57 protein-coding genes and 1 tRNA gene (1 of these 58 running past the window's edge) are annotated in these 54158 nt (G+C 65.4%); 20 read left to right on the forward strand and 38 right to left on the reverse strand.

Features of this window, described 5'->3' with window-relative positions; translation table 11 throughout:
- A partial coding sequence (locus AB4099_RS31635; protein ID WP_441481007.1) for an autotransporter outer membrane beta-barrel domain-containing protein occupies nucleotides 1–444 on the forward strand: 444 nt, incomplete at its 5' end.
- 109 nt (nucleotides 445–553) lie between these two features.
- Here the strand turns inward: AB4099_RS31635 and AB4099_RS31640 are convergent.
- Both AB4099_RS31640 and AB4099_RS31645 read right to left on the reverse strand, forming a co-directional pair.
- Nucleotides 554–1375 carry an LssY C-terminal domain-containing protein gene (locus tag AB4099_RS31640; RefSeq protein ID WP_441481008.1) on the reverse strand — a complete coding sequence of 274 codons (822 nt, stop codon included), beginning with the start codon at nucleotides 1373–1375 and terminating at the stop codon, nucleotides 554–556.
- Nucleotides 1376–1583: 208 nt separating this feature from the next.
- Nucleotides 1584–2132 carry a GNAT family N-acetyltransferase gene (locus AB4099_RS31645; RefSeq protein WP_113519241.1) on the reverse strand — a complete coding sequence of 183 codons (549 nt, stop codon included), beginning with the start codon at nucleotides 2130–2132 and terminating at the stop codon, nucleotides 1584–1586.
- Nucleotides 2133–2261: 129 nt separating this feature from the next.
- Between AB4099_RS31645 and AB4099_RS31650 the strand changes: the two genes are divergently transcribed.
- Complete coding sequence (locus AB4099_RS31650; RefSeq protein WP_113519242.1) at nucleotides 2262–2735, forward strand: GNAT family N-acetyltransferase; 474 nt, start codon at nucleotides 2262–2264, stop codon at nucleotides 2733–2735.
- A 206-nt stretch (nucleotides 2736–2941) separates the two neighbouring features.
- Here the strand turns inward: AB4099_RS31650 and AB4099_RS31655 are convergent, their stop codons facing one another.
- On the reverse strand, nucleotides 2942–3283 hold the full coding sequence (locus tag AB4099_RS31655; protein ID WP_069880213.1) for a phasin family protein: 342 nt from the start codon (nucleotides 3281–3283) through the stop codon (nucleotides 2942–2944).
- A gap of 331 nt (nucleotides 3284–3614) precedes the next feature.
- Here AB4099_RS31655 and AB4099_RS31660 point away from each other — a divergent pair, with 331 nt between their 5' ends.
- Entirely contained in the window at nucleotides 3615–5306 is a 1692-nt protein-coding gene (locus tag AB4099_RS31660) for an SPOR domain-containing protein (RefSeq protein WP_113519243.1), read from the forward strand.
- Nucleotides 5307–5351: 45 nt separating this feature from the next.
- On the opposite strand, the gene AB4099_RS31665 is transcribed toward AB4099_RS31660, so the two are convergent.
- Nucleotides 5352–6065, reverse strand: a complete 714-nt coding sequence (locus tag AB4099_RS31665) for a J domain-containing protein (protein ID WP_113519244.1) — start codon at nucleotides 6063–6065, stop codon at nucleotides 5352–5354.
- Nucleotides 6062–6814, reverse strand: a complete 753-nt coding sequence (locus tag AB4099_RS31670) for a VWA domain-containing protein (protein ID WP_441481009.1) — start codon at nucleotides 6812–6814, stop codon at nucleotides 6062–6064. The genes AB4099_RS31665 and AB4099_RS31670 overlap by 4 nt, the downstream gene beginning before the upstream one ends.
- A gap of 102 nt (nucleotides 6815–6916) precedes the next feature.
- Here AB4099_RS31670 and panC point away from each other — a divergent pair, with 102 nt between their 5' ends.
- Nucleotides 6917–7765, forward strand: a complete 849-nt coding sequence (panC, locus tag AB4099_RS31675; protein ID WP_113519246.1) for a pantoate--beta-alanine ligase — start codon at nucleotides 6917–6919, stop codon at nucleotides 7763–7765.
- Nucleotides 7766–7831: 66 nt separating this feature from the next.
- Here panC and AB4099_RS31680 read toward each other — a convergent pair whose 3' ends face one another.
- Nucleotides 7832–8269 (reverse strand): DUF1489 family protein, encoded by a 438-nt coding sequence (locus AB4099_RS31680; protein ID WP_113519247.1) that lies wholly within the window; start codon nucleotides 8267–8269, stop codon nucleotides 7832–7834.
- 167 nt (nucleotides 8270–8436) lie between these two features.
- Between AB4099_RS31680 and AB4099_RS31685 the strand changes: the two genes are divergently transcribed.
- On the forward strand, nucleotides 8437–9219 hold the full coding sequence (locus tag AB4099_RS31685; RefSeq protein WP_441481010.1) for an SDR family NAD(P)-dependent oxidoreductase: 783 nt from the start codon (nucleotides 8437–8439) through the stop codon (nucleotides 9217–9219).
- A gap of 6 nt (nucleotides 9220–9225) precedes the next feature.
- Nucleotides 9226–10062 carry an aminoglycoside phosphotransferase family protein gene (locus tag AB4099_RS31690; RefSeq protein WP_441481011.1) on the forward strand — a complete coding sequence of 279 codons (837 nt, stop codon included), beginning with the start codon at nucleotides 9226–9228 and terminating at the stop codon, nucleotides 10060–10062.
- A 95-nt stretch (nucleotides 10063–10157) separates the two neighbouring features.
- On the opposite strand, the gene AB4099_RS31695 is transcribed toward AB4099_RS31690, so the two are convergent.
- The 5 genes from AB4099_RS31695 to AB4099_RS31715 form a co-directional block, all read right to left on the reverse strand.
- Nucleotides 10158–12152 (reverse strand): acetyl/propionyl/methylcrotonyl-CoA carboxylase subunit alpha, encoded by a 1995-nt coding sequence (locus AB4099_RS31695; protein WP_441481012.1) that lies wholly within the window; start codon nucleotides 12150–12152, stop codon nucleotides 10158–10160.
- A gap of 199 nt (nucleotides 12153–12351) precedes the next feature.
- Entirely contained in the window at nucleotides 12352–13602 is a 1251-nt protein-coding gene (locus tag AB4099_RS31700; protein ID WP_441481013.1) for a YeeE/YedE family protein, read from the reverse strand.
- A 40-nt stretch (nucleotides 13603–13642) separates the two neighbouring features.
- Entirely contained in the window at nucleotides 13643–14518 is an 876-nt protein-coding gene (locus tag AB4099_RS31705) for a sulfurtransferase (RefSeq protein ID WP_441481032.1), read from the reverse strand.
- A gap of 221 nt (nucleotides 14519–14739) precedes the next feature.
- Nucleotides 14740–15414, reverse strand: coding sequence for a cation efflux transmembrane domain-containing protein (locus tag AB4099_RS31710; protein WP_441481014.1), 675 nt, complete (start codon nucleotides 15412–15414; stop codon nucleotides 14740–14742).
- A gap of 98 nt (nucleotides 15415–15512) precedes the next feature.
- Complete coding sequence (locus tag AB4099_RS31715) at nucleotides 15513–16274, reverse strand: SDR family oxidoreductase (protein ID WP_441481015.1); 762 nt, start codon at nucleotides 16272–16274, stop codon at nucleotides 15513–15515.
- Between the two features lie 158 nt (nucleotides 16275–16432).
- On the opposite strand from AB4099_RS31715, the gene AB4099_RS31720 reads away from it, so the two are divergent.
- Nucleotides 16433–17521 carry a Kelch repeat-containing protein gene (locus AB4099_RS31720; protein WP_441481016.1) on the forward strand — a complete coding sequence of 363 codons (1089 nt, stop codon included), beginning with the start codon at nucleotides 16433–16435 and terminating at the stop codon, nucleotides 17519–17521.
- A gap of 30 nt (nucleotides 17522–17551) precedes the next feature.
- Here the strand turns inward: AB4099_RS31720 and AB4099_RS31725 are convergent, their stop codons facing one another.
- From AB4099_RS31725 to lipB, 3 genes are all read right to left on the reverse strand, one after another.
- Entirely contained in the window at nucleotides 17552–19159 is a 1608-nt protein-coding gene (locus AB4099_RS31725) for a carboxyl transferase domain-containing protein (protein WP_441481017.1), read from the reverse strand.
- 106 nt (nucleotides 19160–19265) lie between these two features.
- Nucleotides 19266–19448, reverse strand: coding sequence for a hypothetical protein (locus AB4099_RS31730; RefSeq protein WP_113517734.1), 183 nt, complete (start codon nucleotides 19446–19448; stop codon nucleotides 19266–19268).
- Between the two features lie 93 nt (nucleotides 19449–19541).
- Entirely contained in the window at nucleotides 19542–20243 is a 702-nt protein-coding gene (gene lipB / locus AB4099_RS31735; RefSeq protein WP_441481018.1) for a lipoyl(octanoyl) transferase LipB, read from the reverse strand.
- 131 nt (nucleotides 20244–20374) lie between these two features.
- On the opposite strand from lipB, the gene AB4099_RS31740 reads away from it, so the two are divergent.
- The 6 genes from AB4099_RS31740 to AB4099_RS31765 all read left to right on the forward strand — a co-directional run bounded on the left by AB4099_RS31740 (nucleotide 20375) and on the right by AB4099_RS31765 (nucleotide 25733).
- Complete coding sequence (locus AB4099_RS31740; RefSeq protein WP_074471588.1) at nucleotides 20375–20644, forward strand: FliM/FliN family flagellar motor switch protein; 270 nt, start codon at nucleotides 20375–20377, stop codon at nucleotides 20642–20644.
- 109 nt (nucleotides 20645–20753) lie between these two features.
- A tRNA-Leu gene (locus AB4099_RS31745) sits at nucleotides 20754–20838 on the forward strand.
- A gap of 193 nt (nucleotides 20839–21031) precedes the next feature.
- Nucleotides 21032–22438 (forward strand): magnesium transporter, encoded by a 1407-nt coding sequence (gene mgtE, locus AB4099_RS31750; RefSeq protein WP_113517737.1) that lies wholly within the window; start codon nucleotides 21032–21034, stop codon nucleotides 22436–22438.
- Between the two features lie 77 nt (nucleotides 22439–22515).
- The gene (locus tag AB4099_RS31755; RefSeq protein ID WP_441481019.1) at nucleotides 22516–23442 is read left to right on the forward strand and encodes a glycoside hydrolase family 25 protein; all 927 of its coding nucleotides are present in this window, start codon (nucleotides 22516–22518) and stop codon (nucleotides 23440–23442) included.
- A 221-nt stretch (nucleotides 23443–23663) separates the two neighbouring features.
- A complete protein-coding gene (locus AB4099_RS31760; protein WP_441481020.1) occupies nucleotides 23664–24632 on the forward strand; it encodes a glycoside hydrolase family 25 protein in 969 nt (322 codons plus the stop codon).
- 105 nt (nucleotides 24633–24737) lie between these two features.
- Nucleotides 24738–25733, forward strand: a complete 996-nt coding sequence (locus tag AB4099_RS31765; RefSeq protein WP_113517740.1) for a CorA family divalent cation transporter — start codon at nucleotides 24738–24740, stop codon at nucleotides 25731–25733.
- A gap of 22 nt (nucleotides 25734–25755) precedes the next feature.
- Here the strand turns inward: AB4099_RS31765 and dmeF are convergent, their stop codons facing one another.
- Nucleotides 25756–26742 carry a CDF family Co(II)/Ni(II) efflux transporter DmeF gene (dmeF, locus tag AB4099_RS31770; RefSeq protein ID WP_113517741.1) on the reverse strand — a complete coding sequence of 329 codons (987 nt, stop codon included), beginning with the start codon at nucleotides 26740–26742 and terminating at the stop codon, nucleotides 25756–25758.
- A gap of 19 nt (nucleotides 26743–26761) precedes the next feature.
- Entirely contained in the window at nucleotides 26762–27028 is a 267-nt protein-coding gene (locus AB4099_RS31775) for a metal-sensing transcriptional repressor (protein ID WP_113517742.1), read from the reverse strand.
- Nucleotides 27029–27242: 214 nt separating this feature from the next.
- Here AB4099_RS31775 and AB4099_RS31780 point away from each other — a divergent pair, with 214 nt between their 5' ends.
- On the forward strand, nucleotides 27243–28415 hold the full coding sequence (locus AB4099_RS31780) for an isovaleryl-CoA dehydrogenase (RefSeq protein WP_113517771.1): 1173 nt from the start codon (nucleotides 27243–27245) through the stop codon (nucleotides 28413–28415).
- A 4-nt stretch (nucleotides 28416–28419) separates the two neighbouring features.
- Nucleotides 28420–28938 carry a gamma-glutamylcyclotransferase family protein gene (locus AB4099_RS31785; RefSeq protein ID WP_441481021.1) on the forward strand — a complete coding sequence of 173 codons (519 nt, stop codon included), beginning with the start codon at nucleotides 28420–28422 and terminating at the stop codon, nucleotides 28936–28938.
- Nucleotides 28939–29138: 200 nt separating this feature from the next.
- Here AB4099_RS31785 and AB4099_RS31790 read toward each other — a convergent pair whose 3' ends face one another.
- The 4 genes from AB4099_RS31790 to AB4099_RS31805 form a co-directional block, all read right to left on the reverse strand.
- The gene (locus AB4099_RS31790) at nucleotides 29139–30935 is read right to left on the reverse strand and encodes an ABC transporter ATP-binding protein (protein WP_113517744.1); all 1797 of its coding nucleotides are present in this window, start codon (nucleotides 30933–30935) and stop codon (nucleotides 29139–29141) included.
- Between the two features lie 305 nt (nucleotides 30936–31240).
- Nucleotides 31241–32254: a linear amide C-N hydrolase gene (locus tag AB4099_RS31795; protein ID WP_441481033.1), complete on the reverse strand. Its 1014-nt coding sequence runs from the start codon at nucleotides 32252–32254 to the stop codon at nucleotides 31241–31243.
- Between the two features lie 120 nt (nucleotides 32255–32374).
- A complete protein-coding gene (locus tag AB4099_RS31800) occupies nucleotides 32375–32548 on the reverse strand; it encodes a hypothetical protein (RefSeq protein WP_162768382.1) in 174 nt (57 codons plus the stop codon).
- Between the two features lie 8 nt (nucleotides 32549–32556).
- Entirely contained in the window at nucleotides 32557–32979 is a 423-nt protein-coding gene (locus AB4099_RS31805) for a rhodanese-like domain-containing protein (RefSeq protein WP_113517746.1), read from the reverse strand.
- A gap of 110 nt (nucleotides 32980–33089) precedes the next feature.
- On the opposite strand from AB4099_RS31805, the gene AB4099_RS31810 reads away from it, so the two are divergent.
- The 3 genes from AB4099_RS31810 (at nucleotide 33090) to AB4099_RS31820 (ending at nucleotide 34975) form a co-directional block, all read left to right on the forward strand.
- Complete coding sequence (locus AB4099_RS31810) at nucleotides 33090–33779, forward strand: DUF599 domain-containing protein (RefSeq protein WP_113517747.1); 690 nt, start codon at nucleotides 33090–33092, stop codon at nucleotides 33777–33779.
- Between the two features lie 100 nt (nucleotides 33780–33879).
- Entirely contained in the window at nucleotides 33880–34578 is a 699-nt protein-coding gene (locus AB4099_RS31815; protein ID WP_441481022.1) for an alpha/beta hydrolase, read from the forward strand.
- Nucleotides 34579–34708: 130 nt separating this feature from the next.
- Entirely contained in the window at nucleotides 34709–34975 is a 267-nt protein-coding gene (locus AB4099_RS31820; protein WP_441481023.1) for a DUF3253 domain-containing protein, read from the forward strand.
- A 28-nt stretch (nucleotides 34976–35003) separates the two neighbouring features.
- Here AB4099_RS31820 and AB4099_RS31825 read toward each other — a convergent pair whose 3' ends face one another.
- From AB4099_RS31825 to crcB, 9 genes are all read right to left on the reverse strand, one after another.
- Nucleotides 35004–35792 (reverse strand): YdcF family protein, encoded by a 789-nt coding sequence (locus tag AB4099_RS31825; RefSeq protein WP_441481024.1) that lies wholly within the window; start codon nucleotides 35790–35792, stop codon nucleotides 35004–35006.
- Between the two features lie 172 nt (nucleotides 35793–35964).
- A complete protein-coding gene (locus tag AB4099_RS31830) occupies nucleotides 35965–36399 on the reverse strand; it encodes a lysozyme inhibitor LprI family protein (RefSeq protein ID WP_441481025.1) in 435 nt (144 codons plus the stop codon).
- A gap of 132 nt (nucleotides 36400–36531) precedes the next feature.
- Complete coding sequence (locus tag AB4099_RS31835) at nucleotides 36532–37152, reverse strand: glutathione S-transferase family protein (protein WP_441481026.1); 621 nt, start codon at nucleotides 37150–37152, stop codon at nucleotides 36532–36534.
- A gap of 96 nt (nucleotides 37153–37248) precedes the next feature.
- Nucleotides 37249–39249 carry an acetyl-CoA carboxylase biotin carboxylase subunit gene (locus AB4099_RS31840; protein WP_441481027.1) on the reverse strand — a complete coding sequence of 667 codons (2001 nt, stop codon included), beginning with the start codon at nucleotides 39247–39249 and terminating at the stop codon, nucleotides 37249–37251.
- A gap of 120 nt (nucleotides 39250–39369) precedes the next feature.
- Nucleotides 39370–39807 (reverse strand): hypothetical protein, encoded by a 438-nt coding sequence (locus tag AB4099_RS31845; protein WP_113517753.1) that lies wholly within the window; start codon nucleotides 39805–39807, stop codon nucleotides 39370–39372.
- Between the two features lie 432 nt (nucleotides 39808–40239).
- Complete coding sequence (locus AB4099_RS31850) at nucleotides 40240–40920, reverse strand: HAD-IA family hydrolase (RefSeq protein WP_113517754.1); 681 nt, start codon at nucleotides 40918–40920, stop codon at nucleotides 40240–40242.
- 55 nt (nucleotides 40921–40975) lie between these two features.
- Nucleotides 40976–41458 carry a hypothetical protein gene (locus AB4099_RS31855; RefSeq protein WP_113517755.1) on the reverse strand — a complete coding sequence of 161 codons (483 nt, stop codon included), beginning with the start codon at nucleotides 41456–41458 and terminating at the stop codon, nucleotides 40976–40978.
- A gap of 91 nt (nucleotides 41459–41549) precedes the next feature.
- Nucleotides 41550–42818: an RluA family pseudouridine synthase gene (locus AB4099_RS31860; RefSeq protein ID WP_113517756.1), complete on the reverse strand. Its 1269-nt coding sequence runs from the start codon at nucleotides 42816–42818 to the stop codon at nucleotides 41550–41552.
- Nucleotides 42815–43198 carry a fluoride efflux transporter CrcB gene (crcB, locus tag AB4099_RS31865; RefSeq protein ID WP_113517757.1) on the reverse strand — a complete coding sequence of 128 codons (384 nt, stop codon included), beginning with the start codon at nucleotides 43196–43198 and terminating at the stop codon, nucleotides 42815–42817. The genes AB4099_RS31860 and crcB overlap by 4 nt, the downstream gene beginning before the upstream one ends.
- Nucleotides 43199–43357: 159 nt before the next feature.
- Here crcB and AB4099_RS31870 point away from each other — a divergent pair, with 159 nt between their 5' ends.
- Nucleotides 43358–44674: a hypothetical protein gene (locus AB4099_RS31870; RefSeq protein ID WP_441481028.1), complete on the forward strand. Its 1317-nt coding sequence runs from the start codon at nucleotides 43358–43360 to the stop codon at nucleotides 44672–44674.
- 59 nt (nucleotides 44675–44733) lie between these two features.
- Here the strand turns inward: AB4099_RS31870 and AB4099_RS31875 are convergent, their stop codons facing one another.
- On the reverse strand, nucleotides 44734–46041 hold the full coding sequence (locus tag AB4099_RS31875) for a replication-associated recombination protein A (RefSeq protein ID WP_441481029.1): 1308 nt from the start codon (nucleotides 46039–46041) through the stop codon (nucleotides 44734–44736).
- Complete coding sequence (locus AB4099_RS31880) at nucleotides 46038–47414, reverse strand: DegQ family serine endoprotease (protein WP_441481034.1); 1377 nt, start codon at nucleotides 47412–47414, stop codon at nucleotides 46038–46040. The genes AB4099_RS31875 and AB4099_RS31880 overlap by 4 nt, the downstream gene beginning before the upstream one ends.
- Before the next feature lie 213 nt (nucleotides 47415–47627).
- On the opposite strand from AB4099_RS31880, the gene AB4099_RS31885 reads away from it, so the two are divergent.
- Nucleotides 47628–48047, forward strand: a complete 420-nt coding sequence (locus AB4099_RS31885) for a BLUF domain-containing protein (RefSeq protein ID WP_441481030.1) — start codon at nucleotides 47628–47630, stop codon at nucleotides 48045–48047.
- Between the two features lie 10 nt (nucleotides 48048–48057).
- Here AB4099_RS31885 and AB4099_RS31890 read toward each other — a convergent pair whose 3' ends face one another.
- From AB4099_RS31890 to secY, 7 genes are all read right to left on the reverse strand, one after another.
- Entirely contained in the window at nucleotides 48058–49029 is a 972-nt protein-coding gene (locus AB4099_RS31890; protein WP_441481031.1) for a tripartite tricarboxylate transporter substrate-binding protein, read from the reverse strand.
- Nucleotides 49030–49429: 400 nt separating this feature from the next.
- Entirely contained in the window at nucleotides 49430–49846 is a 417-nt protein-coding gene (gene rplQ, locus AB4099_RS31895) for a 50S ribosomal protein L17 (protein WP_113517762.1), read from the reverse strand.
- Nucleotides 49847–49958: 112 nt separating this feature from the next.
- Entirely contained in the window at nucleotides 49959–50975 is a 1017-nt protein-coding gene (locus AB4099_RS31900; RefSeq protein WP_043237077.1) for a DNA-directed RNA polymerase subunit alpha, read from the reverse strand.
- A 90-nt stretch (nucleotides 50976–51065) separates the two neighbouring features.
- Entirely contained in the window at nucleotides 51066–51455 is a 390-nt protein-coding gene (gene rpsK, locus AB4099_RS31905; protein ID WP_043237079.1) for a 30S ribosomal protein S11, read from the reverse strand.
- 119 nt (nucleotides 51456–51574) lie between these two features.
- A complete protein-coding gene (gene rpsM / locus AB4099_RS31910) occupies nucleotides 51575–51943 on the reverse strand; it encodes a 30S ribosomal protein S13 (protein WP_043237082.1) in 369 nt (122 codons plus the stop codon).
- Between the two features lie 314 nt (nucleotides 51944–52257).
- Nucleotides 52258–52839: an adenylate kinase gene (locus AB4099_RS31915; protein ID WP_113517764.1), complete on the reverse strand. Its 582-nt coding sequence runs from the start codon at nucleotides 52837–52839 to the stop codon at nucleotides 52258–52260.
- Nucleotides 52839–54158, reverse strand: partial view of a preprotein translocase subunit SecY gene (gene secY / locus AB4099_RS31920; protein WP_069880173.1) — the 3' portion only. It continues 18 nt past the right edge of the window; 1320 of the gene's 1338 nt are visible here — the last part of the coding sequence; its start codon lies beyond the right edge, outside the window; its stop codon occupies nucleotides 52839–52841. The genes AB4099_RS31915 and secY overlap by 1 nt, the downstream gene beginning before the upstream one ends.

Here is a 54158-nt window from a genome sequence, read left to right on the forward strand (position 1 = left end):
ATTGGCTACGCCCTGCCCTACGGGCCGGTCTCGTTCGAGCCCTTTGCGCAGATCGCAGCCGTCACGGTCCGCACCAGCCGCGACGCCGAGACAGGTGGCCCCACCGCACTGCAGGTGCTCGGCCGCGACCAGCGCCTCGGCTTCTCGACACTCGGCCTGCGGGCCGAGATGCAGTTGGGCGCCACGCCGCTGCTGGCCCGCGGCATGCTCGGCTGGCGCCATGCCTTCGGCGACACCACACCCGCGGCCAATCTCGCCTTCATCGGCGCCGCAACACCGTTCCAGACCTTTGCCGCCCCGCTTGCCCGCAACGCCCTGGTGGCCGAGGCCGGCCTCGCCTGGCGCGCCACGGCGACCACCACACTTGGCGTCAGCTACAGCGCCGCGCTTGGCGACAACGCCCGCGATCATGCCCTCAAGGGCAGGCTCGACGTCAGGTTCTGACAGGCGCAACCTTTGAAGTGCGCGGCTCCGCGACGGAGCAGCCGCGCATTGCAACCGGCGCAGCGCATCGCCGGGAGAGCGGTACACCCCTGCCAAACCGAAGGCGTCGTCAATCAGCGAAGAGGCGAGCCCCCAGGGAGAACGCGGCATCCTTTAGCTGTATCAGGGGCGGTGGCGCCGTGGTCTCGGCAGGCTTGGCAGCCTCGCCTCCAGCGATGACGAGGCGGGCTATCCAAATCTCGCCATCGGAATAATAGGGATCGCCCTCAGCGTTGCGGCCTGTCAGCATCGGACCAATGCCCTTCATCTGATCGATGCCGACCACCATGCGGGCACTGTTCAGCCCGTCGATCAACCTGTTGCGCTCTTCGTCGATATTGGGAGCAATGCGATGCGTCACCTGTCCGGTATCGCGGCTGAGCGTCACCCCGCTGTCAAAGGTTGCCGAGCCGAGCCAGACAGGACGGGCATCCGTTCCGTTTGCAAGCGCCTGCCAGAGCCGCACATGCTCGCGGCGATCGGCACTGGTGCCCGCCGGCCTTTCAAATGCCAGGTCCTCGCGTCGTCCCTCGAAGTAGAGAGGGCTGACCGGCGCGGTCTTGTAGGGCCTGTCGAGCAGGACGCTCCCGATGATTTCCAGGCTCGTCCGGAGGGTAACCGGATCGGCGGGATACCAGCCGGCCGCATGAAACGCACGCACGACATCGTCGCGCGTGCCGATCAGGCCAACATTGATCGGATCACCCGGAATTCCCTGCGCATTCGCGGTCAACATCGTCCGTGTTGAAAGCTCCGGCTCATGCTCGATGCGGGTCCAGACCGCGGGCAGGATGAGATAGCTGATGCCGAGATAGAGGATGAGGGTCGCGGCAAGGAGCTTTGCGGCTCGCCGCTTCCTGCGCACCTCCCCTGTGCTAGTTGGTTCGCTCATGGGTGTACCGGACACCGTCTCGGCTGACAGGCTTCGAGGGTATCTTCCGACGGTTCATGCCCCAAGGAAAGACCGATACGGAAGCCAGGTCGGCATTGCTGACCTGAAACAGCCATCCGGCACCGGACCGGCGAAGACGCAGCGCGACGATAAACCCGACAACGCCGTTCGCTTCGGCCACCGCCGTCAGTCCAGGCGCTCGAAAGCACTAGGAAGCCCCGGCGACCTCGCCGAGGGTCAGTGAATACCGGACAGCGGGCCTGGCTGAATGCAGCACGGGCCCCCGCTGCTTCAATCCAATCTTCTCCGCAACCCGAAGGGAACCGAGATTGTCGGGGTCGATCTCCGCAACGACCTCTGCGAGTTTCAGCACCTCGAACGCGTGGGTCAGAACGGGTCGCGCGGCCTCCGTAGCCAATCCCTGGCCCCAGAACCGCTGGCGTAGCCGCCAGCCGATCTCGATTTCCGGTCCGACTGCGTCGACGGGAATCAAGAGCACCCATCCGACGAAAATGGCGGGATCCTGTCGCAGCACGATCGTCCAGTAGCCCATGCCTGGCAGCCACAGCCCAGACGTCCGATTCTCGATGAATTCGCGGTGGGCAGATGCGTTGGACCATGGACCGCTGACATAGCGGGTGACCTCCGGCTCACGATCCATGAGAACGCAATCATTGGTGTCCGCCAGCGTACGTGAACGAAGCAAGAGTCGTTCGGTCTCAAAGGTGGTGCAGGCATCCGAGCCGGTAACGATCATGTCGTGTGGCGCCCCGCAGTCCGGTTCCGCATCTTCGCCGCCCCCGTGGCCAGCGCAACTTCGCCTTCCCTCATAGCGCGATCGCCTTTGGCTTGCCATTGCGGGCTGCCCCATGGAAAAGCCTGTGCGATGATGACGACGATCGACCAGACCATCGAGATTGCGGCTCTGAGCGAGCGGCCACATTTCCGCGAGGCGGTCTCCGACCGAATCTGGAAGGCATGGTGGCGCGACGAGGGATACGCCCTTGAGCAGATCGACGACCGCGTCCGGCAAAGCCTCGGCCCCGAAGCGATCCCGGCTGCGCTTGTTGCGGCAGTTGGCGAGCAGTTCCTTGGGACGGTGTCGTTGATCGACAGCGATATGGACGAGCGGCCCGGCTACAGCCCCTGGGTTGCGGCGCTATGGGTCGATCCCGAGCATCGCCGACGGGGCATAGGAGCGGCGCTGGTGCAGGCCGCGGCGGCAAGGGCCTTCGAGGCGGGCTTTCCAACGGTCTATCTCTGCGCCACGCCCGACAACGCGCCCTTCTACCTTCCCTTGGGCTGGCGGCAGATCGAGGCAAATGTCGCGGGCCTGAACATCCTCTCGCTCTCACGGTAAGGCCGGAGCACCGCCCCTCTCTGCCCCTCCCCGGGTTGGCAGCGCTCAAAGGCGATTGGGCTGATCTGCACTCAAAGCGGGGGCTCCATCGGGAGCTTGCGTGCCTTTGCAAAGAAAAAGCCCGACCAGATGGCCGGGCTTCCCCAAACTCAACTCAATCTTCCCGCATCGCGCCGCTGTGAGGCGGCGCGGCAGCAGGCCAGATATCACTTGGCGGTCGGGGTGACCTTGGCGACGATGCCTTCGAACGGCTTGTAGGCGTCCTTGGCCAGCGCGCTGTAGAGCTCGCCCATCTTGGTCATCTGGGCAACGGCCCCCTCGAACGAGGTCTTGATGAAGTCGGCCTGGATCTCGAGCGCCTTGTCGAGCGTCTTGACGCCGGCCAGCTTCTCGATGGCGGCAGTGCCGGCCTCGAAGGACTTCTTGGCATAGTCGGTGGCTTCGACGGCAATGGTCTGCACGCCCTTCGAGGTGACGCCGAAGGCCTTCAGAGCCGCATCAACGTTATCCTTGGAAGCCTTCTGGATCGTCTCGAACTGCTGGATCATTCTTCCCACAACGCGTCAGCGTTGCCTCCTTGCTGGCGAGCCCGTAGGCCCTGTTTCCACGCCCCAAGGCCTGATGAAACTGTTCACCACCGGGGACTTCCGGTATATTGTGCAGCGCAACATAAAAGTCAAGGCCGCGCTGCAATGCATCAAACGCTAGGTAATATCATTCTGCCCGGAGCCGACCCGAGACGGGGATCGGCTCACGATCTTTCGCCGTTTAACGGCTCCGTAACCCCATCGTCCTAACCTTCCCAACTGTGTCCTTCGCGCCACGTCGCCAGACGCCGCGGAGACCGGGGAACAGTAGTATTGGGTTGAGGCGGGTTGCATGAGTTCTGGTAGCGTTGGTTCCCGACGCGTGCGTCTTCGCGCATTTGTCGGACTGATCGGTGTTGTCGCCGTCGCGCTCAGCGTGGCCGCGTCCCCTGCCGAGGCCGCACGCAAGAAGCGGCGCCATGTGGGTGGTGGCTATACGCCCCCATATGCGGCGATGGTCGTCGACGTGAAGAGCGGTCGCACGCTGCACGCGGCGAATGAAGATGCCCCGCGCATCCCCGCCTCCCTCACCAAGGTCATGACGCTCTATCTGCTGTTCGAGCAGCTCGAGCGCGGCCGCTTCAACATGAATTCAGAGCTGACGGTCTCGTCCAACGCGGCGCGCCAAGCGCCTTCCAAGATCGGCTTCGCGCCCGGCGAGACGATCGAGGTGCGCGACGCGATCATGGCGCTGATCACCAAATCCGCCAATGACGTCGCCATGGCGGTGGCCGAGAATGTCGGCGGCTCCGAGGACGAATTCGCACGGATGATGACGGCGCGCGCCCGCTCGCTCGGCATGAGCCGGACCAGCTTCTACAATCCGCATGGCCTGCCGCATAATCCTCCGAACCTGACGACGGCGCGCGACCTCACCATTCTCGCCCGCGCGATCCAGGAACGCTTCCCGCGCTATTACCCGATGTTCTCGACCCGCGTGTTCAACTATGCGGGCGGCGCCTATCGCAACCACAACAAGCTGCTCGGCCGCGTCGAGGGCGTGGACGGCATCAAGACCGGCTACACCAACGCCTCGGGCTTCAACCTGATGACCTCGGCCAAGTCCGACGGTCGCCAGATCGTCTCGGTCGTGCTCGGCGGCCGCTCCGGCGCCAGCCGTGACAAGATCATGGCCGACCTGGTCGTCGCCAACCTGCCGCGCGCCGCGGCTGGCGGACGGTCCGCCCCCATGGTCGCCGAGGCCGAGCCGGCGCAGGAGCGTCCGCATCAGGCGACCCAGGTTGCTGCGGCTCCCGTCCAGCATGCCGCCGCCAGCGAGCCCGCGCCGAGGCCGGTGCCGCGTCCGCGCGTCGAGAGCGAGCCGGAAATCCCGGCGGCTGCCCGCGCCTATGCCGCGACCACCACCACACCGATCGCGCCGCCGCGCCCGATCAATCTCAGCGCTCAGCCACTGCCGCTCTCCGGCATGCGTCCCGTCACCGCGACGACGACGCCCTCGGCCATGCGCTGGTCGATCGGCGCTCCGCCGGTTGACGGCAAGATCCTGCGGCCGCCGGCGAATGTCGATGTCACCTCGTCGATCGCGAAGGTTGCCGAACCTGAAGAAAAGCCCGTCGCCCGGGCTCCCGAGCCCGCCAAGGTCGAATTGCGCCAGCCTGAAGTCGCCCCGGCGATCGCCCAGGCCAAGGCTCCCTCTGCCGGCACCACGACGCTCGCCAAGGCCCAGGACAACAACAAGGCGAGCGATGCGCGCAGCGGTGCCACCGCGATCCCGTCCGGCAAATGGGTGATCCAGCTCGGCGCCACCGATGACGAAGCCAAGGCCAAGGATATCCTGGCCAAGGCCCGCGCCAAGGCGGCTGGCCCGCTCGCCGAGGCATCCCCCTTCACCGAGAAGGTCGAGAAGGGTGGCACCACGCTCTTCCGCGCCCGCTTCGCCGGCTTCGAGGATCCGAAGGACGCTCAGAACGCCTGCGCCAAGCTCAAGCGCGACGGCTTCTCCTGCTTCGCCATCCGCGGCTGAACGAACTGGGAAAGGACCTCAGCCATGTCGTTCCAGCCCGGAATCTCACTTCAGCAGAGCATCCTTGGCCTGATTGACGCGAGCAGCAAGCCCGCTGGTGCCTCCGGCGTCCGGGTGGATCCGCTTCATCAGGGCTCGATGGGCCTCGCGGACCGCCTCCTCGCCCGCCCCAGGCTGAAGCCCCAGGATCTCGTAGGCCTCCTGTTGCGTCATCGCGCCCGGGCGCGTCGCGCCGCCCTGCCCCGCGTCGCGGTGACCATCAGCGTGTTCACGCCAGCCGGGCGTCCGGCGGTCGAGATAAGCCTCTAGCAGCCGCGCTCCCTCCGGGTCCTGCGCCAGGCAGTCCCGCATCAGACGGGCGATCTCGTCGAGGCTCAAGGCATCGAGATCGCGGCCGGCGAAGGCGCCTGCCTTGACCTTGCCGGTCATGCCGCCGCTGTCATGGTCGAGTTCCATCTCCAGCAATGTCGACGAGACCCGCGAGCGCGCGCCCGGTGTCTCTCGGGCGCCGCTGCTCCAGGGAAAGCGCATTCCACCGGGCCCATAGGCGCTCCAGCCGAGGAGCCAGGCTCCGATACCGCCGACGAAGATCGCCATGTCGAGCCGGCCTCGCAGCATCATGAGAGCCGCCACGCCGAGCGAAAGAACGCCACCCAGCGTCTTCAGCGCCTTCGCCAGCAGTTGCGGATTGGCCCCGGTGAAGAGCTTCGAAACCCACCAGAGCAGGATCACCACGGCGATGCCGTAAAGCAGCGTCACCGACGGCCTCCATCCATCGCGGCGATCAGGCCCTTCACGGCGGGGCTCCCGCCGGCAAGCTTCAGCATCGCTTCGCGCCCTCCGCTGGCATAGGCGGCAGCGCCGCGCAGCAGATCGAGCAGCGAGCCCGGCGCAGTCGCGTCGAAACGCGCATAGGCGCCACCGGACAGCCGCGCGATGGTAGCGAAGGCAGCGCTTGCCGCAGGATCGCCCCCTTCCTGGAACATGAAGCCGCGAATGCCGCGCAGGCCGAGTTCGCCGGCAAGGGTGGCGAGCGTGTCCACGTCCTCCTCCATCGCATCGCCGACGAAGACGAAGGCGCGCACCGGGACCGCCCTGGCCTCGTCGCGGACGTGCCTGAGCACGCGCGAGATCTGGGTCTGCCCGCCTTCGCAGGCAATTTGCATCATCAGCCCGGTCAGGCGGCGCGGCTCGCCGATCCAGCCCGAGGCGCGACATTCGGCAAAGCCGCGGAAATAGACGAGTTGAACGGCGAGCCCGCCGGAGCCGGCTGCGACCTCGAACATTCTTGCCTGCAGGGAGCAGGCCAGGTCCCAGGTCGGCTGGCGGCTCATCGTGGCGTCGAGCGCGAAAACGAGCCGGCCGGCTTGGCCGGTCGCAAGCGGCGCGAGCTGCCTGGCGGCGCCGAGGAACCTGTCGATCTCGCCCGGCGCGGAATGGCCGGCCTGTGGCGCATTGGGCGAAACGCCCGCCGCCTTGCCTACAGCCTTGTCGGTCTCTCGCGTCATCAGGGTCCCGGGCGCATCAGGCTGCCAAACTCGAATCCAAACCTGATATTGGCCATCGCTCCGGCATTTGCTACCCGTCTCCGGCCGATGGAGAGAGAACCGATGACGCAGGTGGCGGTGGTGGAGACGGTCCGGGACCTGCGCCGGGCGGTGGCGGGCTGGCACGCAGCGGGCGAAAGGGTCGCCTTGGTGCCCACGATGGGCGCCCTGCATGAGGGCCATATCGCGCTGGTAAAGCTGGCACAGCAGCATGCGCGCCGCGTTGTGGTCTCGATCTTCGTCAATCCGACTCAGTTCGCCCCGCACGAAGACTTCAAAAAATATCCGCGCACATTCGACACCGACCGCAGCTTGCTCGAAGCCGCGCAGGCGGACGCGATCTTCTTCCCTTCGGTCGAGGAGATGTACCCGCCGGGCTTCGCCAGCCGCGTGTTGCTGCTCGGTCCGGCCGCCGTCGGCCTCGACGATCGCTTCCGGCCGACGCATTTCGAAGGTGTCGCGACGATTTGCTGCAAGCTGTTCACCCAGAGCCGGGCTGATTGCGCCGTCTTCGGCGAGAAGGACTACCAGCAGCTCAAGGTGGTGACGCGGATGGCGGCGGATCTCGATCTCGGCATCGAAATCATCCCCGCGCCGACCCATCGCGAGCCGGACGGCCTCGCGATGTCCTCACGCAACCGCTACCTCTCCCCTGAGGAACGCGCGCTGGCGCCCGTGCTCCACCGTGTCATGCAAAACCTTGCCATGCGCATCCGCAACGAGGACCCGCTCTTCCAGGCGGTCGGTCAGGCGCAAAGCGAGATCATCACCGCCGGCTTCGAGCTCGACTATCTCGAGGCCCGCCATGCCGAGACGCTGGCGCCCGTCACCGGCCTGGCCGACGGCCCGATCAGACTGCTGGTCGCGGCGCGCCTCGGCGGAACGAGGCTGATCGACAATATTTCCGTGTGACGGGCCAACCCGGACCCCGAGCAGCCCTTCGGGGCGCAATCGGCCGCTCCGCGAGAGAACGCCGACCTAGAGCAGTCCCAGCCCAGCCAGTTCGCGCCTCATCTCTTCCGGCATCTCGGCGAGGTCGCCGCCGTGCTGGCCGATGTCGCGCGGGGCGTCCTTGGGTTGCAGATAGCGCCAGCCCTGGAAGGGGCGGAACGGCCGCGGTTCGACCGGGATCACGACCGGCTCCATCACCAGATGGCAGCGCCCGATGCCCTCGCCATCGGTGAACGGCCGGATATCCGTCAGTCGCTGGCGCGCCGAGATCTGCCCCTTGATCACCCAGTAGAGCGAGCCGCCATCGACGATCTCCTCGATGCGCTTCGGCACCATGCGGGTGGTATGGGTCTGTTCCTCCCGGCGGCCGAGCCGGCGCATCAACGCCATCTGCTCCTCGACCCATTCCTCGAGATCGCGAATGGATTCGGCGCCGACGCAGAGTTTGAGCATGTGCAAGGCCATGGCAGCATATTAGTCCTCGCCGGCGAACCGGGCCAGCATTGCCGGAGTTTCTCCACAGTGGCCGGATCGCCCGCTCTCACCCATCTCCGGGCCTTGCTTGCGCCAGCCCGGGATGACGACGGCCGAGAGACGCGATACCTCAGTAACTGGAGAAGGAGACCCAGAACATGCGCGGACTTGCCGGCAAGGCCATTCTCGTAACCGGAAGCACATCGGGCATCGGATATGCGATGGCGGAGCGTCTCGTCGCCGAAGGCGCCAAGGTCCTGGTTCATGGCCAGGACGACGCGCATGTGGCTGCGGCCTGCACCAAGCTCGGAGCCTCCACGCAAGGCGCGACCGGCGAGCTCGCCGAGCCCGCGACCGCCCAAGCCCTTGTCGATGCCACCGTTCGGGCCTTTGGCCGCATCGACGGACTGGTCAACAATGCCGGCATCTATCCACGCGGTGTCATCGGCGAGACCACGGCCGCCTTCTTCGACCATGTCTTCGCGATCAATACCCGCGCCCCGCTTCTGTGCGCCGAGGCGGCGATCGCCGCCTTCCGCCTCCAGAAATCCGGAGGCGCCATCGTCACCGTCGGTTCGATCAACGCGCTCTGCGGCCAGAGCGACCTGACGGTCTATTCCATGTCGAAGGGCGCATTGACGACGATGACGCGTAATCTCGCCGATGCGCTCGGGCAGGAACGCATCCGGGTCAACGCGCTGAATGTCGGCTGGACCTTTACGGCAAACGAGGATGCGACCCAGCAGCGCGAGGGGCGCGAGCCGGGCTGGCAGAACCATGTTTCGCCGGTCTTCGCCCCGACCGGCCGGATCATGCAGCCCGACGAGATCGCCGCCCACACAGCGTTCTGGCTCTCCGACGACAGCGCACCGGTCTCCGGCCAGATCTACGAGGTCGAGCAATATCCGCTCATCGGCCGCAACCGCACGCAGGCGACCTGAGGCGCCATGCCGGACTATGACTTCGCGCCCCATCTCGCACGCTGGGGCCTGGTGCCCGATGGCGAGCCGATCGCCACCCATAGCAGCCACCTTCTCCCGGTCAGGCATCGCGGCGCCCCCGCCATGCTGAAACTCCCGGATGCGCCGGACGAGCGCCTCGGCTATTTGCCGCTGGAGTACTGGGCTGGCGAGGGTGCGGCACGGCTGCTCGCCCGCACTTCGACCGGCGACGCCATGCTGCTCGAACGTGCGACCGGCCGGCGTTCGCTCTCGGCCATGGCTCGCAGCAGCGCCGATGCCGACGATGAGGCGACGGCGATCCTGTGCCACGCGGCCGCGGAGCTGCACAAGCCGCGCGGCCAGGCGCCGGCCGGTCTCATACCGCTCGAAACCTGGTTTGCGGACCTGTTTCCGATGGCGGCGCAGCGGGGTGGCATCCTGGCGCGCTCTGCTGCGGCGGCGACCGAATTGCTCCCGGCGCAGCGCGAGATCGTGCCGCTACATGCCGATCTCCACCACGATAACGTGCTCGATTTCGAGTCGCGCGGCTGGCTCGCCATCGACCCGAAATGCGTGCTCGGCGACCGCGCCTTCGAGTACACGATCCTGTTCTGCGATCCCGATCTCGCCGACCCCGATCCACCAGTCGCCATCGTCCCAGGTTGTTTCGAGCGCCGGCTGGAAATCGTCCTGGAGAAATCGGGGCTGGAACGCCGCCGCCTGCTAGGCTGGATCCTGGCCTGGTGCGGATTGTCTGCTGCCTGGTTCCTCGGCGACGGCGACCCGGCGGAGGTCAATTTCGCCATCGCGGAAAAGGCTGCGGCGCTCCTCGATGAAACCTAGAGCCGGTCCAATTCCCGGCTGGCACAGGGCTATCCCCGCTGAAGCACGGCGGTGGCATCAACGATGGCGGGCCAGCAACCCTGGGATAACCGAAATCAGTTGGAGCCCGCCTCTCCCAGCACCACGACCTTGGCGCCCTCGGCCACCTGTGCCCCCGGCTGCCCCGCGACTTCGGTCACGGTGCCGTCGCGCGGAGCCGTCAGCACGTGCTCCATCTTCATCGCCTCGACGATCGCGAGCCGCTGGCCCTTGGTGACCAGCTCGCCGGGCTGGACGAAGAGCGCGATCAGCTTGCCATGCATCGGCGCCTTGATGACGCCACCAGACCCCGCGGCAGCGTCGAGATCGACAGCAAACGGATCGTAGAGCGAAACCGTCGTCTGCCGCCCGCGGTGCAGCGCGAACCAGACGCCACGCTCGGCCTGCGCCAGCGTGACCTCGTGCTCGCCCTCATCGATCTCATGGCCGGGCAGGCTGACGCGCGCCCCCTCATCATGCCACTCGATCCGGGCATCGATCCGTTCGCCGTCGACCGAAAGCGGCAGGCCAAGCGGCAGGCGCGGCATCAGCGAGAAGGCATCGGGAACGACCCAGGGCGAAAGCGCCCCGACCTCATGGGCTGTCGCGGCAACGAGGCCGGCCTCCTGGCGCTGTTCCTCGAGCTGCAGGGCGGCAGCAGCCACCGCCGCGGCATCGAGCGGCTGCGGCACGGCACCCAGCGCATCGAGATTGCGATCGATGAAACCGGTATCGAATGGCCCGTGCCGGAAGCCCTCGGCCTCGGCCAGGTGCTTGAGGAAGGCGAGATTGGTACGCGGCCCGGCGACGATCGTTTCGCCCAGCGCCTCCGCCAGCCGGTCGAGCGCCTCATTGCGATTGGCGCCATGGGCGATGACCTTGGCAATCATCGGATCGTAGAACGGCGTCACCGTGTCGCCGGCCTCGACACCGGTATCGACGCGGATGCCCTCTCCTTCAGGAAATTGCAGCGCCCAGAGCTTGCCGGTCGACGGCAGGAACCCCTTCTCGGGATCCTCGGCATAGAGCCGCGCTTCGACGGCATGCCCATTCGCCTGCACGTCGGCCTGGGCGAAGCCGAGCGGCTCGCCGGCCGCGACCTTGAGCTGGAGCTCGACCAGATCGAGCCCGGTGATCGCCTCCGTGACGGGATGCTCGACCTGGAGGCGCGTGTTCATCTCCATGAAGTAGAAGCGGTCGGCCTTCAGGCCCTCGCGCCCATCCGCGATGAACTCGACCGTGCCGGCGCCGACATAGCCGACGGCGCGTGCGGCCTCTGTGGCTGCCTTGCCCATCGCCGCGCGGACCTCGGCGCTCATGCCCGGAGCCGGCGCCTCCTCGATCACCTTCTGGTGCCGGCGCTGCAGCGAGCAGTCGCGCTCGTAGAGGTGGACCACATTGCCATGGCTGTCGCCAAACACCTGGATTTCGACATGGCGCGGCGAAAGCACGTATTTTTCAACCAGCACGCGCGCATCGCCAAAGGCGCTCTTGCCCTCGCGTTGGGCGCTCGAGAGCGCGTCGGCAAAGTCCTCGGGCCGGTCGACCTTCTTCATGCCCTTGCCGCCGCCGCCGGCGACCGCCTTGATCAGCACGGGATAACCGATGCCATCGGCTTGCCCCGCGAGGAAGCCGAGATCCTGTTCGGCGCCGTGATAGCCCGGGACCACCGGTACCTTCGCCTTCTCGACCAGCGCCTTGGCTGCATCCTTCAGGCCCATGGCGCGAATGGCCGAGGCCGGCGGGCCGACGAAGACGATGCCGGCAGCAGTGCAGGCATCGGCGAAATCGGCATTCTCGGAGAGGAAGCCGTAGCCCGGATGGATACAGGCAGCATTCGCCTGCCGGGCAACGGCCAGGATCTTCTCGGCGTCGAGATAGCTTTCACGGGCTGGAGCCGGACCGATCCGATAGGCCTCGTCCGCCATCTCGACGAAGAGCGCATCCTCATCGGCGTCGGAATAGACCGCGATGGTGCGCAGACCCAGGCGCCTGGCCGTGCGGATAACGCGGCAGGCGATCTCGCCGCGATTGGCGATCAGGATGGAAGGCAGTTTCTCGGCGATCGTCATGGGCGGCGTCCTTTGAACGTCTGCCCCGTTATAGCAATCCGCACGGCGATGTCTGCGCGCCATTGCGCATCTGCGGATGCGCGGCTCCTCGCGCTGCGCCCCCTCCCCACCTTGGGAAGAGGCGCAGCCGACTGACCGATCGCGAGGCAACAGCGCAACCCTTTCGATTGCTTCGCTGCGCTCAGAAGGAGGGCCCGGCCTAACTCAGCACTCCGAGCCGGCGGCCGAGTTTCAGCGTGACCGTAGCGCCAACCAGCAACGCCCCTCCAAAGACCCAGCCGGAGAGCGCTCCCGCCGATACGCCCGAGAGCAACGTGCCGACTGTGCAGCCAAGCCCGACCAGCGTTCCCCAACCGAGGAGCACGCCACCCAGAATCCCGCGCAGGATCTGTGCCGGACGCGGCAGGCTCGGCCTGAACTCGCCCGAAGCGAGCGCAGCGCAGAAGGACGCCAGCACAAGGCCGATGACGAACAGACCGTTCGGCGTCAGCAAGGCGTCACGGATCACCGTGGCGCAGCCGCGAAAGCTGTCGAGCCCTTCCAGCCGCTCCGGCAGCAGGTCGAAAGCGTTCGCCACCTGCCGTGAGCGCGAGCCGAGTTCAGCCGTGACGCCGAGCGGGCTCAGCCGCAGATAGGCTGCAATGCCGACGAGGCCGACGAAGAGACCGCCGAGCCAGGACGGCCAGCGCGCGACGAAGACCTGATGCAAAGGGGCTTGTGACTCCGCTTCGGTCCCGCCGATCGGCCGCCCTACCCGCAACAGCACGAGCGCCAGCGCGGCCAGCGCGCCAAGGCCACCTAGCAGCGCGCCGGCATAGCCGAGATGGCGCGGCAGCCAGAGCACCGCGGATTCCGAGATGCTGAGCAGGTAGAGTTCGTTCCAGCTCAGGAAACCGAGCCCGAAGCCAAACCCGGCCCCGATCAGCGCGAAGGGCGCGGTCGGCGAGCCTTCGCCCAGTCTGTACCAATGGGCACTGATGCAGGAGCCGGAGATCGCCATGCCGGCGCCGAAAGCCAGGCCCGCCAGAACCAGTACAGGACCGACCGGACCGATATGGGCCGTCGGCGGCAGCCGTGCCCCCGACGGGTCGGGCAGCCAGGCTCCGAAGATCAGGGTATAGCCGACGATGCCGACCGCAAGCGCAGTCAGGATACCGAGCAGACCGCGCGGGTCGCGCCGGTCGAGCCAGTCCCGCCAGATGCAGAGGAAGCAGAAGCGGGAGCGCTGCAGCACGAAACCGAAGACCGCGCCGAGGATCAGCGAGAGCTGCAATTGGGGTGCGGGGTCGCCATGGGTTCCGACGAGATGGATCGCCCCGGCGAGCCCCAGCGCGACGGCGGTCGCGGCCACGAAGCGCACAGGCGGGAACTGCAGCTCATCGGCCGCAACCCCGTCCAAGGCGGCTTCGCGCGCCCGATGATAATCGAGCGCGCCAGTGTCGTCGGACATGCTCATGGATGCTGCCCGGGCAGACTGGCCAGCCTGTCGTTCACTTGCCGCTCCAGACCGTGCCCGCCGGGTTGTTGATCGGCAGGCCGACGACATTGCCATACTCGGTCCAGGAACCGTCATAATTGGCGACCTGGTAGCCCAGCAGGCGCGACAGGATGAACCAGCTATGGCTCGATCGCTCGCCGATCCGGCAGGTCGTGATGATCGGTTTCGAGCCGTCGATACCGATCTCGGCATAGAGCTTCCTCAGCTCCTCGACCGGCTTGATCGTGCCATCAGCCTGGTTGACTGCGCGTGCCCAGGGCAGGTTGACGGAGCCAGGGATATGGCCGGCGCGGAGCGCCAGTTCCTGGAACCCTGCCGGTGCGATGATCTTGCCCGAGAACTCGTCGGGCGAGCGGATGTCGAGGATGCGGGCATCCGACTTCCTTTCGACGACATTCACGACATCCGTCAGCCGCGCGCGCAGCGTGCGGTTGGGTTGGGAGACGGTGAAGCCCGACGCCTTGACCGGCGCCGGACTGGTCGCGACCGGGCGCTTCTCCAGCTCCCATTTCTTGCGGCCACCATCGAGCAGCTTCACGTTGTCGCGCAGGCCGTAGATGTCGAACACCCAGGCGCCCCAGGCGGCGAACCAGTTGTTGCTGTCGCCGTAGAGGACGACCGTCGTATCCTTGTCGAGGCCGAGCTTGCGGGCCAGCGCCTGGAATTTCTCAGGCGTCGCGATATCCCGTGACACGGTCTCGACCAGATCGGTGTGCCAGACGACATTCTGCGCCCCCGGGATATGGCCGCGTTCATAGAGCCCAGGCTCGACGCTGACCTCGACGATGCGAAGCGTCGGATTCGCGAGGTTCTGCTCGAGCCATTCGGTCGTTACCAGCGGGCCGCCATTCGCCCAGGCTGCCCCCATCGATGCCAGCGCCCCCAGCACCGAACCGAGCACCCACCCCAGTCGCGTCTTCCCAGCCATATCGCCTCAACTCCGTCCATTTGATCGAGAAATCAGGAGGGAGATCGTCGCCGCCGGGGCCGCATAGGAACAGCCGAACAGGATTTTTTTGTTTGCCGGATGCGGACAAGAACCGTCCCCCGGCGCCTGCCGTAGGGGAAGATCCTTCCGAAAGGCCCGTGTCAGGCTTCCGCTGGGAGGGTTTTATCCTGCGGCACCCGGGCAGCTTTCCAGATCGCCCAGGTCGCCTGGAAGCAGATGCCGGCCACGATGAGGTCAAACAGATATTCCGGCCAGCGCACCGGGGCGACGCGGGCGACGAGACCAAGCAGCGCAAAGCCGGTGGTCGAGATCACGTCGTTGCGGCTGGAGAGCCAGGTCGCCTTGATCACCGGATTGGTCTCGCGGCGGAAGCGCCAGAGCAGGGCGACGATCAGGATGGCGATGACGATCGCGCTCGCCGCGGAGAAGCCGAGCGTCCAGATCTCGATCGGCCTTGGGCTGACGATCTTGTCCCAGAGATCGTAGAGCGTGTGGATACCGGCGACCGCCATGACGGCCCCGATACCGAGCGCGGCCCAGCGCTCGGCCCGCTCGTCACGGCCGAAGACCAGCGCGGCGATGCCGTAGAGCAGGACGTCGTAGACCCAGTCGACGCCGTCCTTGAGCAGCTGGGCGTTGCCGATGCCGTGCGCCCAGAGCACGACATGGGCGGCGAACAGGAAAATGCCGAGCGCGATGCCCCAGATGGTCAGGCGATAGGCACGGGCCATGCGCGCCTGCGCCTTGCTGTCATGGCCGGGCTCGCCCCGACCGTCCATGTCTTCAAACGGCGTGTTCGTCTCGAACGCGGACATGCAAGGCGCTCCTCATGGCCGGCATCCCACAGTCCTGCAACGCGCTGGCGACGCAAGGGCGTCATGACCGGGACAGGCCCAGCCGTGACGCCGAGGGATCAGCCGCGCCCGACCAGCGGCGCCTTGGTCGCCATCACCGTGACGAACAGCACATTGGCCTCGATCGGCAGGCTCGCCATGTGCAGAACCGTGGAGGCGACATGCGCCACGTCCATCACCGCCTCGACCTTGATTGAGCCGTCGGCCTGCGGCACGCCGGTCGTCATCTTCTGCGCCATCTCGGTCAGTGCATTGCCGATATCGACCTGGCCGACCGCGATGTCGTATTTGCGCCCGTCGAGCGATGCGGTCTTGGTCAGGCCGCTGATCGCGTGCTTGGTCGCGGTATAGGCGGCCGAGTTCGGGCGCGGCACCTGCGCCGAGATCGAGCCGTTGTTGACGATGCGACCGCCGCGCGGGCTCTGGTCCTTCATCAGCTTGAAGGCCTCCTGCGTGCAGAGGAACGGCCCGGTCAGGTTGGTGTCGACCACCGCCTGCCACTGCTCCAGCGAGAGATCCTCGAGCAGGATTCCGCCGGGCGCATTGACGCCGGCATTGTTGAACAGCACGTCGAGGCGGCCAAAAGCCTCCTTCGTCCTGGCAAAGAGGTTCTTCACGGAGGCCTGGTCGGTCACGTCGGTCGAGACGGCGAGCGCCTGCGCGGCCGGGGCGCCCGAGAGCTTGATCGTCTCCTCCAGCGCATCCGCGCGGCGCCCGGCGAGGACCGTGCGATACCCGTCCTTGAGGAAGGCGATCGCGACGGCGCGGCCGACGCCCGAACCCGCACCGGTGATGATGGCGACCTTGTTGTGCCCAGACATGCGTATCCTCGCGCTTCCCGTGATTTCAACCGTTTCAGGCGGCCGGACCATAACAGCGTATGCAGTATGCGGAACAGGCTTTGGCGCAAGCCCGTCCCCGCCCTTTCGCTTGCCAAGGCCCGCGGCTGACATAGTCTTGTAGCGAGGGAGGATGCATGATGACCAGCCTGAGCCGCCGCCGTTTCGTCGCCACCGGAGCGGCAACGCTTGCAGCTGCCCCCGCACTGGCCCAGCAACCGGGCCACGAGCACCATGGCGGCGCCTATGAGCGGCTGAACCAGCCCGGCCGTATCGACAGGCCGGAACTCGCAAAGACGCAGAACGTCTTCGATTCCCCTGCCCCGAAGGCCTCCAATCCCGGCCACTGGCAGGCGAAGGCGCCGCTGCCGATGCCGCGTTCGGAAATGGCCTGGGCGACGGCGCATGAGGGCAAGATGCACATCGTCGGTGGGTATGCCGAGCAGCGCGTCGACCGCCCCTATCACCATGTCTACGAGGCAGCCTCCGACCGCTGGAGCGATGCCGCTCCGTTGCCGCTAGGCGCCAACCATGTCGGCGTCGCCTTCCTGGACGGAAAGCTCTACGCGATCGGCGGCTTCCTGGAGCAGAATCGCAAGCCGCATCCGCGCTGCTTCGTCTATGATCCGGCGAGCGACAGATGGGCCGAGATCAGGTCCCTGCCGCGCCCCGTCGGCTCGGCGGCGATTGTTGGCCTGGGCGGTCGGTTGCATGTCATTGGCGGCGCCATCGGCGAGACCACCGACTCCAAGAAGTCGATCGACTGGCACCTGACCTACGATCCCAAGGCCGACAACTGGGAGAACCGCGCGCCGTTGCCGACCGCCCGCGACCACACCGGCACACTCGCCATCGGCCCCTTGATCCATGTCATCGGCGGCCGCGTCGACTCGTTCCACACCAATTCGAACCTGCACCACGCCTATGACCCGGCGACCGACAAATGGACGCCGCGCAATCCTCTGCCAACAGCCCGCTCCGGCCATGGCGCGGTGCTCTACCGCGGAAAGGTCTTCGTCATGGGCGGCGAAGGCACCAACCGGGTCTTCGGCCAGATGGAGGCCTATGACCCCGTTGGCGATGCCTGGGAGCAATACGCTCCAATGCTGACGCCCCGCCACGGGCTCGGCGCCGCGCTGGTCGGCGATGCCATCCACGTCGCCGGTGGTGGGCCGATCATGGGCGGAGGCGTCCAGAGCGCCGTGCATGAGGCATTTGTGCTGGGCTGAGCCGCTGGCGGCTGGCGGCTGGCTCCCGCCTCACATCCGGAAGACACCGAAGCGCGTTTCCGGCACCTCGGCGTTGAGGCAGGCGGAGAAGGCCAGCGCCAGCACGCGGCGCGTCTCCGAGGGCAGGATGATGCCATCGTCCCAGAGCCGCGCGGTGGCGTGATAGGGCGAGCCCTCATCCTCGTATTTCGCGCGGATCGGGGCCTTGAAGGCCTCTTCCTCCTCGGCCGACCAGGACTTGCCCTCGGCCTCGATATTGTCGCGGCGGACGGTCGCGAGCACGCTCGCCGCCTGCTCGCCGCCCATCACCGAGATACGGGAGTTGGGCCAGGTGAAGAGGAAACGCGGTGAATAGGCGCGCCCGCACATGCCGTAATTGCCGGCCCCGAAGGAGCCGCCAACCAGCACGGTGATCTTCGGCACGCGGGCCGAGGCGACTGCCGTGACCAGCTTGGCGCCGTCCTTGGCGATGCCGCGCGTCTCGACATCGCGGCCGACCATGAAGCCGGTGATGTTCTGCAGGAAGAGCAACGGGATGCGACGCTGGCAGCAGAGCTCGATGAAATGCGCGCCCTTCAGCGCGCTCTCCGAAAACAGGATGCCATTATTGGCTATGATGCCGACCGGCATGCCGTGGATGCGGGCAAAACCGGTGACCAGAGTCGTGCCGTAGAGCCGTTTGAACTCGTCGAATTCGGAGCCGTCGACGAGCCGGGCGATGACCTCGCGGATGTCGTACTGCTTCTTCAGGTCGGTTGGCACCACCGCCTCGAGCTCTGCGGGGTCGTAGAGCGGCTCCCTCGGCTCGGCGATGTCGATATCGGGACGCTTGACGCTGTTCAGGTTGGCCGCGATGCGGCGCGCAATGGCGAGCGCATGGGTGTCGTCGCCGGCATAATGATCGGCGACACCCGACAGTCTGGCATGGACATCGGCGCCGCCAAGATCCTCGGCCGAGACGACCTCGCCGGTCGCCGCCTTCACCAGCGGCGGGCCGCCCAGGAAGATCGTGCCCTGCCGGCGCACGATCACCGTCTCGTCCGACATCGCCGGCACATAGGCACCACCGGCCGTGCAGGAGCCCATGACGACGGCGATTTGCGGAATCCCCTCCGCCGAAAGCGTCGCCTGGTTATAGAAGATCCGACCGAAATGCTCGCGATCGGGAAAGACATCGGTCTGATGCGGCAAGTTCGCCCCGCCGGAATCGACGAGATAGACGCAAGGCAACCGGTTCTCGCGTGCGATCTCCTGCGCGCGCAAATGCTTCTTCACCGTCATCGGGTAGTAGGTGCCGCCCTTGATGGTGGCGTCGTTGCAGACGACCATCACCTCGCGCCCGGCGACGCGGCCAACCCCGGCGATCATGCCTGCGCCGTGAATCTCCTTGTCATACATCTCGTAGGCGGCCAGCGCCCCGATCTCGAGGAAGGGCGAGCCCGGATCGAGCAGGCGCAGCACCCGCTCCCGCGGCAGCAGCTTGCCACGCGCCGTGTGGCGCTCCCGCGACTTGGCATTGCCACCGAGCGCAGCAGTCGCGCGGTGCCGGGCCAGCTCGGCACGCAGGCCGTCCCAGGCCTCGGCATTGGCGCGCGTCTCGGCCGAGTTGAGATCGACCTTGCTTCCGATGACCGCCACGGCACGCTCCCTTAAGCGAAGAAATCCTCGCCGGGTTATGGCGCGCCGCGCGAAAAACGCCAACCGGCGCGGATGCGCAGGGGCGCGAGCGCAAATCCGCCCGCTCTCAGCGCGCCACCGCAGGGGCTGCCACGGCGCCGATCGCGCCCCCCGCAACCGCTCCGATCGGCCCGCCGATAAGGGCCCCCGTGCCGGCGCCGGCAGCCGCGCCGGCGATGATCTTGTCGTTGGTGGTGCAGGCACCCAGCACGACCGCGCAGGCGGCCGCGAACATCACTGTCCGGATCATCTTCGTCCCCGTTTCCGATTCATCCCACAGCGGGAGGTTGGCCGGCTTTGGTCAACGGATGGTGAACGAAGGATGAAGAGCCTTCGTCGAGGCTCAGGCGAGAACCGTCGCCCCGAAGATCCGCTCGAACTCGGCGCGCAGCATCGAATCGACCTCCGGGAGCGTCACCGGCAACCCGAGATCAACCAGCGAGGTCACGCCCTGGTCGCTGACGCCGCAGGGCACGATTCCCCCGAAATGCGAGAGCTCCGGCTCGACATTCAGCGAGATGCCGTGGAACGAGACCCAGCGCCGGACGCGGATGCCGATGGCGGCGATCTTGTCCTCGCTATCCGCTCCTTTCTCGGGCCGGCGCACCCAGACGCCGACGCGGTCCTCGCGCCGCTCGCCGCGGACATTGAAGCGCTCGAGCGTGCCGATCAGCCAGGCTTCGAGGGCGGCGACGAATCGCCGGAGGTCGGGATCGCGACGCTTCAGGTCGAGCATGACATAGGCCACCCGCTGGCCGGGACCGTGATAGGTGAACTGCCCGCCCCTGCCGCTCTGATGCACCGGAAAGCGTTCGGGCTCGATCAGATCGGCCTCGCGGGCCGAGGTGCCGGCGGTATAGAGCGGCGGATGTTCGATCAGCCAGACGCGCTCGCGAGCTTTGCCGTCCGCGATCAGCGCCGCACGTGTGTCCATCTCGGCAACCGCCTCGTCATAGCCGACTAGCCCCTCGGCATGGACCCATTCGACGGGCTCGGAGCCCGGCTGCGCCAGGAATGAAACCGCAAGCGCCTCACGTGTCTTCACGGTGCATTAACTCTGTTTGTTCAACGATCGCTAACCGGCTACCGCCAGTCGCCGGCAGGCTCATGCGCCGAAGCCGGCCGGCAGGCAAGTTTCGTTGGTTGAATTCGCAAGTAGGGTTTCGGAGGCAGGACTTGAAGGCCGATCTCGATCTCGTTTCGGTGGAGCTCACCGTGGTTCTGGGCTCGACTCAGATGCCGATCTACAAATTGCTGCGCATGGGCCGCGGCGCGATCATCGAGCTCAACGCCACAGAGAACGACGAGGTTCAGATTCTCGCCAACAATCACCCCTTCGCCCGCGGCAATGTCGTCGTCAGCGGTTCGCGCATCTCTGTCGAGATCACCGAGCTCCTGAAGCGCCCCACGGTCTTCAGCGCGCAGACCATTGCCGAGGCCGCCTGAAAAGGATTTCAAAGTTTTCCACACAACGAGCTTGTCGCGACGGATTCGATTTGTTAGACCCGCGCCGCTCCGGAGTTCACCGCCTCACCGCGGTTTTCTCTTAGCCGCTGCGGTCATGGCGGAATTGGTAGACGCACTACCTTGAGGTGGTAGCGGGGAGACCCGTGGAGGTTCGAGTCCTCTTGACCGCACCAAATTCAGGCTGATGCCTTGAAACGGCGACCCTCGCGGGTCGCCGTTTTGGTTTTCGGCCCTGCCTGCAATGAAACGTGAGGTCGCCGCGGCGCGTTGCCAGCACAGCCCACGGCTGACACAAGGGGCCCTTCCCTCGAATCCATGCCTCTTCCTCGAATCCAAGCCCTTTCCTCGAATCGTGGAGCCGGACCGATGGTCGAAGCCGAAAACGCTCCCGACGAATCCGCCACCCGCAGGATCCGCGACGAAGATGGCGCGATCGACCCCGCGCTGGTCGAGCAGGTCTCCCAGGCCGTCCTGCTCTCGGACATCACGACGTTGCGCGGCATCGTTGCCGACATGCACGAGGCCGACCTCGGTGCATTGCTGGAAGCGCTCGACGCCGATGAGCGCCCGCGCCTGATCTCGTTGCTCGGCTCCGATTTCGACTTCACGGCACTGACCGAAGTCGACGACACCGTTCGCGAGGAGATTCTCGAAGAGCTCTCGGCTGAGACCGTTGCGGAAGGTGTGCGCGAACTCGACACCGACGACGCGGTCTACATTCTCGAGGACCTCAACGAGGCGGACAAGCAGGAGGTTCTGGACAAGCTCACACCCTCCGAGCGCATCGCGCTGCAGCAGGGTCTCGACTATCCCGAGGATACGGCCGGCCGGCGCATGCAGAGCGAAGTCATCGCCGTGCCGCCTTTCTGGACGGTCGGCCAGACCATCGACTTCCTGCGCGACACCGCGGACCTGCCCGACCGATTCTTCGAAATCTTCGTCGCCGACCCCGCGCATCATTTCGTTGGAACGGTGCGGTTGGACCGGCTGCTGCGAAATCGGCGCCCCGTGGTGATTTCCGATCTGCTGGAGGAAGACCGCCGGGTCGTCGCGGCGACCGACGAGCTCGAAGACGTGGCCCGGCTCTTCCAGCGCTACAACCTGGTTGCGGCACCGGTCATCGATGCGACCGGCCGTCTCGTCGGCGTGCTGACCATCGACGATATCGTCGACGTCATCGAAGAAGCCGCCGACGAGGACGTGAAACAGCTCGGCGGCGTCAATCCCGACGAAGAGCTCTCGGACCCGGTCCGAAAGATCATCTGGAGCCGCTTCAGCTGGCTCTTCGTCAACCTGATGACCTCCTTTCTCGCTGCCGCAGTGATGAGCCTGTTCGAGAATCAGCTCGCGAAAGTCGTCGCGCTCGCGATCCTGGCGCCGATCGTGGCAAGCCAGGGCGGCAATGCCGCAACTCAGACGATGACGGTCGCGGTCCGCGCACTGGCCACGCAGGAACTTGGTGCGTGGAACCTGCGCCGCTTCTTCACACGCGAACTCATCGTCGGCCTGGTGAATGGCTTCGGCTTTGCCGTGATCACCGGCGCCATCGCCGCAGCCTGGTTCGGCAGCGCAGGACTGGGCGCCGTCATCGCGATTGCGATGGTCGTTACCCTGATCTCGGCCGCCATTGCGGGCGTCCTCATTCCGCTGGTGCTCGACAGGCTCGACATCGATCCGGCCATTGCATCGGGAACCTTCGTCACCACCGTCACCGACGTCGTCGGCTTCTTTGCCTTCCTGGGGATCGCCACGCTTCTGCTCGGCCTGGGGTGACGAATGCGAAAACTTCGGTAACGTAAACCGGGCGTCAAGTTTTCTCCGCAATTCTCCGCGAGATGATCCCCCGTCGCATGTTTCGCCTCCGCGCAGCCCCGTTTCTTGTCGCCGCCGCACTCGCGGTCCTTGGCGGCTGCGTGGCGTTCGAAGGCCGCTATCCTCAGAAGGGCGATGTCAGGCCGCATCCTGGCGTCGCGAGCGCCCTGAACTATCCCGTCCAAGGCATCGATATCTCGCGCTGGCAGGGCGAGATCGACTGGGCGGCGGTCAAGGGTGCCGGCACCCGCTTCGTCTACATGAAGGCGACAGAGGGTGGCGATCACATCGACCCCTCCTTTCTGCGCAACTGGGAAGGCGCCCGCCGGGCCGGCGTGCCGCGCGGCGCCTACCACTTCGTCTTCTGGTGCCGCCCCGCCCATGAGCAGGCGGTCTGGTTCAAGCAGCACATCCCGAACGATCCCGGCGCCTTGCCGCCCGTGCTCGATGTCGAGTGGAACGGCCATTCCAAGACCTGCCCGCAGAAGATCGACCGCTCGCTGGCACTGGAGAAGATCCAGCTCATGCTGACCGAGCTCGAGCAGCTCACCGGCAAGAAGCCGATCATCTATACCGACATCACCTTCCACAAGGACGTGCTGGAGGGACAGTTCAACGAATATCCCTACTGGATCCGCTCGACTGCAGCGAAGCCCGAGACCCGCTACGAGAACCGTCCCTGGGCCTTCTGGCAGTTCACCACGACCGGCCGCGTGCCCGGCATCAAGGGCGATGTCGACCGCAACTCATTCTTCGGCGACGAGGAACAGTTCATCGGCTGGATCAATGGCGAGTTCGACATCGGGCGGAGGCAGTGGACCAAGCGGCGCGCCTCCCCGGCACAGCCCAGCCCCAGCATCGTCAATGATCCGGAATTCGAGCCCCCCGTCAGCCAGGCTCCGCCCGCCCCCGTCATCCCCGGCGCGCTGAAGCCGGTGCCTTCCTCACTGCAGATGGACGGATAGCAGCGCCCTGATCATCCGTCCGGATTTCGCATCCGATCCGCTGATCTGAGCCTTCTGTGTTTGCATCGGCCTTCCCGAAAAGCCGCAATCCACTTTTCGGGCCGATGCTTCAGCGGGCGCGCCGGTTAACCAACCCTGAAATCATCCGCTCGCATCCGAGCGAACGCTTACCGCGCCTTAACCACGCCTGCCGCACCACTGCTTGCATGCAGGAGGGGCGGATGCCGGCGCGTATGAAGACCGATTACAAGGGACTGCGGTGCTTTCTTGCAGTTCTCGGCCTTGCACTCGGCAGCGCCGGCCCCGCCTTCGCGCTCTATCCCAAGAAGGGCGACGCCTCGCCCCATCACGGCGTCCGCGATGCACGCCGCCAGGCGATCCAGGGCATCGACATCTCGCGCTGGCAGGGCGAGATCGACTGGGCCAAGGTCAAGGATGCCGGTACCCGCTTTGCCTTCATCAAGGCGACCGAGGGCGGCGACCACCTCGACCCCAATTTCCGCAAGAACTGGGAGGGGGCGAAGAAGGCCGGCGTGGCGCGCGGCGCCTACCATTTCGTCTATTGGTGCCGCCCGGCCAAGGATCAGGTGCGCTGGTTCAAGCGCCATATCCCGAAGGACCCGGATGCCCTGCCGCCTGTGCTCGATGTCGAATGGAACGGCGAGTCGGAGAGCTGCGGCAAGAAGATCCCGCGCGATAAGGCGCTCGCCAAGATCAGCGAGATGCTGAAGGGCCTGCAGGAACACACTGGCAAGAAGCCGATCATCTATACCGACATCACCTTCCACGAGGATGTGCTGGAAGGCGAGTTCAACGATCATCCCTACTGGCTGCGCTCGACCGCGGCCCCGCTGCGCCACCGCTATGAGCGCAGCAAATGGGAATTCTGGCAGTTCACCACCACAGGACGCGTGCCCGGCATAACCGGCGATGTCGACCGCAACGCCTTCTTCGGCTCCGAGCGGGAATTCGCGGCCTGGCGCGAGGGCCGCTTCGACATCGGGGCCCGGAAGTGGCGGGGTGGCGAACCGAAGGTAGCCGGAAACCGCGCGCCCGCGACATCGGCCGGTTCCAAGGCTCCGCAGGCTGCCGGAGGCGCAACGCTCAAGATGCTGCCTCCCGCGCGCGTCCCGGGCAAGGCGACCGCCAACCGTGATCCACAAGTGACCGGCTCTCTCGCCCGCGATTGACTCTGCGGCACCCGTTGCGCTGTCACGAGGCTGTCATGATACGCGCGCCCTGATCCGGGGCAGCGCAACCCCTTATGAGAAATCGCCCGCCAGGGCGTGGCCGGAATGCTCCATGATCTGCAATCCCGGGCCGGGTTCGTCTGGGTCTACCATTTTGATGCCGACGGCCGTGCGCATCTCCTTCCTCGTCGCGAGATGCCCGACCTTGCGCTCCCCGAGGCCGAGTTCGTCTGGATCCATCTCGATCTCGTGCATGGCCGCGCCAAGCAATGGGTCGCCGATTGCAGCGCTCTGCCCGCCGAGGCGCAGACCCTGTTCCTGACCCAGGACGACCATCAGCGCCTCCATCACAATCGTGACTTCGCCTGGGGCATCACCTTCGACCAGATCCGCGAGGTCGGCAGCCCCGCCGATGAGATGGGCATGCTGCATTGGATCATCGCCGACCGGTTTCTGCTGACGGGTCGGCGACAGGCCATGCAGGCGACGCGCCTGACGCGCGACGCATTGGAGGCTGGCTACCGGGCAAGTTCGCCCGTGATGCTGTTCGAGCGCATCATCGAGTTCGTCATCGAGGATGTCGCCGAAGCGGTGATGCAGCTGACCGAGGACACCGACTCGATCGAGGACCATGTCATCGACGAGCGCGTCAGCGACGAGGCGCGCCGATTGGGTTTGATCCGCCGGCGGACTGTGCGGCTGCACCGCCAGCTCAACGGCCTGCACCAGCTCTTTCGTCGCTTTTCGGAGAATGCCTCGACGCGGGCCGCTCCGGAGACCGTGAAGAGCGCCGCAAGCCGGCTCTTGCAGCGCGTCGACACCATGCTGACCGATGTACAGATCGTGCAGCAGCGCGCCCGACTGCTGCAGGACGAGATTGCCTCGCGCCTGACCGCCCAGACCAACAGCCATCTCTACGTGCTCTCGATCCTGACCGCGACACTGATGCCGGCGACGCTGATCACCGGCCTGTTCGGCGTCAACACCAAGGGCCTGCCCTTTCTCGAGAATGAATGGGGCTTCGTCTATGTCGTAATCCTGTGCGCACTGGCGGCGCTCAGCGTATATCTGCTGCTCAAGCGCCGCGACATGATCCACTGAGCCCGGGCAGGCTCCTGATGCATCACAGCGCGGCGACGCGCGGGTTCACCTCGACTGTGACATGGGACAGCATCGGCAGCCCGGCAAGCAGCGCCTTGTAGGCGGCCGGCGGCTTCGGATGGGTGGCCACGACCGAGACGATCGCCGAGCAATGCCCCGGCCCAACCTGCCAGAGATGCAGGTCCGCGACCTCTGCGCCCTCGGCGGCAAGCCGGGCCTCGATCCCCGCGGCGAGAGCCTTGTCGGGCACCGTGTCGAGGAGCACCGCCCCCGACGCGCGCAGCAATCCGAACGACCAATGGGCGATCACCAGCGCGCCGACGAGGCCCATCGCCGGGTCGAGCCAAACCCAGCCATAGAGGCTGCCGCCGAGCAGCGCGACGATGGCAAGCACGGAGGTGAAGGCATCCGCCAGCACATGCAGATAGGCCGCCTGCAGATTATGATCCCGCCCACTCCGGGCCTGGTGGTCATGATGGTGATCGTGGTCCGAGCCACCATGCGCATGATCGTGGTGGTCATGGTGATGCGCATGGCCATGGTCATGTCCATGCTCGCCCTTCAGCAGCCAGGCGCTCGCGAGATTGACCGCAAGGCCCAGAACCGCGACGGCAATCGCCTGCCCGAAGACGATCGGCACCGGATGGACGAGCCGCATCACCGATTCCCAACCGATGAAGAGAGCGACGAGCGCCAGCACGAGCGCGCTAGCGAAAGCCGCGAGATCGCCGAGCTTTCCGGTGCCGAAGCTGAAGCGTGGGTCACGGGCATGGCGCCGCGCGAAGCGATAGGCGAGAGCCGCGATCAGCAGCGCCGCCGCATGGGTCGACATGTGCCAGCCATCGGCGACGAGCGCCATCGAGCCGAACAGCGTGCCGGCGACGATCTCGCCGACCATCATCGTCGTGGTCAACGCAATGACGATCCAGGTGCGGCGCTCATTGTCGTGATGGTCTGCGCCGAGGAAGACATGGTCGTGGCGTGGTGCCAGGCTGGCCGGTTCGGACATCGCTGGAACTCCGGTTGGTTCAAAGATACTTGGTCAGCGCCTTCAGGCTCTCGATCGAGCGCCGTGTCTCGGGTGTCTGCGTGCCCGTCGCCTCGAACAGGTGATGGTCGATATGGTCGAAGATCAGCAGCATCTTGACCTTCTCCAGCGCCTTCTCGACCGCCTGGAGCTGCTGCACCACTTCCGGCACCTCGCGCCCTGCCCCGAGCATCTTCACGACGGTGTCGAGATGGCCCTGCGCCCGGCGCAGCCTTTTGACGATATCGGGATCAAGTGCGTGGCTCATGCTTATATCCTATCCAGGGGGATAGGATATGTAAATTGATAACAGGCGCTCCCGCCCCCCTCTCCGTCGCCGGCAGCAAGTGGCGTGGCAGATCAGCCGTCGGTGTGGTCACGCCCATCCGGGAGATGGCGCTGGAACAGCCTGACAGCGTCGCAAAGCGCGCTATAACGCTGCAATGCCGTGCCCGATGCGCGGCATCTTCCGGGAGGCCACCATGCTCGCCAATGCCCCGCGCCCGTTCAATTTCGATCTCGGCGAGACCGCCGACGCGATCCGCGACACGGTCCATGCCTTCGCGCAGGAGAAGATCGCGCCGCGTGCCGAGGAGATCGACCGCTCCAACCAGTTTCCGCGTGACCTCTGGCCCGAGATGGGTGCGCTCGGCCTGCACGGCATCACGGTCAGGGAAGAGGATGGCGGCGCAGGCCTCGGCTATCTCGAGCATGTCGTGGCGATCGAGGAAGTCAGCCGGGCCTCCGCTTCGGTCGGCCTGAGCTACGGTGCCCACTCGAATCTGTGCGTCAACCAGATCGCCCGCAACGGCAATGCCGCGCAGAAGGCGAAGTACCTGCCAAAGCTGATCTCGGGCGAGCATGTCGGATCGCTCGCGATGTCCGAGCCCGGCGCCGGCTCGGACGTGGTCTCGATGAAGACACGGGCCGAGAAGAAGGGCGACCGCTACGTCATCACCGGCAACAAGATGTGGATCACCAATGGCCCGATCGCCGAGACGCTCGTGGTCTACGCCAAGACCGACCCCGCCGCCGGCGCGAAGGGCATAACCGCCTTCCTGATCGAGAAGGGCATGAAGGGCTTTTCGACCGCCCAGAAGCTCGACAAGCTCGGCATGCGCGGTTCGGACACCTGCGAGCTCGTCTTCGAGGAGTGCGAGGTCCCGGAGGAAAACGTGCTCGGCCAGGTCGGGCGCGGCGTCAACGTGCTGATGTCGGGGCTGGACTATGAGCGCGTCGTGCTCTCGGCCGGGCCCCTCGGCATCATGCAGGCGGCCATGGACGTGGTCATGCCCTATATCCACGAGCGCAAGCAGTTCGGCCAGTCGATCGGCGAATTCCAGCTCGTCCAGGGCAAGGTCGCCGACATGTATGTGATGATGAATGCCTGCAAGGCCTATGTGTATGCCGTCGCCAAGGCCTGCGATCGCGGCGAGACCACGCGAGAGGACGCCGCCGGCGCCATCCTGATCGCGGCCGAGAAGGCGACACAAATTGCGCTCGACGCCATCCAGCTTCTGGGCGGCAACGGCTATATCAACGATTATCCGACCGGCCGCCTGCTGCGCGATGCAAAGCTCTACGAGATCGGGGCCGGCACCAGCGAGATCCGCCGCATGCTGATCGGCCGCGAACTGTTCCAGAAGACGAAGTAGGCCAGTGCCCCTCTATTTCGCCTATGGTCTGAATATGGACATCGCCGGGATGGCCAAGCGCTGTCCCGGTTCGAAGCCGCTCGGTCTCGCGCGCCTGCCCCGCCATCGCTTCATCGTGACGAGGGATGGCTATGCCTCGGCCATTCGCGATCCGCGCGAAACCGTCCATGGCGTGCTCTGGGACTGCTCGCTCAGCGACATCCGTGCACTCGACAAGTTCGAGGACATCGCCAGCGGTCTCTATGTGAAGATCAGCCAACCGGTCATCGTCGAGGGCGGCGCCAAGCGGGCCCTGGTCTATGTCGGCCGCAGCGGTACGCTCGGAAAGCCACGCCCCGGCTATATGGAAACCGTCATCGCCAGCGCCAAACACTGGGCATTGCCAGAGGCTTACGTCACAGGCCTGAATCGATTTCTGACCAAGCCGAATCTGGACATGAAGTCGTTGAATCCGGATGTGAGCGCAGAGCTTCCGCCCGGCCCCGTCGCGGGTGTCCGGCCGCGAGCCTTGGCACCGAAATAGATCGTCCGGGACCTCCTCATCTCCCCTGGGCGCGCTTTGCGTATGGCCGGGACAAGGCCGACCATACGCAGAGGCCGCTCCGCCGGGCAGTCTGGCGGCTCAATGCATCGGCCCGAAAAGTGGATTGCGGTTTTCGGGAAAGCCGATGCAGTCATAGAAGGTTGGATCATCGGACCGGATACGATATCCGGCCCGATGATCTATGCCGCCAGACCCTTCGCCAGTTCGCTGACCTGCTTCTCGAACAGCGCGCGATAGGCGCCGTTCTCGCGGGTGAGCAGCGCCTCGTGGCTGCCCTCCTCGACCACCCTGCCGCGATCGAAAACCAGGATGCGGTCCATCGCCCGCACCGTCGAAAGCCGGTGCGCAATGACGATGGTGGTGCGCCCCTGCATCAGGCGCTCCATCGCCTCCTGGATCAGCGCCTCCGATTCCGAGTCGAGGCTCGAGGTCGCCTCGTCCAGGATCAGGATCGGCGCGTCGGCCAGGAAGGCACGCGCGAGCGCAACACGCTGGCGCTCGCCACCCGAGAGCTTGACGCCACGCTCGCCGACCAGCGTCGCGTAGCCCTTGGGCAGGCGCATGATGAAGTCATGCGCGTTGGCGAGCTTCGCCGCCTGGACAATCCGGGCCATCGAGGCGCCCGGCTTGGCGTAGGCGATGTTCTCCGCCAGCGAGCGGTGGAACAGCACCGGCTCCTGTTGCACGATGGCGATCTGTGCGCGCAGGGAGGTCTGCGTCACATCCGCGATGTCGCGCCCGTCGATGGCGATGCGCCCCCCGGAGACGTCGTAGAGCCGCTGGACCAGCTTGACGAAGGTCGTCTTGCCCGAGCCGGAGCGCCCAACCAATCCGACTTTCTCGCCGGCCCGGATCGTCAGCGAGAAGTCGCGATAGAGCGGCTCGACATGACCTCCGTAATGGAAGGTCACCCGCTCGAAGGCGATCTCACCCGCCGGCACCACCATGTCGGTCGCCCCCGGACGATCGGGCACGCCGTAGGGATGCGCGTGCATGGCGACGAGCTCCTCCATGTCGTTCACCGAACGCTGGAGGTTGTGCACGTGCTGGCCGACATCGCGCAGATAGCCGTGAACGACCGCATAGGAGGTCAGCACGAAGGCGACGTCACCCGGCGTGGCCTGGCCGTTGGCCCAAAGCCAGATGACGAGGCCGATGACCGCGGCGCGAAGCGCCAGCAGGACGATCTGCTGGGCCGTGCCGGAGGTCGTGCCGCGAACCCATGTCCGGCGAGTCCTGAGGGCCCATTTCGCCAGGACGCCGGCCAGGCGACCGTCCTCGCGCAGCTCGGCGCCATAGGCCTTGACCACCGGGTTGCACGAGATCGCATCTGCCAGCGCACCGCCGACACGCGTGTCCCAGCTATTGGCGAGCCGCGCGGCGGGAGCGACATAGCCGAGCGACAGCGCGATCGTGACGCCGACATAGATCACCGAGCCGAGGAAGACGACGAGGCCCATCGCCGGCCAATGCCATGCCAACAGTGCCGTCGTGCCCACCAGCACGACCAACGACGGCAAAAGCGCGATCAGGACTGTGTCGGTCAGCAGGTCGAGTGCCCACATCCCACGCGTGATCTTGCGCACCGTCGAGCCGGCAAAGTTGTTGGCGTGCCAATCGGTCGAGAAGCGTTGCAGGCGTGCGAACGCCTCCTGAGCCGTCTCGCTCATGGTGCGCAATGTCATGCCGGTGATGCCGATGAAGCCGAGATGCCGGAACAGCACGCTGACCGCACCGAGTGCGAGCATCGCGCCCAGCGCCCATAGCGCCGCATCGAGTGCGCTGGCGCCCTCGCCCGCCACCGCATCGACGAGGCGGCCGGCATAAAGCGGCATGAACAGGTCCGCTGCAGTTGCCGCCATCATGGCACCAGCAACGCCGAGGACCGGCCCTGGCCGGCGCGCCCAGTGCCGGAATGTGAAGCCGAGAACGGCCCGGAACGGCTCCTGCCGCCCGGTTGAGGATTGAAGAGACATAGAAATATTCGGCGCCGCGCGGGAGCCGACTCCAAATCAGGTGGAGCCGATGCAAATGCAATCGTCTCCGGATGAAACGTAGAGATGAAAAACCCTGGCTGAGGACCGCCTCAGGCGGGCCGCGGCAATGTCCGACCTAGTGGCGGGACATTCGTGGGGGAGTGGCGACGATGATCATGAATTGCATTCAGCCCTCCCCATTCGCGTGTTGAAGCCAAGGCGGACAACATGCCGCATCGGCAGCGAACGCGCAAGCCGCTTCATTTGCAACCGGGGCATGTGTGACCTCGGGGGCACAGGCAATCCTAGGGCAACCCTAGAAAGCGGAACGGCCGCGCCTCACTGAACGCGCCCGTCGCATCTCCCGCAAAGATATGGCTCTGGTTCTCGCCGAGATTGAGCTTCATCACCTTGCCGAGCTCCGGCGAGAAATCGACGGCCTTGAGGTCGACCCAGAACGTATTCGGCGTCAGTGCCGATTCGAAGAAGTAAAGCTTGCGCTTATGATCGATCACCGTGCGCCAGCGTGTCGAAGAAATATTCGGCTCATCTGGCGTTGCGATGCCGAATGGCACCGAAGCATTGCGGATCACGCTGAACACGCTCGCCACCGCAATATTGGCATCGTCGAATTTCGGGATGGCATTGATGTAGAACGAGGCGCGGGCAAACCGATCGGCGGCTCGGTTCGTCCCTGGCAGCATCACCGTTCCGCCGATCTGCTTCCAGTAGGCATTCAGGGACAATTGCTCGTCGAAGGCCGGCGAATTTGTCATCACCTGGTAATCGCGGCCATGATGAATGACGAGCTTGCCGTTGATATACTCGAAGATCGCGCTGTCGCCCGACGCATCGGACAAGGACAGATGCAGGGTAGCGAGCCGGTCCTCCCCCGGCACCTTGTCGGTGACGATGGTGAAGGGCTCGGCGCGCAGCGCCCCGACCGCCTCGGCCACCGTTGCGAAGTTGTCGAGCGCATATTGAGCCCAGGCCGCAATCGTCAGTCCAGGCTTGGACGCATCCAGGGCCGGATATTGCGACTCCACCAGCCAGAGCACGTTTGCGGCGAGGCCAGCTTCGTTCATCCCGTCCGTCGTCGAGACGTCGTAGCCTGACGCAATCACGCTGCCATAGCGCGACGTCCAGTGCAGCGAGTTCGGCCCGGCTTCGCCGCTGCGCTGCATTCCTCGGGGAAAGATCCAGAGGTTGGTCGAGACGTCATTGCGCCAGTCCATCGAGCGGGCCGTGATGACCATGCCGCCCTTGCCGAGATAGACCGCCCGCGTGCACGCCTCGGCCGTGACAGAGGCGATGAGCATTGCCGCCAGGGAAGACGCGAGAACGCGCCGGGTCCAGCCTGGAACAATCGTCATCCTTGCCCTCCTTGCTTGCAGCAACGCCCCTCGTATCCAAGCACAATACGGGGCTTGGCGGATTTCCTACCAGAACAGGGCAAACAGCCTGACAGCAATCACCAGCAGGAAGGCGACAATGATCGTGCCGAGCACCTGCTGGCGCTTGGCGCGATCGGGAAACTGGCGAGCCAGCAGGCGCCCGAGCGGCTTGCGGAAGATGAAGCCGGCGACGAGCAGAACGATCAGGATATGGGACAAGATGCAGGCTAGCCCTTGTCGCTGGCGTTCCGCGGCTCCGGCGCATCGAAGGGCGCACCCGCCTTCTTCCAGGCGCCGAACCCGCCGGCGATATGCGCCACCGGCTTCAGCCCCATCTCCTGCGCGGCCTGCGCGGCAAGCGCCGACCGCCAGCCGCCGGCGCAGAAGAAGACAAACCGCTTGTCCGCCTGGAACACCGGCTTGGCATAGGGGCTTTCCGGATCGATCCAGAATTCGAGCATGCCGCGGGGGCAGTGGAAGGCACCCGGCATGCGCCCTTCCCGCTCCAGTTCGCGCGGATCGCGCAGATCGACGAAGACGACGTCGTCACGGCCGACCAGCGCATTCGCCTGCTCGACGGAGAGCGTCTCGACCTTGGCCTCGGCTTCCGCCAGCAACGCCTTGTAGCCCTTGGTGATCAGTTGCGGCATTGCCAGCCTCCATCTCGTCGGCGGCACCGTGGCTGCTCGTGCACATCGCGTCAATCGCGGGCTTGCAGCGCCGCCATGCCGACAGCACTCTGGCCCAAGGGAGGCGATTCATGGCCGGCTTCACGACGATCGATATGATCGCCTTCATCTTCTTCGTTGCCTCGTGGCTTGGCTATGGCCTGGCCGTGGAAAAGGGCCCGCATGCGGAGCGAAGCCTCAACGCGCGGATGAATCTCCGTCGCGCGCGCTGGATCCAGGAATCAGTAAGACGCGAAAACCGCATCATCGATACCCAGGTGATGAACGGGCTTCAGAACGGCACCGCCTTCTTCGCCTCGACCTCCCTGATCGCGATCGGCGGCTCGCTCGCCCTGCTGCAATCCACCGACCGCGTCGTCGCGATCTTCGCCGACCTGCCCTTCACAGCGCCGACCTCGCGCGCGGCCTGGGAGATCAAGGTGATCGGGCTTGCCGTGATCTTCGCCCATGCGTTCTTCAAATTCGCCTGGAGCTACCGGCTCTTCAATTATTGCGCGATCCTTCTCGGCGCGATCCCGCCAAGGGAACGGGTGGACGAGCAGGAGACGAAGGAGGCCGTCCGCGAGACCATCGCGATGAACATCGCCGCCGGGCGGCATTTCAACCGCGGCCAGCGCGCCTTCTTCTTTGCGCTCGCCTATCTCGGCTGGTTCATCGATCCTTGGCTGTTCCTTGCCGCAACGGCCGCCGTGCTGACAGTGATGTGGCGTCGGCAGTTCGCTTCGGAATCCGCGCGAATCTTCACAAGTCCCGGTCACTGATTCAAGCAGCCTCGCCGACGCGATTGCACTGGACACCGGCGGAAGCTCCGTGAGACCGTCAGAATTGGGGGCGAGCCGATCCGCGGATCAGGAGGCCAGCATGAGCAAGCAGACAGCAATTGTCCTGGTGCATGGTTTCTGGGGCAATGCCTCACACTGGAACAGGGTGATCCTCGAACTTTCCCGCAAGGGCTATACATCGCTCCACGCCGTCGAAATGCCGCTGACCTCGCTGGCCGATGACGCCGAGCGCACCCGCAAGATGGTCGCGCAGCAGAAGGGCCCTGTGCTGCTGGTCGGGCACTCCTATGGTGGCGCAGTGATCACGGAAGCCGGAGATCTGCCCAATGTGGTAGGTCTCGTCTATATCGCGGCCTTTGCCCCAGATGCTGGCGAGAGCCCGGGCGGAATCACTCAGGAACACCCGCCAGAGGCGGCAGCGAACCTCTCTCCCGACAGCGACGGCTATCTCTGGGTCCTGCCCGACAAATTTCATGAGAGCTTCTGCCCCGACCTGACGCCCGAAGAGGGCTTCGTGATGGGTGTGACGCAGAAGGCCCCGCTTGCCAGCACCTTCGGCAACACCATCACCGCGCCAGCCTGGAAGAAGAAGCCATCCTGGTACCAGATCTCCGGTGAGGACCGGATGATCGCGCCCGCGAACCAGGAGCGCATGTCAGCCCGCCTCAACGCGCGAAAGGTCATCACGCTCGCTGCCAGCCACGCCTCGCTCGCCTCCAAACCTGCCGAAATCGCGGCTCTGATCGACGAAGCAGCGAAGGCGACCGCACCGGCCTGAGCCCTTCGTCTCCGCGCACTGCCGCGGTGGGCTACCACAGTGCCTTCGACACCACGGGGCCAGGCAAGCCGATCTCGCCGCCATGGCCTCGCCGCTTGACGAATCCTGCATCCCTGCCTCTCTGGGAGGCATGACCGACCAAGTTGACGCCCTCGAAGCCGCCATACTCGACCTGCTCACGGAGGCAGGACCGGGTCGTACGATCAGCGCGATGGATGCCGCGCGCCGCGTCGGCGGCGACCATCCCGATGGCTGGGGGCCGCTGATGCAGCCGATCCGGCGCATCGCCGTGCGGATGATGAAGGAAGGCCGCCTGGTCATTACCCGAAAGAGCCGCCCGGTGGATCCGGACGATTTCCGGGGCGTCTACCGCCTGTCCTTCCCGAGCAGCGAATAGGCCCCAGCCACGCGCAGCCTCCGCGACGTCAGGGAGCGGGGAACAGCGCGTCCGTATAGCCGGCGGCGTAATAGGCAACGAGACCAGCCCATTCCTTGAAGGCAAGCTCTGCGATGTCGAGGCCGCGGGACGCCTCGCGGTAGGGCCGGAAGAAATCGGCCGGTTCATTGCCCGAGAGATAGTCGACCGGGAACGCCTCCACCGCGAAACCGGCCTTGCGGAAGACGCCCATCGCGCGCGGCATGTGCCAGGCCGAAGTCAGGAGCAGCCAGCGCTCGCCGGGCTTCGGCATCACGAGGTCACGGGTGAAGATCGCGTTCTCGCGGGTATTGCGCGACCTGTCCTCGAGCACCACCCGCTCGGGCGGCAGGCCCAGTGCCTCGAACAGCAGCCTGGCGCCATCGGCCTCCGTCCTGATCACAGGCGAGAGCAGATTGGCGCCACCACCGGTGAAGGCGATCTTCGCCTCCGGATACAGCCTGGCGAGCTCGACCGCCTTGGTCATGCGGGCACCGGCATGGTTCAGCACGATGTCGCCGCGCGCGACGCCGATTGCGCCGCCCAGCACGATGACGCCGGTAACCGGCCCCTTGGCGGCCTCCTGCTGGGGAAAGCGGTTCTCCAGCGGCCGCACGATGATGCGCGGCAGCGGACTGAAGGACAGCACCAGGATGCCGAGCATAGCCAATCCGCCGAGCCAGCGCGCCGAACGCGCAAAGCGGGTGAAGGCCAGCAGTGCTGCCAAGGCCGCCAGCAGGATCAGCAGATTCACCGGCGAGAACAGGAACCAGATGATCTTGGACAGGACGAAAAACATCGACGGACTCCGGAACGCACCGGCTGTCTAAAGCATCGGCCCGAAAGGTAGATTGCGGTTTTCGGCACAGCCGATGCAGACACAGCAGGCTAGATCATTGCACCGGATGCGCTATCCGGTCCCATGGTCTAGCCGATGAAGAGACGACGCTGCATTAACGACGCAACGACCCTCAACGGATGATGCTGGGTGGATTGGAGGGGCGGCGCACCGGACTGCGCTGGCCGACCATTCGCTCAAGCTCGAGCGAACGGCTGGCCACCTCGCGCAACATGCAGCCCGCCTGCATCCCTGCCACGCGGGCAGACGGCTGCATGCTCCCGTAGAACGCGCATTTCTGCGCGGCATAGCCTTCCCAGGCGACCTGAAGCGCGGCGAACTGGCCGCGCGCCCCGCTGTCGGCGTTGCGCATCACCGCCAGACTCGCAAAAGTCAGGCGCTCGCGCCAGACTGCCTCTTCCCGCCTCGCGCAATCGGCTTCGGCAACGCGCCGATCGCCTGAAGCCGCCCGCACGCAAGTGACCGCCACCGAACCGATGCAGGCACTGGCAGCGGTATCGCTCTGGCTCAGGCAGGACACCATCTGCATGCGATCGGCCGACAGCACCGGGCTCGAGGGAGGCGACTGCGACCAGGCGCTACCGGCGGCTATTGCCGCCAAGCCGAATGCAAGAATTCCGAAGCGGGTCATGGTCACCATCATGTCAAGCTCTGCAGGGACGGCAAGGCGGCGACACGCTCACGTGATCGGCAAAGGCAGCGCCGGCTTCGCAGCAGGCCGGGCCACCACTGTCTCGTACCAGCGCTGGACATTCGGCCGGGACGCACGCGACACCGGCATGTTGAGCCAGCGATGCGCGCCCGGGGCGACGGTGATATCCGCCATGCCAAAGCGCGAGCCCGCAAGGTAATCACGCGAAGCGAGATGCCCTTCGAGTATGTCCAGCTTCGCCTCGGTCTTGGCGATGGAGGCCTCGACCACAGCCATGTCGCGTTTTTCCGCCGGTGTCCTGATCAGACCGAGGAAGGCCGGAGCCATCGCCGGCTGCAGCTCGGCAATCATCCAGTCCATCCAGCGATCGGCCTCGGCGCGGCGCGAAGGATCTTCCTCCCAGATCCAGCCGGCCCCGTAGCGGGCCGCAAGATAGCGCACGATGCTGCCGGACTCCCAGATGCAGACTTCGCCGTCCTCCAGAACGGGGATCATGCCGTTGGGGTTCTTGGCGAGATAGGCCGGCTCACGGTTGCCCCCGAAGGCGCCGCCAAGATCGATCCGCTCGAAGCTCTGGCCAACCTCACCGGCCGCCCAGACGGCCTTCTGCACATTGATGGAACTGATGCGTCCCCAGATCGTCAGCATGTAGAGCTCCCCGCCACCCTTTGGCGGGGCAGACTTTCCCGCCTGACGCGACGGAAAGCAAATCGTTCTATCGGCACGCTGCCCGCCGCCTCAAGCTCAGGCAAATTCCATGATCACGGCATCGACCGCGAGCGAATCGCCCTCCTTGGCGAGGATCTTCGCGATGGTGACGTCCTTCTCGGCACGCAGCACGTTCTCCATCTTCATCGCTTCGACCATGCAGAGCGCCTCGCCGGCCTTGACCTCCTGGCCGACCTTCACCGACACGGCCTTGACCAGCCCCGGCATCGGACAGAGCAGGAATTTTCCGGTATCGGCCGCAACCTTCTCCGGCATCAGTGCGGCAAGCTCGGCCTCGCGCGCCGTATAGACATGAGCGCTGGCATAGGCTCCGGCATGGCCAAGCGATACGCCGTTGAGGATCGCCCTCACCTGCGCCGCAATCGAGACACCATCGAGCGTGCCGCGCCAGACCGGTTCGCCAGGCCGCCAGTCGGAGGCGATCGCCAATGAGCGCTCGCCGAAGCTGACGAGGATCGTCTCGCCCTGCTCCACAACGACACCCTCGAAGCGCTCGCCGCCGAGCGTCACGATGCGGGTGCGCTCGAACTCGACCTTGCGCCACCCCTCCATCTGGGCCGAGACATGTCGCTTGCGCTGGTTGAGACGGTGATCGCAGGCGATCGCAATCGCGGCCATGCGCAGCGCGATCTCTCCCTTCGGCTGCGGCAGGGAAAAGCCCTCCGGAAACTCCTCGGCGATGAAGCCCGTCGACAATTGTCCGGCGATCCAGCGCGGATGCTGCATCAACGCCGAGACGAACGGGATGTTGTGGCGGATGCCCTCGATGGCGAAACCGTCGAGAGCACGGGCCTGCGCCTTGATCGCCGCCTCGCGCGTTGGCGCATGGGTCACGAGTTTTGCGATCATCGGGTCGTAATAGATCGAGATCTCGCCGCCTTCGAAGACACCCGTGTCATTGCGGACGGTCGCCTCGCCATCGGGTCCTTCGGCCGGTGGGCGATAGGTCACCAGCCGGCCCGTCGACGGCAGGAAATTGCGGGTCGGATCCTCCGCATAGACGCGGGATTCGACAGCCCAGCCATTCAGTTTGACATCGGCCTGCGTCAGCCGGAGCCTTTCGCCATAGGCGACACGGATCATTTCCTCGACGAGGTCGATGCCGGTGATCATCTCAGTGACGGGATGCTCGACCTGGAGCCGGGTGTTCATTTCGAGGAAGAAGAAGGAGCGGTCCTGCCCCGCGACGAACTCGACCGTGCCGGCCGAATCATAATTCACCGCCTTGGCCAGGGCCACCGCCTGCTCACCCATCTTGCGCCGGGTCGCCTCGTCGAGCAGCGGCGAAGGCGCCTCCTCGACGACCTTCTGGTTGCGGCGCTGGATCGAGCACTCGCGCTCGCCGAGATAGATGACGTTGCCGTGCTTGTCGCCAAGCACCTGGATCTCGATATGGCGCGGATCGACGATGAACTTCTCGATGAAGACGCGATCGTCTCCGAACGAGGACGCCGCTTCCGATTTCGCCCGGGCAAAGCCCTCGGCGACTTCACCGGCCGAATGGGCAATGCGCATGCCCTTGCCGCCGCCACCGGCCGAGGCCTTGATCATCACGGGATAACCGATCTCGTCGGCGATCTTCACGGCTTCGGTGGGATCTTCGATGACGCCGAGATGGCCAGGAACGGTCGAGACCTTGGCCGCTGCAGCCGCCTTCTTCGACTCGATCTTGTCGCCCATCGCGGCAATCGCGCCGGGATTGGGGCCGATGAAGACGATACCCGCATCCTTGAGCGCCTGGGCGAAGGCCTCGCGCTCGGACAGGAAACCATAACCGGGATGGACGGCCTCTGCCCCCGTCGCCTTGCAGGCGGCGATGATCCTGTCGATCAGCAGATAGGATTCGGCAGCAGGCGCAGCGCCGACATGCACGGCCTCATCGGCCATCTCGACATGGAGCGCGTCGCGGTCGGCGTCCGAATAGACGGCGACGGTCTTGATGCCCATCCGCCGGGCGGTCTTGATGACACGGCAGGCGATCTCGCCACGGTTCGCGATCAGAATCTTCGTGAACATGGGTGGCGTCTCCCGGCTGTCTGAAAACACTGTGACAGTCGGGGTTTATTGGAGGCCGCAGCCCGCGTCCACTGATGCGAAAGTTCGGGAATGGGCGGCGGGCTGTGCGTGACCGCCTGATCAGTTCGTCCGAAGAACGCGTTCGAGACGCTGGCCCGGCACCATGAATGTGCTTTTGCGCATGGCGAAGGCGATCAGCATCTCGTCGCAGCGATCCGCCTCCCGCACGATCTCGAAGGCAATGCGTCGCGCCGTCTCCGTCGGGCCGTCGCCGGCAGACAGCGTCGTCACCAGCCAATGCGCCTTCTCGCGGTCGATCACGCCTGTCGGGCGGCTTTCCCAGACAGCGAAATCGACGACCAGCGTGATCAGGTAATTGGCGAAGGACGCACTGGTTGCGACGACGGCGCGATCCAGCGCAATCAGAACATCGATGACATCGCGCGTCATCACGCTATCGACCAAGATTTCGCGCTGAAGCATCTTGGTGTCTTGATCGTCGATCGCGTGCTTTTCCATCACGCGATCGACGAATTCACGGAGCTCATGACCAATCATCGTTCGACTCCTGCCCAGCTTTATTTTGCGCCGGTGCGTTCCTGTTGTGGGAACACCATGACGCGGCACCCGCCAGCAGGTGGTTAACGGCCAAATCTGAACTTCTGTTCAGGTTAAACGGTCCTGATCGGACGTGGTTGCGAGGATGTTACTGAAGTACCGCCCATGCATCGGGTCGCGGTCGAAATCCCGCACTGAATCGGATTCCGCTCGACGGCACGTCGTCCTCCTCGCCGCGATGACCGGACTTAGGGGATCTCTCTTACGGAGAGGGCGTTTCGGCTGCGCTGTTTGCGGCGATTTCCAGTTCGACCGGGACATCGGTGCGGAGGAGCGAAACAGTGACATGGATCAGTTTTCGCGCCGATCCGTCGGCGCGAAAAGACTGTGGAACCCGATCGGAGCAGGAACTTCGCTGCGCCTTCGCTGTCCTCAGGTCCGCTCAGCCACCACGAGCCCGTCAATGATGTCCGTCAACTCGGCACAATCGGTGAGGACGTGGCGCGCGCCGAGCGCCTGCAGGGATGCCACAGGCTGGAAGCCCCAGGAGACGGCAACCGGCGTGACCCCGGCGGCAACCGCCATCTGGATATCGAAGGAACTGTCGCCGACCATCAGGGTGCGTTCCGGCCGCGCGCCGGTTTCCCTCATCGCCTGCAGGATCATACCGGGATGGGGCTTGGACGGCGCATCATCGGCCGTCTGGATCGTCGCCATGTGCTGACGCCAGCCATAGCGCTCGACGATGTAGTCCGCGCCCCGACGGGACTTGCCGGTCGCGATGCCGAGCACCGTATCGGGCCGCGCAACCAGCGCGTCCAGCATAGCCGCAACGCCCGGGAAGAGCGGCTCGGCGAGGCTTGGATCGGCCTCGGCCTGCCGCCGCATGGCGCCGAATACCTCTCTGTAGGTTTCCGTCAGTTGGTCGTCGGGGCGTTCCAGCCCCGCCAGCTGCATCAGCGCAATATCCAGCGTCAGCCCGACGATGCCGAGCCCTGCCTCGCGGCCTGGATAGACCAGGCCGCAACGCTTGAAGGTCTCGACCTGGGCGCCGAGGATGATGGCGGCTGAATCGATCAGCGTGCCGTCGAGATCGAATATGACGAGGTTCATGCTGGCGCTTTATCGTGGATCACGACTGCGATCCACTGCGCCCGGCGCGACTCCGTCATGACCGGCTCTCGCGGGCGCAATCCGCGACCGCCTTGCGCAGGTCTTCGCCGTCGAGCCCCTTCGCGCGGCTCTCCTTGCGACATTCGGCGCGGGCTGCCAGATCGGGCCGCTTCGCCTTGAAGCAGGCAGCCAGTGCTTCGCGCCGCGCGGCGCCAGTCAGGCTCCCCTGATCGGCTTCCGTCTTGCAGGCGGCACGCGCCGTCACGGCCGTGGGCTTGCCGTCGCGCGTCAGCCCATCGCGGGCATAGAGTTGGACCCCCGGAAACTTCGCCTGCATGCAATCGCGCATGGCTTGGCGCAAATCGTCGCCACTCAGCGCAATATGTTCGGCGACACAATCCTGCCGCGCCTTGGCGCGCTCGACGCGCGGCACAGGCTCATCTGCAGCAGCAGCTTGTGGAGCGGTTGGTGACTGCGCAGCGGCAGATGTGGCAAGCGAAAGGGCCAGGCCGGCAAGAACGAAGGCGAAACGCGTCATGGGAGCACCTGCGTAAGAGTGACGAGAACAAAATTAGAACATATCCGCTTTTGTTCTGCAAGCGTTCTCTTACGCTAGGTCACGCCAACACCTACTCGTCGGGCGCGTCCACGATCGGGTCATAGCGCTCGTCCTCGAAACCGAGCAGATTCCAGGACTGGCGCATATGTGGCGGCAGCGGCGCGCTGACATCGATCGTGCCCTTGCCGCGCGGATGCGGCAGCACGATGCGGCGAGCTAGCAGATGCAGCTTGTTCTGGATGCCGCCCGGCAGCTCCCAGTTCTGAATGTTGAAATATTTAGGATCGCCGACGATCGGGTGGCCGATATGGGCCGCATGCGCACGCAACTGATGGGTGCGGCCGGTCACCGGTTTCAGCGAGAGCCAGCCGAGCTTCTGCGCCGCAGTCTCGACCACGGCGTAATAGGTCACGGCATGCATAGCACCATCGTCGCCATGTTTGGCGACCGCCATCCGCTGATCGCCATCATAGGCTTCCTCGCGGGCAAGATAGGTCGAGATCCGGCCCTGCCGGACGCGCGGGACGCCAGCAACCAGCGCCCAGTAGACCTTGCGGGCCGAGCGCGAACGAAAGGTCTTTGCCAGCGTCGCCGCCGCAAAACGCGATTTGGCGATGACGAGGCAGCCCGACGTATCCTTGTCGAGCCGGTGTACGAGGCGCGGCTTCTGGCCGTCCTTGCCGGTCAGTGCGTCGAGCATGCCGTCGACATGGCGCGTGGTGCCCGAGCCGCCCTGCACGGCGAGGCCGGCAGGCTTGTTGAGGACCATGACATCATCATCCTCGTAGAGCGTGATCGAACGCAGGAATTCGAGCGTGTCGGAATCGGCCTTGACCGAACGCGGACGCTCCGCCTGCTGCTCGAGCTTCAGCGGCGGAATGCGCACGGTCTGGCCGGCCTCGAGCCGGTCCTTGCTGTCGGCGCGCTTGCCGTTGACGCGCAGCTCGCCCTTCCGGACGATCCGCTGGATATGACTGAAGGACAGCTGCGGAAAGCGTGTCTCAAGGAAGCGATCGATCCGCATTTCGTTCTCGTCCGGCGTCACGACGAGTTGCTGAACGCCGGTGGCAAGCACCTCTGCGGTCACGGCCTTGACCTCGGCCCGCGTCGGTCCGGCTGGGCGCTGTGCCCGTTGCACTGGCGACCTGCCAACCGGTGCCCGCCGCGCGACGTCCTCGCCCTCGCCCGGCCTGGCCTGACCCGAAGCGCGCGTTTGCCGGCGCGCGTCATGGCTCGGCCGCTTCTTCCCGGCACCGGCTGCGGGAGGCCTGCCGCCGCGCCCCGCTTGCCCCTTGCTGCCGGAGCCCTTGCTTCCGGAGCCCTTGCCACCTTGCCTCATGATAGCCCCCGGACGAGTGCGAGGCCACCGACCAGCGCTGCCAGAGACAGCGCGACGGAGCCCAGAACATAAATGGTGGCGAACCCCAGTTGGCCGCGCTCCCAGAGCAGAACGGCCTCAAGCGAGAACGCCGAGAAAGTCGTGAATCCGCCCAGGACGCCCGTGGTTAGGAAGAGGCGCGCCTGTTGCGACCAGCCTTCGCCCGCCTTGAAGGCGAGCCAGCCGACAATCAGCCCCATGATCCCCGAACCGAGAATATTGATGGCCATTGTGCCATAGGGAAAACCCGTCCCCAGCCATTTCAGCGAGGTGTAGTTGACGCCGTGTCGCAGCGCGCCGCCGATGCCGGCGCCCAGGAAGACGAGAAACGTGGATGTCATCGTCCTGCAATAGCCAGCACACCCGACCTGCACAAACGAAATCCGGTCTCAGGCCCCGACAATCACGGGAGTGCGGCCTCTCACGGCGCAATTGACACACCCGGAGCCCGTGACGACAGATGACCACCGACGACAATGCCTTGGAGCCGCCCGCCACCGATGACCGCCGTGACAGGCCGCGCTGAGGAGAAGCCTTGCCTGCATCGCGCCTGGGCGATCGCAGCCTCGGTCTTGCTTGCCTTGCCGGCCTTCGCAGCACTGACCGGGGAGGCAGTCGCACTCCCGCCGCTCAAAGGCCTGAAGGGCGCCCGGGCCCCGAGCCTTGCGCGCAGTTGCACGATCACGCCGACCGAGCTTGAGCCCCTCTTCGTTAGCAAGGCCGATCCCCGGCAGCAAATCGAGGACGAAAGCAGCGATGACGAGGAGGAGGATGACGAGGATGACGACAGCATCCCCGGCCTGATCCTGCCCGGCTCGACCACCTGCGTCTCGGTGTCGGGCACCGTCAGCGCCGGCCTGCAGAATGACAGCTTCCGGGCCTCACGCGCTCTTCCGTTGCCGCAGTCGAGTCTGACATCCCTTCCGACAAGCGCGTCTCTTCGCATCGCGACGTCGCATGATCTCGCCTCCGGGCTGCGCGTCGGCAGCGCCTTCTCCTTCACCATGCAGAGCCCGGTCAACGATGTCGCAGGACTCACTTTCGACGAGGCGACGGTGTTGGTCGGGCCCTGGATTTTCGGCCTGGACACCTCGCGCTTCAGCTTCTGGACGGGCGACGAGTTCATTTTCAGCACGCGGGTACCAAGTCGGACCGTCGGACTGTTGGCCCTGGAATTGCCCTTGACGGAGACCTGGATCGCGACACTTGCCCTGGAAGACCCCGCGTTGGGCACGACTTCGACCCTGCCGGTTGCGGCCGGCCGCATGCCGGATGGCGTGGCACGGCTCGTCTACCAGTCGGGGCCATGGACGTTGCATGGCGCTTTGGCACTGCGCGACATCCCCGGCCGAAACTCCCGTTTGGGACGCGCCGGAATTCTGGGGGTGACCTATGAGGCCGAGATGCTGGGGCGCCCGACCAGCATCACGGCCCAGATTGCAGGCGCCGTCGACGCAGCGCCCTATATCGGCTCGCAACTGGACGCCGCCGTGGTTCGGACGGTGCTGCTCGGCAGCGACCCGACCCGCGGCTTCTCGACTGCCCTTGTCATCGGTCGGGAATGGACCGACGAGATCGCGACCAACTTTTACGTCAGCCGCTACCAGCTATCGGTTCCGCTGATCGACCAGGCCAAGGGCAAGATCAGCATCGACCGCGCCGCCGCCAATCTGGTCTGGACTCCGGTCGAGGGTCTCAAGGCGGGGATCGAAGCGTCGATCGCTCAGGCCCGGATATCGCTGACGGGGCGACAGGTCGCGGCCGGGCTGGCGGGGCGTCTGATCTCGACCCAGGTCTTCATAGAGCGCGCGTTCTAGCGCCCCGGCCCGAAGAGTGGATTGCGATTCTCGGGAAAGCCGACCGATGATCCAACCTTCTACCTGCCGCGCTCGGCCCTGAGCCTTTCCCAGTATTCCAGCCGTTTCCGGATCTCGCGCTCGAAGCCACGCTCGGGCGGATCGTAGAAGTGCTGCCGGCCGAGCGCATCGGGCCAGTAGTTCTGGCCTGAGAAGGCATCGGGGGCATCGTGGTCATAGGCGTAGTCGGCGCCGTAGCCCTCTTCCTTCATCAGCTTCGTCGGGGCGTTGAGAATGGTCTTGGGCGGCATCAGCGAGCCGCCCTCCTTGGCGGCGCGCCGCGCCGCCTTGTAGGCGATATAGGCGGCGTTCGATTTCGGCGCCGTCGCCAGATAAATCACCGTATTGGCGAGCGCGAGTTCGCCTTCGGGCGAGCCTAGCTGTTCATAGGTCTCGGCTGCGGCGCGGGCATGGACGAGCGCCTGCGGGTCTGCGAGCCCAATATCCTCGACAGCCATGCGCACCAGCCGCCGCGCCAGGAAACGTGGATCCTCGCCAGCATCGAGCATCCGGGCAAAGTAATAGAGGGCAGCATCCGGGTCGGAGCCGCGGATCGTCTTGTGCAGTGCCGAGATCAGATTGTAATGGCCGTCCTGCGCCTTGTCGTAAATCGGTGCGCGACGCTGGATCACCTCGGCAAGACCGGCTTCGTCGAAAATCTCGCCCGGCTTGGCGGCACGCCAGATTTCCTCGGCCAGCGTCAGTGCCGCCCTCCCGTCTCCGTCGGCAAAGCGGGCAACCGCCAGCCGCGCCTCCGGCGTCAACGGCAGGTCCTTGTTCTCCAGCACCTCGGCCCGGCCGAGCAGAAAGAGCAGCGCATTCTCGTCGAGGGATTGGAACGTCAGCACCCGTGCCCGCGACAGAAGTGCGGCGTTGAGCGCGAAGGAGGGATTCTCGGTGGTCGCACCGACGAGCGTGATCGTGCCGTCCTCCATGACGGGCAGGAACGCATCGAGCTGAGTGCGGTTGAAGCGATGGATCTCGTCGACGAAGAGCAGCGTGCCCTTGCCTCCCAGTCGTCGTCCCCGCGCCGTCTCGAACACCTTCTTGAGGTCCGCGATCCCGGAAAAGATCGCGCTGATCTGCTCGAAACCGAGATCGACGGCACCGGCGAGGAGGCGCGCGACCGTCGTCTTCCCGGTGCCGGGCGGACCCCAGAAGATCAGGCTGCCAATCGAACCCGAGGCCAGCAGCCGCGTGAGCGCACCATCAGGACCCGTCAGATGCTCCTGCCCTGTGACCTCGGCCAGCGTCGTCGGCCGCAAACGGTCGGCAAGCGGGCGCGGCCCCGCCTTGTCGAGGCCAGAAGCGGAAAAGAGGTCGCTCACCCCGGGAAGACCGACGTCACGGTCTGTCCGGCGCGCGAGATCGTCACCTCCCAGGCGCGCTTGCGCTGGCGCAGGGCCGCCTCGACATCGCGTGAGCGCTCCATGCGTTCTCCGTTCAGGGCAAGGATGATGTCGCCCTTCTGGAAGCCGACGCGAGCTGCGAGGCTGCCCTCCTCGATGGCACTGACCACGACGCCTTCGGTTCCGGCATCGATCGAAAGCTCCTCGGCAACCGCCGGCGACAGATTGAGCACCGTCAGCCCTGAAAGCGGTGTGCGGCCCGAGAGCGCCACGGATTCGCGCGGTCGTGTCTCGGGCGCCGGGACGAGTTTCACCGGAACCACCAGCCGCTTACCGGCTCGAAGTACGGTCAGAGAGGTTGTACCGCCGATCGGGCGGGTCGCGAAACGATAGCCGAAGGCCTCGGGATCATCGACGGCCACACCGTCGAGCGCGAGGATGACGTCCGAACGCTTGAGCCCGCCTTCGGCAGCAGGCCCCTTCTCGACGACGCTGGCAACGACAGAACCCGCCGGGCGGTCGAGCCCAAGCCCGTCGGCGACATCGGCCGTCAGCGCCTGCAGCCTGGCGCCGAACCACGGCCGGCGCACCGAGGCAGCGCCCGCCTTGGCGCTGTCGACGACGACGCGAACCATAGAGGAAGGGATCGCAAAACCGATGCCGTGGCTGCCGCCCGAGCGCGAGAAGATCGCGGTGTTGATGCCGATCAGCCGCCCTTCCATGTCGACCAGCGCGCCGCCGGAGTTACCCGGATTGATCGCCGCATCGGTCTGGATGAAGGACTGCGCATCGGCAACCCCGACCTGCGTGCGTGCCAGCGCCGAAACGATGCCCTGTGTCACGGTCTGGCCAACACCGAAGGGGTTGCCGATCGCAAGAACGATATCGCCGACCTGGAGCTGGTCGGAATCGGCAAGATCGATCGGGCGCAAATCCTTGGCGCCGTTCAGCTTCAGCACGGCAAGATCGGTGCGTGGGTCGCGCAGGACGATCGTCGCTTCCAGCTCGCGCTTGTCCGCAAAGGCAACCTTGACCTCGCTCATGCCCTCGATGACGTGGTTATTGGTGACCACGAGCCCGCTCGCATCAACGATCACGCCCGAGCCAAGCGATCGTTGCACGCGTTCGCGCGGAACGCCGAACCCGTCATCGCCAAAGAAGCGGCGGAAGAACGGATCGTCCATGAAAGGATTCTGAGCCCGACGCTCGACGCGGGCACCATAGACATTCACGACCGATCCGGCAGTTTTCTGCACGATCGGCGCAAAGGAAAGCTGAACCTGCTGACGGGTTTCCGGAACCTGCCGCGCCTGCGCAAGCAATGGCAGCGGAGCAAGGCCTGCAAAGAGCATCAAGGCGGCCGGTAAGGCAGTTCTTCCGAAACGGACCGGCATGATTCCGCGCTTCATTCCTGTCTCCACGCTGAAACAAAACACCGCTGGCGGCGTTCCAAGTCTTCCAATACGAACCATTCCCGGGAAATCTCTTCGCCCGCGACGCCATTGGCGACATCCGGATCATCGATCGGGTTAGTCGAGCAAAGATCCGCGAAAGGAGCTGGTCCCTTGAGTCTGATACGTCTTGTTTATGCCAGCCGGAGTCGCCTCGTCGAGGCCAATCGCAGTGAGGAGGTTGGCAAGATGATCGCCAGCGCCCTTCGGCTGAACGTACAGAACGAGGTGACGGGATTTCTCCTGGTGACGCCCGGGGCCTTCGCGCAGGTGCTCGAAGGCGAGGCCCGCAATGTCGCGGAGACATATGGCCGGATCGTGGTCGATCCGCGCCACACCGGGATCCGCCTGCTGGCCGAAGAGCAGATTGCGGCCCGGAGCTTCCAGAACTGGTCGATGGGCCTCGCCGAGCATGACGAGACCACCAACTTCATCTTCGGTCTCTACGGTGACACGCCAGAGGCCGATCTCCAGGTTCAGCCTGCCGACGTGTTGCTGGATCTCGCTGGCGAGCTTGCCCGCCAGCGAGCATAGGGAGAACGCCTCACTTGTCCTGAAGCAGAATCTTGTACTTCTCGATCTCGCCCGGAACCATCGCGCCGACATGGGCAGGCGTGAGTTCGTTCTCTGCGGGCAGCACGGACGAAAGCTCCTTGAAACGAGACTGCAGGTTCGGGCTCGCAAGCGCTGTCCGCAAAGCCTGGTTCAGCTTGGTGACGATCGGCTCAGGCAAGCTCTTCGGACCGAAGAGCGCATTCCAGCCCTGGGCCTCGAATGCCGGCAGCCCGGCCTCCCTTGAGGTTGGCACATCCGGAAGGCTGTCGAGCCGGCTCGGTGTCGCGACCACGAGCGCCTTGACCTTGGCACCCTGCACCGCGCCCGAGAGCGAGGTTGCAGCATCGCAGACGCCGTCGATCTGCCCGCCCATCAGGTCGTTCAAAGCCGGCCCTGCGCCGCGATAACTGACGAGCGCGACCTCGACGCCGGCCGCCTTGATGAAGTTCCTGCAAATCAGATAATTCGACGAACCGACGCCGGCGTGCCCGAGGCTGACCTTGCCGGGGTTCTTCTTGGCATAGTCGACGAACTCCATCAGGTTCTTGGCCGGAAAATCGAGCTTGAGCGCAATCATCGGCGATGTCTTGGCGACGAGGCCGATCGGAGCGAAATCCGCCTGAGTGTATTTCAGATCCGGATAGATCGAGTAGGACGCGGCATTGGTGCCGCTATTGCCGATGACGATGGTATAGCCATCAGGATCGGCCTTAGCGGCGCGCGTCAGCGCCGTCGCTCCCCCCGCCCCCGCCATGTTCTCCATGACGATGCGCTGGCCGAGCACCCGCCCCATCTCGTCGCCGACGAGCCGTGCGATCACGTCGGAGGAGCCCCCCGCTGCGAATGGCACGATCATGGTGATCGGCTTGTTGGGATAGGCGTCCTGCGCCAGGGCGGGAACCGCCAGCGCCAACATCGCCGTCAGCGCTAGCCGCCGCGTGGTCAATAGTCTTGAAATCATCAGTCTCTCCCTCCGGGGCCGCCTCTTGCGGGCGGTTTTCGCAGGGGAAGCTTGACCATTGCGCTTTGAGGCGCACAAGCAGCGTTTCGAGCAATAATCTTCGGTATCAGTCGCCGATCCAGCGCCTTCTGACGCGAAACGCGATGCCCCGCCTGTCGCCTGGGACGAAGCTCTGGGCATCCCACCCTTGATGGCCGTCCCGATCCGGGCCGGTCGACGAACGTCATCCGCGACCCGCGCGGGGGCCTTCATTTCACATCACCAATGGCGCTCGCCCCCGCCGGGCGGTGGCCATGCATCATCGCAGAGGCCCACATCCAGGTCGCGCCTCCCTGGCTTCCGCGCAAAAGAAAAGGCGGCCTCACGGCCGCCTTTCGAATCTCCGGGGAAGCAGCCTTGCTCAGGCGGCTTCGTCGTCAGCCGTGAAGACCGGGCCGGAGTCCTTGCCCTTGGCATCGACATCGCGATCGACGAACTCGATCACGGCGAGCGGGGCGTTGTCGCCGAAGCGGAAGCCGGCCTTCATGATACGCAGATAGCCGCCGTTGCGCTCCTTGTAGCGCGGGCCGAGGACCGCGAAGAGCTTGCCGACGAGCGCGACATCCTTGATCTGCGCGATCGCCTGGCGGCGGGCGTGCAGGTCGCCGCGCTTGGCGAGCGTCACCAACTTCTCGACGACCGGACGCAGGTCCTTCGCCTTCGGCAGCGTGGTGGTGATCTGCTCGTGCTTGATCAGGGCCTGGGACATGTTGGCGAACATCGCCTTGCGATGCTCAACCGAGCGGTTGAAACGACGACCGCGGAAACCGTGACGCATTTGGCTCTCCTGTGATTACGGCCGCCGTGCCACGGTACGACCGTTCATTATGCTCCGGCGCTCACGCACCGTGCGGGAAACAGGCGCGGAGACGAACTCCGCGCCGGCGGGATCAGTAATGCTCCTCGAAGCGCTTCGCCAGCTCTTCGATGTTCTCCGGCGGCCAGCCGGTGACGTCCATGCCGAGGTGGAGGCCCATGGTCGCGAGCACTTCCTTGATCTCGTTCAGCGACTTGCGGCCGAAGTTCGGGGTGCGAAGCATTTCGCCTTCCGACTTCTGGATCAGGTCGCCGATATAGACGATGTTGTCGTTCTTCAGGCAGTTCGCCGAACGCACTGAAAGCTCAAGCTCGTCGACCTTCTTGAGCAGCGCCGGGTTGAAGGGCAGCTGCGGCGCGGTCGAGACGGCCTCTTCCTTGCGCGGCTCCTCGAAGGTGATGAAGACGGCGAGCTGGTCCTGCAGGATGCGGGCGGCGAGCGCCAGCGCATCCTCGGGGGTGACCGAGCCGTTGGTCTCGATCTGCAGGGTCAGCATGTCGCGGTCGAGATTCTGGCCCTCACGGGTGTTCTCGACGCGATAGGAGACCTTCTTGACCGGCGAGTAGAGGCTGTCGACCGGGATCAGGCCGATCGGTGCATCCTCAGGACGGTTCTGCTCGGAGGGGACATAGCCCTTGCCGGTATTGACCGTGAACTCCATGCGGATCTCCGCACCCTCGTCCAGCGTGCAGAGCACGAGCTCGGGGTTCAGGATCGACACATCGCCGACGGTGTTGATGTCTCCGGCGGTGACGGTGCCCGGGCCGGACTTGCGCAGGGTCATGCGCTTGGGGCCCTCGCCCTGCATCTTGACGGCAATCGCCTTGATGTTGAGGACGATGTCGGTGACGTCTTCGCGCACGCCCGGAATCGACGAGAACTCATGCAGCACGCCGTCGATCTGGACGGCGGTGACCGCAGCGCCCTGGAGCGAGGAGAGCAGCACGCGCCGCAGCGCGTTGCCGAGCGTCATGCCGAAGCCGCGCTCGAGCGGACGAGCGATCACGGTAGCATGGCGCTTGGGGTCGTCTCCGACCTTGATTTCGAGCTTGTTCGGCTTGGACAAATCCTGCCAGTTCTTGCTGATCACGACCGCACTCCTGGTGCTTCATCTCTCGGCGGCGACGGGCCGCCCCGTACCGGCGCTCGCCAGTGCGAGCGCCGCAATCCAATCCGCGCGTCAGACGCGACGGCGCTTGCGCGGCCGGCAGCCATTGTGCGGGATCGGCGTCACGTCGCGGATCGAGGTCACGGTGAAGCCGGCGGCCTGGAGGGCGCGCAGAGCCGATTCACGTCCCGAACCCGGGCCCGTCACCTCGACTTCGAGGGTGCGCATGCCGTGCTCGGCAGCCTTGCGGGCAGCATCCTCGGCCGCGACCTGGGCGGCATAGGGGGTCGACTTGCGCGAACCCTTGAAGCCCATGGTGCCGGCGGACGACCACGAGATCGTGTTGCCCTGGGCGTCGGTGATGGTGATCATGGTGTTGTTGAACGAGGCGTTCACATGCGCAACGCCGGAAACGATGTTCTTGCGTTCACGACGACGAACGCGCTGGGCTTCCTTGGCCATAGTCTCTTTCTTTCATCCTTCGAGCGCGCCCGTCATGCCAGGCGCTGGGGATGTCGCCTGCCCCCTAAACGGGTCAGGCGACGCATAGACAGCGGGCCGGATGACCGGCCCGCCGAAACTCACTTCTTCTTGCCGGCGATCGGCTTGGCCTTGCCCTTGCGGGTGCGCGCATTGGTATGCGTGCGCTGGCCACGGACCGGCAGTGAGCGGCGATGGCGCAGGCCGCGATAGCAGCCGAGATCCATCAGGCGCTTGATGTTCATCGAAACTTCGCGACGCAGGTCGCCCTCGACCAGATAGTCGCGGTCGATCGTCTCGCGGATCTGGAGCACTTCGGCGTCGGTCAGCTGGTTGACGCGACGCTCGTCGGCAATGCCAACCTTCTGGCAGATTTCCTTGGCCTTCTGGGCACCGATGCCGTGGATATACTGCAAGCCGATGACGACGCGTTTGCCGGTCGGAATGTTAACGCCCGCGATACGAGCCATGGTCTCTTCTCCATTGTCGGCCGAGGCGCCCGATGGCTGCCCGGCAGTGAAAACCTACCCGCGTCCGGTGGAGGCCGGCCCCTGCGAGCGTTGAGTCGGCTCCATGCGAGAACGCGACGTCGCCCCTTCTCACGAAGGTAACGGCATCGCCACATGCAACCGGATGAGGGTCGTTAGTCGGTTGAAGCCCTTGAGTCAACCCGCCAACCCCAAGAAACATGCCAGCTTTCTCGAGGCCCGCTCCTGCCGGGCCAGCGGTCTGCCGGCCACGGTCGGAAGCACGAGCCCGATGCCGAACCCGTACCAGCGCATTGCTAGGCGCCGAGCGCCTTGCAGATCGCGCCCGTCACCTCGTCGATCGGCTTCATGCCGTCGATGGCGGTGAGCTGACCACGCTTCGAATAATAGGGCGCGACCACCGCGGTATCGCGGTTATAGGCTTCGAGCCGGGTCTTGAAGACCACCGGATCGTCATCCTTGCGCACCGGTTGCCCGGCCGCCTTGGCCTCTTCGGCGCGGCGAATGATCCGGTCGACGAGCTTGTCCTGATCGACCGTGAGCTCCAGCACGGCGTCGAGCTTCAGCCCCTTCTGCTCCAGCATGGCGTCGAGCGCCTCGGCCTGGGCCAGCGTGCGCGGAAAACCGTCGAGGATGAATCCCCGCTTGGCGTCCGGCTCCTCGATGCGATCGGCAACGATCCCGATGACGATATCGTCCGAGACCAGCCCGCCGGCATCCATCACCGCCTTGGCCTTGAGCCCCACCGGCGTCCCGGCCGCAACCGCGGCCCGCAGCATGTCTCCCGTCGAGAGCTGCGGAATGCCATGCTTCTCGACGATACGGGTTGCCTGAGTACCCTTGCCCGCCCCCGGCGGCCCCAGGAAGATCAATCGCATCAGCGCCTCGCCCCTCGCAACTTCGCCTTCTTGACCAGCCCCTCATACTGGTGGGCCAGCAGATGTCCGTGAACCTGCGCCACGGTATCCATCGTTGTCGTCACCACGATGAGCAGCGAGGTGCCGCCCAGGAGGATGATCGGAATCTGGGCATACGTGATCATGAACTCGGGGATAAGGCAGACAATAGTCAGATAGCCTGCGCCGAGAACGGTGATCCGGGTCAGCACGCGGTCGATATGTTCGGCGGTGCGCTCGCCCGGCCGGATGCCCGGCATGAAGCCGCCATGCTTCTTGAGGTTGTCCGCCGTCTCGACCGGATTGAACACGATGGCGGTGTAGAAGAAGCAGAAGAAGATGATCAGCGCCGCGTAGAGGATCATGAACAGCGGCCGGCCATGCGCCAGATAGGTCGCGACGGTCGACAGCATGCCGGTGCCGCCCGAGGCCTGCGAGAAGCTGGCGATCGTCGTCGGCAGCAGCAGCAGCGACGAAGCAAAGATCGGCGGGATGACGCCTGACGTGTTGAGCTTCAACGGCAGGAACGAGGTCTGGCCCTCATACATGCGGTTGCCGACCTGGCGCTTGGGATAGTTGATCAACAGGCGGCGCTGGGCGCGCTCCATGAACACGCAGAAGGCGATGACGCAGATGGCCATGACCAGGATCAGCAGCAGCAGGCCGGTCGAAATCGCGCCCTGACGGCCAAGTTCGAGGGTCTGGGCGAGCTGCGACGGGAACTCGGCGATGATGCCCGAGAAGATGATCATCGAGGTGCCGTTGCCGATGCCGCGGCTGGTGATCTGTTCACCGAGCCAGAGCAGGAACATCGTGCCGCCGACCAGCGTGATCGTCGTCGAGAGCAGGAAGAACGGACCAGGCTCGAGCACCAGATTGCCGGACCCCTGCAGGCCAACGCCGATGCCATAGGCCTGGAACACGGCCAGCACGAGGGTCAGGTAGCGGGTGTACTGGTTGAGGACCTTGCGGCCCTGCTCGCCTTCCTTCTTCAGCGCCTCGAAGGTCGGCACCACGCTCGACAGGAGCTGGATGATGATCGAGGCCGAGATATAGGGCATGATGGCGAGCGCAAAGATCGCCAGTCGCCCGACGGCACCGCCCGAAAACATGTTGAACAGGCCGAGCACGCCGGTCTGCGACTGTTTGAACAGGTCGGCAACGGCGTCGGGGTTCATTCCCGGCAGCGGGATATAGGTACCGAGCCGGTAGACGATGAGCGCACCCAGCGTGAACCAGATCCGCTTCTTGAGCTCGTCCGCCTTCGCGAGCGCGCCGAAATTCAGGTTTGCCGCAAGCTG

Source organism: Allobosea sp. 2KB_26 (assembly GCF_052115715.1).
GTDB lineage: Bacteria > Pseudomonadota > Alphaproteobacteria > Rhizobiales > Beijerinckiaceae > Allobosea.

Excerpts from the sequence above, each read along its gene's own strand:
- AB4099_RS31640 (WP_441481008.1), bottom strand. The coding sequence starts at position 1,375 with ATGAGCGAACCAACTAGCACAGGGGAGGTGCGCAGGAAGCGGCGAGCC.
- AB4099_RS31645 (WP_113519241.1), bottom strand. The coding sequence starts at position 2,132 with ATGATCGTTACCGGCTCGGATGCCTGCACCACCTTTGAGACCGAACGA.
- AB4099_RS31650 (WP_113519242.1), top strand. The coding sequence starts at position 2,262 with ATGATGACGACGATCGACCAGACCATCGAGATTGCGGCTCTGAGCGAG.
- AB4099_RS31655 (WP_069880213.1), bottom strand. The coding sequence starts at position 3,283 with ATGATCCAGCAGTTCGAGACGATCCAGAAGGCTTCCAAGGATAACGTT.
- AB4099_RS31660 (WP_113519243.1), top strand. The coding sequence starts at position 3,615 with ATGAGTTCTGGTAGCGTTGGTTCCCGACGCGTGCGTCTTCGCGCATTT.
- AB4099_RS31670 (WP_441481009.1), bottom strand. The coding sequence starts at position 6,814 with ATGACGCGAGAGACCGACAAGGCTGTAGGCAAGGCGGCGGGCGTTTCG.
- panC (WP_113519246.1), top strand. The coding sequence starts at position 6,917 with ATGACGCAGGTGGCGGTGGTGGAGACGGTCCGGGACCTGCGCCGGGCG.
- AB4099_RS31680 (WP_113519247.1), bottom strand. The coding sequence starts at position 8,269 with ATGGCCTTGCACATGCTCAAACTCTGCGTCGGCGCCGAATCCATTCGC.
- AB4099_RS31685 (WP_441481010.1), top strand. The coding sequence starts at position 8,437 with ATGCGCGGACTTGCCGGCAAGGCCATTCTCGTAACCGGAAGCACATCG.
- AB4099_RS31690 (WP_441481011.1), top strand. The coding sequence starts at position 9,226 with ATGCCGGACTATGACTTCGCGCCCCATCTCGCACGCTGGGGCCTGGTG.
- AB4099_RS31695 (WP_441481012.1), bottom strand. The coding sequence starts at position 12,152 with ATGACGATCGCCGAGAAACTGCCTTCCATCCTGATCGCCAATCGCGGC.
- AB4099_RS31700 (WP_441481013.1), bottom strand. The coding sequence starts at position 13,602 with ATGTCCGACGACACTGGCGCGCTCGATTATCATCGGGCGCGCGAAGCC.
- AB4099_RS31705 (WP_441481032.1), bottom strand. The coding sequence starts at position 14,518 with ATGGGGGCAGCCTGGGCGAATGGCGGCCCGCTGGTAACGACCGAATGG.
- AB4099_RS31710 (WP_441481014.1), bottom strand. The coding sequence starts at position 15,414 with ATGTCCGCGTTCGAGACGAACACGCCGTTTGAAGACATGGACGGTCGG.
- AB4099_RS31715 (WP_441481015.1), bottom strand. The coding sequence starts at position 16,274 with ATGTCTGGGCACAACAAGGTCGCCATCATCACCGGTGCGGGTTCGGGC.
- AB4099_RS31720 (WP_441481016.1), top strand. The coding sequence starts at position 16,433 with ATGACCAGCCTGAGCCGCCGCCGTTTCGTCGCCACCGGAGCGGCAACG.
- AB4099_RS31730 (WP_113517734.1), bottom strand. The coding sequence starts at position 19,448 with ATGATCCGGACAGTGATGTTCGCGGCCGCCTGCGCGGTCGTGCTGGGT.
- mgtE (WP_113517737.1), top strand. The coding sequence starts at position 21,032 with ATGGTCGAAGCCGAAAACGCTCCCGACGAATCCGCCACCCGCAGGATC.
- AB4099_RS31755 (WP_441481019.1), top strand. The coding sequence starts at position 22,516 with ATGTTTCGCCTCCGCGCAGCCCCGTTTCTTGTCGCCGCCGCACTCGCG.
- AB4099_RS31760 (WP_441481020.1), top strand. The coding sequence starts at position 23,664 with ATGCCGGCGCGTATGAAGACCGATTACAAGGGACTGCGGTGCTTTCTT.
- AB4099_RS31765 (WP_113517740.1), top strand. The coding sequence starts at position 24,738 with ATGCTCCATGATCTGCAATCCCGGGCCGGGTTCGTCTGGGTCTACCAT.
- dmeF (WP_113517741.1), bottom strand. The coding sequence starts at position 26,742 with ATGTCCGAACCGGCCAGCCTGGCACCACGCCACGACCATGTCTTCCTC.
- AB4099_RS31775 (WP_113517742.1), bottom strand. The coding sequence starts at position 27,028 with ATGAGCCACGCACTTGATCCCGATATCGTCAAAAGGCTGCGCCGGGCG.
- AB4099_RS31780 (WP_113517771.1), top strand. The coding sequence starts at position 27,243 with ATGCTCGCCAATGCCCCGCGCCCGTTCAATTTCGATCTCGGCGAGACC.
- AB4099_RS31790 (WP_113517744.1), bottom strand. The coding sequence starts at position 30,935 with ATGTCTCTTCAATCCTCAACCGGGCGGCAGGAGCCGTTCCGGGCCGTT.
- AB4099_RS31795 (WP_441481033.1), bottom strand. The coding sequence starts at position 32,254 with ATGCTCATCGCCTCTGTCACGGCCGAGGCGTGCACGCGGGCGGTCTAT.
- AB4099_RS31805 (WP_113517746.1), bottom strand. The coding sequence starts at position 32,979 with ATGCCGCAACTGATCACCAAGGGCTACAAGGCGTTGCTGGCGGAAGCC.
- AB4099_RS31810 (WP_113517747.1), top strand. The coding sequence starts at position 33,090 with ATGGCCGGCTTCACGACGATCGATATGATCGCCTTCATCTTCTTCGTT.
- AB4099_RS31815 (WP_441481022.1), top strand. The coding sequence starts at position 33,880 with ATGAGCAAGCAGACAGCAATTGTCCTGGTGCATGGTTTCTGGGGCAAT.
- AB4099_RS31820 (WP_441481023.1), top strand. The coding sequence starts at position 34,709 with ATGACCGACCAAGTTGACGCCCTCGAAGCCGCCATACTCGACCTGCTC.
- AB4099_RS31825 (WP_441481024.1), bottom strand. The coding sequence starts at position 35,792 with ATGTTTTTCGTCCTGTCCAAGATCATCTGGTTCCTGTTCTCGCCGGTG.
- AB4099_RS31835 (WP_441481026.1), bottom strand. The coding sequence starts at position 37,152 with ATGCTGACGATCTGGGGACGCATCAGTTCCATCAATGTGCAGAAGGCC.
- AB4099_RS31840 (WP_441481027.1), bottom strand. The coding sequence starts at position 39,249 with ATGTTCACGAAGATTCTGATCGCGAACCGTGGCGAGATCGCCTGCCGT.
- AB4099_RS31845 (WP_113517753.1), bottom strand. The coding sequence starts at position 39,807 with ATGATTGGTCATGAGCTCCGTGAATTCGTCGATCGCGTGATGGAAAAG.
- AB4099_RS31850 (WP_113517754.1), bottom strand. The coding sequence starts at position 40,920 with ATGAACCTCGTCATATTCGATCTCGACGGCACGCTGATCGATTCAGCC.
- AB4099_RS31855 (WP_113517755.1), bottom strand. The coding sequence starts at position 41,458 with ATGACGCGTTTCGCCTTCGTTCTTGCCGGCCTGGCCCTTTCGCTTGCC.
- AB4099_RS31860 (WP_113517756.1), bottom strand. The coding sequence starts at position 42,818 with ATGAGGCAAGGTGGCAAGGGCTCCGGAAGCAAGGGCTCCGGCAGCAAG.
- crcB (WP_113517757.1), bottom strand. The coding sequence starts at position 43,198 with ATGACATCCACGTTTCTCGTCTTCCTGGGCGCCGGCATCGGCGGCGCG.
- AB4099_RS31870 (WP_441481028.1), top strand. The coding sequence starts at position 43,358 with ATGACCGCCGTGACAGGCCGCGCTGAGGAGAAGCCTTGCCTGCATCGC.
- AB4099_RS31880 (WP_441481034.1), bottom strand. The coding sequence starts at position 47,414 with ATGCTCTTTGCAGGCCTTGCTCCGCTGCCATTGCTTGCGCAGGCGCGG.
- AB4099_RS31890 (WP_441481031.1), bottom strand. The coding sequence starts at position 49,029 with ATGATTTCAAGACTATTGACCACGCGGCGGCTAGCGCTGACGGCGATG.
- rplQ (WP_113517762.1), bottom strand. The coding sequence starts at position 49,846 with ATGCGTCACGGTTTCCGCGGTCGTCGTTTCAACCGCTCGGTTGAGCAT.
- rpsK (WP_043237079.1), bottom strand. The coding sequence starts at position 51,455 with ATGGCCAAGGAAGCCCAGCGCGTTCGTCGTCGTGAACGCAAGAACATC.
- rpsM (WP_043237082.1), bottom strand. The coding sequence starts at position 51,943 with ATGGCTCGTATCGCGGGCGTTAACATTCCGACCGGCAAACGCGTCGTC.
- AB4099_RS31915 (WP_113517764.1), bottom strand. The coding sequence starts at position 52,839 with ATGCGATTGATCTTCCTGGGGCCGCCGGGGGCGGGCAAGGGTACTCAG.